The sequence below is a fragment of the Clostridium sp. TF06-15AC genome (assembly GCF_003481165.1).
Classification (GTDB): Bacteria; Bacillota; Clostridia; order Lachnospirales; family Lachnospiraceae; genus Otoolea; species Otoolea fessa.
Map to the genome: position 1 here is coordinate 114,722 of NZ_QUKS01000007.1, position 44,748 is coordinate 159,469.

Sequence of the window (44,748 nt, forward strand, 5' to 3'; positions counted from 1 at the left end):
ACCCGAGCCGGAGAAAAAGGACAGCCCCCTTCTCTCTCTGCTCCTGATCGGTGCGGTGGTGCTGGCCGGCGGTGGGATTGGTTACTATTTCAAGATTTACAAGCCGAAGCATGAGGCCCCGGATTTGGAAGATGATTACTGCGAATATGAGGACGGGGAGCTGGAGGAGATCGCAGAGGAACCCGAGGACGAAGATACCCCGCCGTGGGAGGAAGATACGGAGGAATGAGAATGAATTTTACAAGCAGCCCTTTTGAACGAATGATGAAGGAAGTACCGCACCCTGGCTGGGACAATGACAACCCTTGTAAGGGATGCCGTTACTACAAGGAGTGCAAAGGAAAGAAAAAACAGTGCCGGAAGAAATTCCGGGCGCTGATCGTGGAGCCCCGCCCTTCGGGCCATTGTGGCCCGAAGTCTTAAATGGACGCCCGGGAGCTGACCCGTGACGAGAAGAAGAAAATCCGTTCTCTGGTCACGGGGATGTGTGCCAACTATGACAGGGAAAGCGGCCTGTGCCTTCCTCTGGACTGTGCCTGTTATATGCTGCACAAGTGCTGGACAGGGGCGTACTGCCGTTACTTCCGTGAGGCTGTCCTGCCCCTTGACCCGGAGCTTCAAGCGGCGCTGACAACGGAAGGCATCTCCCCGGAACTGCGGGCCTGTGCGGTCTGCGGAAAGGCGTTTTTGCCCGAGGGGCGTCAAGCCTACTGCTCCGACGTCTGCAAGGCCGAAGGAAACCGTCGGAAAAGCCGGGAACGCATGAGGAAAATGCGGGAGAAAAGGCCGGGCGGCTGTTACGATTTGTCGCCTCCAAAGGCTTGACATTCCGGGCTTTTTTGAGGGTGTTTCCGGGGTGGGAATATCTTATTACATTTCTCCCCGGTCTGCCCTCTTATTTCGTAACATCCAGCACTTCGGGTCATGTTGACCCGAGGCACAGAAAGGAGGGATCTCTTGGAGACAGTACAAGGATATGTGATTTTGAAAGCTGCCACCTTTGAAACCGGACACAGCTTTGCGCTGGGGCATAATCCGGGAGCGCCGAGCCCCTTTGTGACCTGGCAGTTTACCGAGGGGGAAAACGGCCATCGGGATTACTACTGGGGCCGCTATGGAACCAGTCAGGCGTGGGCGCAGAGGGACTTTGACCGCCGGGTGGACGACTATCAGCAGCTTTACCATGCGGCGGTCAAGCATACCGAGCTGGGACCGGAGGGCGTTTACCGCTATTATTCCACCCAGCGACCCGTGGACATAGGCACCTACCCGAAGCCGCCGGATAACCAGCCTCTTTCCATCGTCAACTACGATGACGACAGGCGGCGTCCTGTGGCAGACGGCAGGCTGATGGCATGGGGCGAACTGACCTACGCAAAGCCGCTGACCGAAAAGCAGATGGAGGATTATGAACTGAAACCAGCACCGGGCAATCCTGACCGGGTGCGCCCATCCATTACCGCCCGGCTCAAAGAAGGAACCAGAGGGCAGGAACCCCCGAAGGAGCCCGGCCAGAAGCGGAGCCATAAAAACCATGAGGAACGATAAAGGAGGATCGCCATGCACGAAAAAGACAACTATCTGAAAACCGCCGAGCTCTCCACGGAGCAGAACTGCAACATGATCGACGGCGTACCCAACAACACGCCTATCCCACCCACGCCCCCGGAGTTGGACGCAAAACCGCTTGATAAGGTAAAGGAGCCCAAAGAGCGCCGGAAAGGCCGGGAGTTGGAACGCTGATGGAGAACCGCAAGCGGAATGTCCATCTGCACGTTATGGTAACGCCGGACGAGCTGGCAGCCATCCATGAACGGATGGCTGAGGCGGGCATTTCCAACGCCGGGGCTTATGTGCGGAAAATGGCTCTGAATGGATATATCCTGCACATCGACCTTGCACCTGTAAAAGAGTTGATCTCTCTGCAACGGCGCTGTTCTAACAATCTCAATCAGGTTGCCATACACGCACATACCTATGGCGTGTACCCGGAGGAAATCGACGGATTGAAGCGGGACTATGAAAAACTGTGGGGCGAGGTGTCAAAGGTGCTGCGGGAGCTTTCCGAGCTGGTGGCAAAGTAAGACGAGGGCGGCAGGTTCCGATGTTGGGACCTGCCGCCTTGTTCTTTTTACCATCTATATCTATGTTTCCGAAAATGTAATTCCCGAAGTCCAGCCTCTTTACAAATAGACGATAGAATTTTTAGTATTTCTTCTCGTGTAGAATTAAGCCATTCAGCAAGCTCACGATCATAGAAACAATAAGCGACATCTTCGCCTGTGCCATATGTCGAATAGGCTTTTTCCTTTTTGGCTATTTTCAATCGTCTGCGAATTGCTGTTAGCATATCAGTGATAGTATAGAGTTTTTCTCTCCATAAAGAGTTTTGGACAGAAGATTTTCCATCAGCCTGTTTTAATATGGAGCCATCACGAGTTCTTAGTACCCCTGTATTCAAGGCAATTAGCGTATCTTCAATCGCTTTATCAAAATCCTCCATTCGACCTTCTTGATAAATGTCATCTTGAAAGGCTGGACGATCAAAGCACTCCAAATAAAATTGGACAAGCTCTTTATCTTTTTCAAAGGCAGGTGTGGAAGAAGTAGTTTCGACTTCCAAAATTGCTGTCTGTTCTGCAAGCTGCTTCCAACTTTGTAGCAGTTCTTTAGGATAACGAGTAATATCCGTATCAATCAATTTAGAACAAGACTGGCATAACCAAATTCCATTTTCAAACGACTTTCTTTCTTCGGGTGTCATAGAAGCGTCATAGCGTGGACCGCCTTGAGCCGCTGCACAGATATGAGCTGCTACCCCTATATTTGTAATTTTTTCAGGATTGGTATTTGCCCCACAAGTCAACTTTCGGCAAGCAGGATTACTACATCTTCTACCAACCCGATTTGCCAGTAATTCCTTTGTTGCTGAAGTAAAGTCGTCTCTGCTGTTCCCCATGTTCATCACCTCGTCTAACCAAAATATTGATTTCATTATATCATAACTTTTTAGATAAAACCATCAAGCTTCGGGCCAGCATGACCCGAAGTTTTAGGACAGGATTTACTAATCTTTCGCAACATTTATGTCCCCGGGCAGGCATGATAAAATAGAGGTAGGAAGGATAGATAAAGGAGGTTTTGAAGATGAAGATACTGCTGAAAATATTGGTTGCTCCCTTTGCTTTAGCGTTGTCCCTTCTGGCGGCTCTGCTGGTGTTCCTATTTGATATTTGTGCCGTCCTGCTGACGATTGCCTCTGTGATCCTGACGGTGCTGGGTGTCGCTCTCTTTTTCACGCCGACGCCCATAGGCGGGATTGTATTTCTGTTTCTTGCCTTCCTTCTTTCGCCGTATGGACTGCAAGCGGCGGCGGGCTCCCTTCTTTGGGCGCTGGACGGAGGCAAATCCGCTCTGTACCGGTTTCTGGCAAGTTAAGCAGCCTCGGGCCATACTGGCCCGAAGTCGGGGCGGTCTGAATGGGCCGCCCCTTTCTCATGGAAAGGAGGAATGATTTTTGGCTACCACAACTTTGTTACAGCGCCATGCGGGCGAAGGCGAAACGATTGCTGAGGCTATCCGGGATTGTCTGGACTATGGCAAGGACCCGGAGAAAACAGAAAGCGGAAAGTATATCTCCGCTTATGAATGTGATCCGGCCACCGTGGCGGACGAGTTCCTTTTGGCAAAGGCCAGCTATGCCGCTATGACGGGCCGGGAACAGAAGAAAGAAAATAATGTGCTGTGCTATCAGATACGACAATCCTTCTATCCGGGCGAGATCACCCCGAAGGAGGCGAACCGTATCGGCTATGAGCTGGCTATGCGCTGGACAAAGGGGCGGCACGCTTTTATCGTTACCACGCACACCGATAAGCAGCACATCCATTGTCACATTTATTACAACTCCACCACCCTTGACTGCACCCGGAAATTCCGAAATTTTTGGGGCTCCAGCTTCGCCCTTCGGCGGCTCTCTGACAGGCTGTGCCTTGAAAACGGGCTATCCATCGTGGAGAACCCGAAGCCCCGGAGCAAGGGCAAGTATCGGAACTATGGAGAGTGGCAGAAAGACCGGAAAGGGCCGCTTTCCTATCAGGACAGGCTGCGCCTTGCCATTGATACTGCGTTGGCGGAACGCCCCGCTGATTTGGACGAATTTCTCAATTTGATGAAGCGGGCCGGGTATGAGGTCAAGACGGTTCGGGGCGGCGGTATCAGCTTCCGGCTGACCGGGCAGGGACAGGAACGCTTCACCCGTCTGCGTGCCTCCACGCTGGGGGACGGCTACGACTTGCAAGATGTTCTGTCCGCCATTGAGGGCAAAGAAAAACGCCCCGGGCGCTCGGAGCGGAAAATCAGTCTGGCGGTGGATATTCAAGCAAAGCTGGCTGCCGGTAAGGGGCCGGGATATGAACGCTGGGCGAAGGTATTTAACATTAAGCAGATGGCTGCCGCTCTTGCCTATATACAGGACAATAACCTGACCGATTATGAGCAGTTGGTGAAGAAAGCCACCGAGGCGGCAGACCGTTTCCATGTTATTTCCGAACAGGTCAAGCAGACGGAGCAGGCCATGAAAACCAATGCCGGGCTAAAGGCCGCAACGGTTCAGTATGCCAAAACCCGCCCAGTCTTTGAGCAGTATAAGGCGACGAAGTACAGCCGGAAATTCCTTGCGGAGCATGAGGCCGACCTTGAACTGTACCGGGCTGCACAAGCGGAAATGCGCTCTCTGCTGGGCGGGGCGAAGCTCCCTAAAATGGATGTGCTGAAGGAGGAAGGCCGCAAGCTCACAGCAAAGAAAAAACAGCTCTATGGAGAATACCAGAAGGCACGACGGGATATGCAGGAGATCGTCACGATCAAGGCGAACATTGACACTCTGATGGGCTACACCGAGCCGGGAAGAAAGCAGGAAAAGGAGCGTTAAGGTTATGAAAATAAGGAGCAAAGCGACGCTGACACTTCGGGCCATGTTGGCCCGAAGATACGGGTTTGGGGCGAGCCCCAACAAGCCGCCTTTGTGCCACTTGTGGCCACAGAGGCATTGCTTGCCACTTAGCGACAGCCCCTAAAATGACGCAAAAAAACAGAGGCCCTTATTCTGGAACCTCCGTTTCCCTGGCTTTCTTAATGCCTTCGGCTGTGGCTTCTATCACGACAAGCTCTTTTTCATTCATGGAGTTTAGAAGTACATCAATGTGCTTTCTACAAGAGCTTGACCTTGCCCCTCCGTCCGCATGAATAAACTGGTCAACTGAAACGTCAAACATAGTAATGAGTTTAACAAAAAGGTCGAAGCTGGGATACTGACCTTTGTTCTCAATATTCATAATGGTACGGGAGTCACGGTCTACTAATTCCGCAACATAGGCTTGTGTCCAGCCCTTTTCTTCTCTGGCTCGTTTGAGAGCTGCCCCGAGGCCGTGAAAGTCAAACCTTCTTTCATCTTGGTTCATTCTCATATCACCCTATATCATTCTACATTTCGGGTTGAATTATGAGAATGTAATGAGATTTTACATTAAGTAGTATTTTGTTTCGCATCCATGTAGGCTCTAACTTGTATTATTCGAGGTAGAGAACTATAATATATCCTGTGGAGGTGCGAAATGGACTATATGACATTGAAAGAGGCCGCCGAAAAGTGGGGCGTGACACCTCGTAGGGTAAATTATTATTGCGCCGGAGGGCGTATCCCCGGCGCTGTGAAAATGGCCGGTGTTTGGCTACTCCCTAAAACTGTGGAGAAGCCGATTGATGGCCGGACAAAACAAGGAAAGGAACTGCGCCATGAATAAAATTTTGATTATAGATGATGACAGAGAACTGTGCGCTTTGATTAAACGTAGCGTACAAGCAGAAAACATAGAAGCTGATTTTTGTAATACCGGAAAAGAGGGCTTACAAAAATTAAGAGAGCAGGAGTATCAGCTTGTGGTGCTGGATGTGATGATGCCTGGTATGGATGGCTTTGAAACGCTGGAAGAAATCCGCAAAGAGAACAGTCTGCCGATTTTGATGTTCACATCTAAAAATGACAGCATTTCTAAAGTACGGGGCTTACGAGCCGGGGCGGACGATTATCTGACAAAACCATTTGATATGGACGAACTGATTGCCCGTATTGCGTCCCTCATTCGCCGCTACACCCGTTTTAATCATCAAGCCGGAGCTGTGCAAAAACTGGATTTTGATGGATTGCAAATTGACCTTGAAAATCGTTCTGTTACGACGGCAAACGGCACTTTTGAACTTCCGCCAAAGGAATTTGATTTGCTCCTGTACTGTGCAAAGCATCAAGGAAAAATTTTGACCAAACAGCAGATTTATGAGGAAGTATGGGGTGAAGAATATTTCTATGATGACAGTAACATTATGGCGATTATCAGCCGACTTCGTAAAAAATTAGAAGTCAATCCTTCAAGCCCAAAGTATATACAAACGGTCAAAGGGATTGGCTACCGGTTTAATAAGGAGGTGTAGTCAGCATGGAAATTATCGTATTCTTGTCCATTGTGATTGCTGTTGTGGCTGTATTGACTTCCATCGTTCTCGTTCGGCGTGTAAAAAAACAAATAGCAGAAATGACCGATGTGCTGGTTGATGTGAAAAACGGAAATGGCAACCGGCGTATTCTATCTGCAACAAATGAACTGACAGCACCTCTTGCCTATGAAATCAACGAGATCGTTGTGGCCTATGAAAGCAGACTTTCAACTGTACGGCAGACAGAAGAAACCAACCGCCAACTTATGACGAGCCTTTCCCATGACGTGCGAACGCCCCTTACTACTCTGATTGGGTATCTTGACGCTGCACACAAAGGACTGGTCACAGGAAAAGACCGGGATGATTATATTGAAACCGCCCGCCGGAAAGCCCATGATCTGAAAGAATATATTGATGTGCTCTTTGACTGGTTCAAGTTAAATTCCAACGAGTTTGCTTTAGAAATCCAGAGCGTTGAGGCCGCAGAGCTGACAAGAAATATCCTGATTGACTGGATACCGATTTTTGAGGATAAACAGGTTGATTATGACATTGATATTCCCGAACAGCCTGTCCGGGTAAGATTGGATATGGACAGCTATATGAGGATCGTCAACAATCTCATTCAAAATGTAATTGCTCACAGCCATGCAGACAAAATCAAAATTGTCCTATCAAAGAAGGAAAATAACATGAAGCTGCTGCTGGCGGATAATGGAGTGGGAATTGAGAAGGAAGATTTGAAACACATATTTGAACGGCTTTATAAGTGTGATAAAGGACGCTCCGAAAAAGGCAGCGGACTTGGTCTTTCTATTGTCCATCAGCTTGTAGAAAAGATGGGTGGGAGTATAACAGTTGAAAGTTTGCCGGGAAAAGGAACTGAATTTATGTTGCTTTTTCCTTTGGAGAGTTAAGCGGGTTCCCGTCTTTATGGCGGGAGCCTTTGTCATTTTACTGGATTTCAAATTGCAAGGTTAATGCAAGGTTGCGGCAAGGTTAATGCAAGGTTGGCATGATAGAATACCTTACAGAACAGGAGGTTTTGAATATGGATACAAATTATATCATTGAAACAAAAAATCTGACGAAGCAATACGGCTCACAAAAGAGTGTGGCTGACTTAAATATCCATGTCAAGCGTGGGAGAATTTATGGTCTGTTGGGTAGAAACGGAGCCGGAAAAACCACTACCATGAAAATGCTGTTGGGTTTAACGAAGCCTACTTCCGGTGAGGTCAAAATCTGGGGAAAGTCTTTGCAAGGAAATGAAAAGAAGTTGCTGCCCCGCATTGGCAGTTTGATTGAGTCCCCTGGTTTTTATCCCAATCTGACCGGCACAGAGAACCTGCGTATCTTTGCTACTCTGCGGGGCGTACCAAACAATCATGCTATCAAAGATGCTCTGGATCTGGTAGGACTGCCCTACAAAGATAAAAAGCTCTTTTCACAGTATTCTCTTGGTATGAAGCAGCGGCTTGCCATCGCCCTTGCCGTTATGCACGATCCGGAGCTTTTGATTTTGGATGAGCCGATCAACGGCCTCGATCCCATCGGTATTGCAGAAGTACGCTCCTTTATTCGGGAGCTTTGCGACGCAAGAGGAAAAACTATTTTGATTTCCAGTCACATTCTTTCGGAGATTTCTTTGCTGGCTGACGATATTGGAATTATCGACCACGGCGCGTTGCTGGAAGAAGAAAGCCTTGCTGAGCTGGAGCAAAAAAGCAGTAAGCATATCCGTTTTACGCTCTCTGATACTGCACAGGCGGCAAGAATTTTGGAACGCAATTTCCATGAAAACCATTTCTCCATACAGGACGACCACAATCTGCGCCTGCACAACCTTGATCTGCCTGTGGGGAAAATTGTAACTGCCTTTGTAGAAAACGGATTGGAGGTATCGGAGGCGCATACTTGTGAAGAAAGTCTTGAAGATTACTTCAAGCGTGTGACAGGGGGAGAAGGAATTGCTTAAACTAATCAAATGCGAATTTTTGAAATTAAAACGGAAGCCATTGGTATTTATTTCCCTACTGCTTTCTGTTTTTATGCCATTGGCTTATGCTTTCTTTCTGGCAGATGTAAACACTGATGTGGATGCTGTAAATGGAGTGATGTCCAGCCTATTCCAGCTTAGTGCATATTTGCTTTTGATGCCGCTTCTTGTGATACTGGCTTCGAATCTGTTGTTTGAGGAACTTGATAATGACACACTGAAAAACCTTGTTACCGTACCGGTAAATAGAACCAAGCTGGTGCTGTCCAAGATGCTGGTTTTACTGTTGTTTGCCGTTGGCTTTATGGCAGTTGGAGGATTGGTAAATCTTGTGGTTTTGTTGTTTCAGGGTTGGGAACCGGTTGGGTTTTGGACCTTGTTTGGCGTTGGAATTGAAGAAGGGCTGATTATGTGGGTGGGCGCACTTCCCTGTATTCTGCTCGTTGTTCTTCTTAATAAAAACTATATCGTGTCTGTCGTGATTACCTTTTTCTATACGATTGCGAATTCTATCCTTTCCACGAACGATATGTTTCTCACACAGCCTTTTGGTTTGAACATAGGAACCCTGTTTCCGGGGCCGCTGGCCTTCCGCTGGACATTCCAATTTTATGACCAAAGCCAGACCAGTGCGGAGTTAGCAGATTTGTTGGAACGGGTCAGTCCGTATTTTCTGAATGGTGTTCAGGTATTCGGTGTGATTATTGTGGAAGCCATTGTATTTCTTGCGCTGATTGCATTTGTTTACCGGCGACAGGAAATCTAAGGGGGTGTGACTATGTGGAACTTATTAAAATCGGAATTACTGAAACTGCGCCGGTGCCAGATTCTTTTGGTAGGGCTGGTGGCGCTTGCACTCTGTCCTTTGGTTCAGTATGGAAGTCAGTTGATTATGGAGGCAGAGTACCGAAATCCAAATTATGATTTTTCTGCACTATTTGAAAATGTTGTTTGGGGAAACACTCAGATATTCCTTCCAATTTCACTGGTAATGATCGGAGGATGGCTTATAGACAGAGAATCCACTCATGATACACTGAAAAACATCATGACAATTCCTGTTTCTATGCCGAAAATGTTGGGAGCTAAGTTACTTTTAGTCGGTATGCTTGCAGTTCTGCTGGGAATATACAGCGTTGGCATTACCTTGATTACTGGATTGACGGTTGGATTATCGGGACTGACAGCGGAAGTGTTTTTTCATGGAGGTACGCAGATCGTGTTAGCGGCTCTGACGACCTATTTGGTCTGTATGCCGCTGATCCTGATTTTTGGGCAGATCCGAGGGGCATATCTGGGCGGTTCCATTCTGGCGTTCTTCCTTGGATACAGCATGTTGTTTTTCAAAAGTGGTATCCTTGCCAGCATCTATCCGTTCTCTGCTGCGCTGATTTTAGTGGGATTTGACATGAGTGAATATGCCGGAACAACCACATCCGCAACCCCCTTGTTGGCGGTCATTGGGGTTGGCATCATGGGTCTCTGGGCTGTGCTGTTGTTACTGATGTCCAGTAACAAAAAAGAAATGAAATCCCGTAAACAGGCAAATGCCAAGGGAAAAGGAAAGCGTGCTGTACGCAGGAAAGGAAGGTGATAGCTGTGAAGAAAATAGTTTTATCATTATGCCTGATACTATTGGGTGCTTCTGTGCTTTCAGGTTGTACAAAAGACGAATTTCTCGATCAGTATAACAATATTGTTCAGTCTGCTGGTTCCATAGCGCTTACCGGAAATTCATCCTTACAAGGTACGAAAGAAAAAGGAATTGATGATTATACAGGAAGCTATACAGCCAACTATGAGGATTTTTCAGATACAGAGTATTTGTTCGGAGGAACTTCCATAAAGAGAGAATCCGGTAAGGAGCTATCCATTGATTGCACCTTGGAGATTACGGAAGGTACTGCAAAAGTATTCTGGATTTCTGGATCTGATGAAGCAGTCACTTTGATTGAAGCAACCGGAACTTATAGTGACACAATTACACTTCCTGATGGTGGAAATTATATCGGCATTGAATGTGAGAATTTCACAGGAAGCATTGAATTAAATATTGAATAACATTCTGCCGGACGACGGCAAAAGAAAAAAGCCGTCGTAGAGCAGACACATTTTCACGCGCCTATGAAGCGGCGGCTTTGATTTTCAGAGCCGCCGTTTCTTTGCGTCTACACAAACCAATGACGACTTGCAGGGACACGGTAGCCGATTGGAGGTTATTTTGCCGTGTCCTTTTCTCTTTTTCGCAGTATCCATGATCTGCACCAGTTAAAAAAAGCGTAGCTCCCCCTCCGGGACAGTCTGGTTATGAATATGAAATTAGACAACACATAAATGAATATGTAACTTCATGCGTCCGTGTGGCTTCATGCCGCCCGGGCGCTTTTGCGTTCTTATGGGGCCGCTTCGGGCCATGTTGGCCCGAAGTCATTCCCCTGTGTCGCTCCCCGCCGCCTTCGTTTCGGTCACTCGTCAACTAACAACCGAAACGGAGGTCAATATGGCTATTATCAATTTGCGGGACTATTACCCATTCTATACATCGGATTGCTTCATGGAAGTATCGGAAGAAGTTGCAGAAATGTTCAAAGAGTTTGATCGTAGAGAGGCTGCCTACCGGCTGCGTACATACCGCCACAAAGCCTACTATTCCCTTGATCGGAATGACGGACTGGAGCATGAAGCTGTCTTTGTTGCCTTATCTCCCCATGAACTGTATGAACGGAAAGTGACCATGCAGGAGCTTCACGCAGCGATTGCCAGTCTGCCGGACAAACAGGCAAAACGGATTTACGCTCATTTCATTCTCGGCATGACCAAACAGGACATTGCCCGGGCAGAGGGCGTCCATGAAAAAGTGGTTCGTGTCGCAATCGAGCGAGGTCTGCGGCGCTTAGAAAAAATTTTGAAAAATTCTTTGTAAGGCGTACCGATTTAGGCCGGAAAATGAAATGGTTTATGAGAGGCAAAACACTTCGGGTCACAATGGCCAGAGGTTCAGACAAGCCTCATGCAGATTGAAAATTGAATAAAAAGACACCCGGATACGAAGGGGAACGCGCTGTGTGACAGACCCGCCATGACCTCGGATTTCAAAGAATACAGTCTTTGTAAAACTGAGCGAGCGAACAGGTCCATGCCATAGGTGGGGCAAGGCTGACTCCACCGGAACAGGCGCAGAACCCGGATACTTGCGTTTAGTCACAGTCCGAGCGTTGAAGCGGCCTTGCAAGCCGTGAGCCGTCGCAGGCAATGAGAACGCCTTGCCATCAGAATGGGGAGAGTTGAAATACTATGGGGCATGAAGCCTATGTCCGTCCGGTGTGTCTGAAATGAAATGAAAACCTATGGGGAGCCCCCGGCAATGCTGTCTGATGATAGGCCAACCGATCCGGCGTGGCTCCCCATCTTTTCAAAAAAGGAGCACTTTATGGGAAATGCGTTTGGAATGATCCCCGGCTTGGAACCGGACGAATGGAGCAATGACGCCTGCCGTGGTTATGTCATTATGGCAATGGAGGACTGCGGATTTTCAAAGAAAGATATACGGCGTGTTGTGGGGCAGCTTTATGAAGTATTTGACCTCAACAGCGTGGAGGACGCCAAAGAAAAGTACCATTCCAGTCCTTACTGACCTCGGGTCACATCGACCCGAAGTGGAGAAAGCTCAAAGGGCGGCACCTGCTGGGTGCCGTCTTTTGACATTTCCCCACGGGACAAGTGGGAAAGGCAGGCATATACACGCACTTTCGCAAAGGAGGTTTTCAATGACGCAAGCTGTCACTTATGAACGAGAAACAAAGTCTGTCGCATTTCAAGGGAAGATCATTGTGCTGGAAAGCCTCACGCCGGTACTTCCCCCGAAGGAGAAAGCACAGCGCAAAAAAGAAATTGAGCGTTGTCTTTATGAGGTGTTCCGCAAATATGGAGACAGATTTCCCTAATCATTCGCAACATTGTTGTCCGGGGCTGCTGATGGTATAATATAGTTGTAAGGTTGGTAGCTCCATTCCAGCAAGGAAAGGAGCCCAATATGGAATTTATCAGAGAAGATTGTATTTACGCAAGACAGTCAGTAGACCGCAAGGACAGTATCAGCATTGAAAGTCAGATCGACTTTTGCAAGTATGAATTGAAAGGCGGGAGCTGCCGGGTATTTAAGGACAAAGGCTATTCCGGTAAGAATACGGACAGACCGGAGTTTCAAAAGCTGCTGGGCGAGATCCGCAAAGGAAAGGTCCGGCGGGTCATCGTGTACAAGCTGGACCGTATAAGCCGCTCTATTCTGGACTTTGCAACGATGATGGAGCTGTTTCAAGAGTACGATGTGGAGTTTGTATCATCCACGGAAAAGTTTGATACTTCGACCCCGATGGGCCGGGCCATGCTGAATATCTGCATTGTATTCGCCCAGCTTGAACGTGAGACAATCCAGAAGCGCGTCACGGACGCCTACTATTCCCGTTGCTTGAAAGGCTTTCACATGAGCGGGCAGGCGCCATACGGTTATCAGTTAGAGCCTACTGTGGTAGAGGGTATCCGCACAAAGAAAATGGTTGCCGACCCCGTAGCCGCCGACCATGTTCGGCTGATGTTTGAAATGTACGCTGAACCGGAAACCTCCTTCGGAGATATTACCCGATACTTCGAGGAACATGACATAAAAATTTATGGAAAATCCATGTTCCGTACATTTCTTTCCCAGCTTTTAAGAAACCCCGTTTACGCACAGGCCGATTTGGAGCTGTACGAATTTTTCAAGAGTCAGGGTGCAGCGATTGTCAATGACGCTTCTGACTTTGCCGGAACAAACGGCTGCTATCTCTATCAGGGGCGGGATGTGAAAGAGGACAAGGACAGGTGCTTAAAAGACCAGATACTTGTTATCGCTCCCCATGAAGCACTCATTTCCTCTGACACATGGCTGAAATGCCGGAAAAAACTTATGGAAAATACCACCTTCCAGCAGGGACGGAAACCGAAGAACACTTGGCTGGCCGGAAAAATCAAATGCGGGCATTGTGGGTATGCTCTGAAAGCCACCCATGTACCAAACAGCACCGGCTATTTCCGCTGTACCAAACGGACGGAAAACAAAGGCTGTCCGGGCTGCGGGAAAATCCGCAAAGAAGAATTTGAGCAATTCATTTTCTCGACCATGCAGGAAAAGTTCAAAGATTTTCAGATACTCCACGGCAGGGAGGAAAAAGTCAATCCGAAACTGACCGCCTATCAAGTGGAGCTGGCACAGGTGGAGGCAGAAATTGAAAAGCTGCTGGATACGCTGACCGGAGCCAATGCGACCTTGCTTGCCTACGCTAACAAAAAAATTGAAGAACTGGACACCCGACGCCAGACCATTTCAAAGGCAATCGCTGAATTGAGCGTTGAAACCATATCTCCCCAGCAGATAAAGAAGTTATCCTATTATCTCGACAACTGGGACAGCATAGATTTTGACGACAAAAGAAAAGCCGCCGATGGTTTGATCTCTACAATCAAGGCCACCAGCGACCGTGTTCAGATAGAGTGGAAAATCTGATATTTCCGCTCTATCGCCCCTCATTTCTATTTTATCTCGTTTGTACCCCTTGTACACCGATGTTTACATTGGCTTTTACATTTAAGGATAATAGAGCATTCTGTAAATATATTTGTCCAATAACTGTTTTCTTAAAGCCAATAAGCTATTATTCTCTGTTTCGTATCTGTTGCGATAAAACAAAATGTATTAACTGTGGAAAATGCGAAAGGCTTTGCCCTATGGATGTTGAAGTTACAAATAATTCAAGAAAACGAAAGAATGCCACAGAATGCATATTATGTATGGAGTGCGTGAAGAATTGCCCTAAGAAGGCACTTTAATCAAATTCCAGTTTACCTCTATTCAAACATACAAGCTCTTGACAATAAAGCTCCTATATAGTATGATTTTATAAACTACTATATAGGAGCTTTTGCATGAAAACAAATGGCGGATTTCTTGTCACCAAAATAAAACAGCTTGGTGACCGGATTTTTGAGAAGATTCTCAGCGAAAAAAATATCGATGCGTTTAATGGAGCCCAGGGACGTATTCTTTATGTGCTGTGGCAGGAGGATGGTATCTCAATCAGGTCACTCTCGATTAAATGCGGATTAGCGATAACATCTCTTACTACGATGCTGGAAAGAATGGAAAATCAAGGGCTGATAAGCCGTGTTCAGTCTGAAACGGACAAAAGGAAAACACTCCTGTTTCTGACTGAGAAAGCACATGCCTTAAAGGGCGAGTACGATTCTGTATCTGATGAGATGAGCAGTATTTACTACAAAGGTTTTTCAGAGGAAGAAATTACCCGGTTTGAGGAATGCCTCGACCGCATCAGAAAGAATCTTGAGGAGTGGCAGAAGTCATGAGTATTTGTATCAAAGATCGGATTCAGAACATGAATATCGTCATTGGCTGCACAGTGGGGTGTACATATTGCTATGCCCGCAACAACGTGAAACGCTGGCATATGATTGATGACTTCGCTGACCCTGAATTCTTTCCGAGTAAGCTCAAGATGATGGAAAAGAAACGTCCGCAGAACTTTCTTCTTACCGGGATGAGCGATCTCTCCGGATGGAAGCCGGAATGGAGAGACGAGGTATTTGCAAAGATCCGTGAAAATCCACAGCATCAGTTCCTGTTCCTTACCAAGCGACCTGATTTGCTGGATTTTGATACCGATCTGGAAAACGCATGGTTTGGCGTTACGGTGACGAGGAAAGCAGAACTGTGGCGTATCGACGCCCTTCGGAAAAACGTCAGAGCAAAACATTACCATGTTACCTTTGAACCGTTATTCGACGATCCCGGCACAGTTGACCTTTCCGGAATCAATTGGATCGTTGTCGGCACCATGACCGGAGCTCAGAGCAGGAAGATTCATACGGAGCCGGAATGGGCATGGTCTCTGGCGGACCAGGCACATAAGCTCGGCATTCCGGTGTTTATGAAGGAAGACCTTGTCCCTATCATAGGGGATGAAAATATGATTCAGGAAATGCCGGAAGAATTTAATAAAGTGTTAGAGGTACAGAAATCATGGAAGAAGTAATAAATGGAATCCTCATTCGTGAGGTGGAAACAAAGAACATCATGACTAAGTCTAGTCTGCCGGTAGGCGGTTACTCGGTCAATCCCTATGTGGGCTGTACACATGCCTGCAAGTATTGCTATGCTTCTTTTATGAAGCGCTTTACCGGGCACAAGGAGGAATGGGGCACTTTCCTTGATGTGAAGCATTGGCTGGAAATTAAAAATCCGAAGAAATATGCCGGACAGCGGGTGGTCATCGGTTCTGTGACAGATGGCTACAATCCACAGGAGGAGCAATTCGGGAATACCAGAAAACTTCTGGAGCAGTTAATCGGCAGTGACGCAGATATTCTGATCTGCACAAAGTCGGATCTTGTGGTACGGGATATTGATCTGCTGAAGAAGCTTGGACGTGTAACCGTTTCATGGTCGATCAACACACTAGATGAAAATTTCAAGAACGATATGGACTCTGCTTCGAGCATTGAGCGCCGTATCTCTGCTATGAAGCAGGTATATGAAGCCGGTATCCGTACAGTCTGTTTCGTATCCCCGGTATTCCCCGGTATCACGGATTTTGAAGCAATCTTTGAGCGGGTAAAGGATCAGTGCGATCTGTTCTGGCTCGAAAATCTCAATCTTCGAGGCGGTTTCAAAAAGACAATTATGGATTATATCGCCGGAAAATATCCTGATCTTGTACCACTTTACGACGAGATCTATAACAAGCATAACCGCAGCTACTTTGAAGCACTTGAAGTAAAAGCTGAGAAAATGGCTAAGAAGTATGATTGTGTCTTTGTGGATAATGAAATGCCTTATGGCAGAGTCCCGCAGGGACATCCGGTGATCGTAGATTATTTCTATCATGAGGAAATCCGTGGGACAGAGAATACCGGAAAAAGAAATCGCTAACTTCCAGCTTGGTTATAAGATCGGATTTATCAATGATGCTGAGATATGGTTACTCATGTTAAAATAACGCAATACCTCTGTTATATATATAATGAGGATGAAATAGACGAGTTGATTCTGCTGATACGCGATAGCTTTATTCTGGCTTTTACGGTTCTTAAAGATACACTTGTGAAGAAGCTGGAGGAAGCAGAAAGCGATTGGATGTAAAAAAGCAGTCGATAACCTTGGGGGGAGTCCGCGGTGAAGGATAAAACAGTATATACATGTACATATAAATCAAAGTTAGGCGATATTCTGCTGGCGGCAGACGCGATCGGACTCACGGGTCTGTGGTTTGAGGGGCAGAAGTATTTTGCAAATACACTTCCAGACGGAGCTATTTCACAGGAATCCCCGATTTTAACCGAGGCAAAGAGATGGCTGGATATTTATTTTTCTGGCAAAGAACCGGACTTTATTCCGCCGCTGCATCCGACTGGCTCCGCATTTCGACAGGCGGTGTGGCAGATTTTATTGCAAATTCCGTATGGACAGACGACTACCTATGGGGAGATTGCAAAAAAGCTGGCGAAGATGCAAAATGCGTCCCATATGTCCGCGCAGGCGGTAGGCGGTGCAGTGGGGCATAATGAGGTCTCCATCATCATTCCATGTCACCGCGTAGTAGGAACGAATGGAAGCCTGACCGGGTATGCGGGTGGAATTGATAAGAAAGTGGAACTGCTTACGCTGGAACATACCGATATGAGTCGTTTTTTTGCGCCGAAGAAAGGAACGGCGCTTTAGTCATTTAGGTGTAATTTTGACTGTGATATTAATTTTCATTTAATTATATCCGTGTAGTTTCTCATCTTTCGTAAGTTTGGAAAGTATCTCCTGCTTTTTCATATACGTAACAAATAGATTTATAAGTACTGTGTTCATAATATTACCCCCTGCATTATGTTTCCATGGAAACAAGTATACCATCGCCTTGTTTCCTTGTTAACAAATTTGATAATAACGATATAGGATATTTTCATCAGAATATTTTTCTTATTTCAAAGATTGCGAAGTTTCACAGGCAGGCGGGGATGTTATTTACAGAAATCCAGATGGAATACAAATGCCAGGACCGCTCCTGGAAGACGATGATTGTGCGTGCCTATTAGTTAAAAAACCATGGAAATCACTATTCGTACATTGTAACATATCGGTTTGATATCGCGGAGCGAGTAAAGATTGACAATTTCAAAATCCTGTCGTATACTTCTTTCAGTCCCAAATGGGATTGAATGGGGAAGGTTATGGAATATAAAATACAAAAACTTTACGATCAGGTCAACCAGGCGATCATCCGCTGCCGTGGTGTATACTCGATGTGGGCAAAGAATAACAATGTGAGCTATAACCGGATGCTGGTGCTTTACACCATCCGCGAATTCGGATTCTGTACGCAAAAGCAGATCTGTGATTCGTATCTGCTTCCGCGGCAGACGGTGAACCATGTGATTTCAGAGATGAAAAAGGACGGGATTCTTGTAACGGATCCGGAAAAGAGCACCGGGAAGGAAAAGGCGCTTGTTTTGACGCCGGAGGGCGAACGGTATTCGGAAAAATTATTATATTCGTTAAGCCGGATGGAAGAGCGGGCGGCGAAACGTTTGGGAGAGGACAAGATCCGCAGAATGACGGAACTGTTTATGGAGTATGACCAGATTCTGGAAGAGGCACTGGAGGAGACGGACGATGAAGAGTAAGGCGGGAACGGATACAGAATTTTTCCGGACGGAGAAAATTCCGAAGATATTGCTGCAAATCGCACCTCCGGTTATGCTGGCGCAGCTGATTCAGGCGATGTATAACATTGTGGACAGTTTTTTTGTGGGAAAATATTCCGAATCGGCGCTGACGGCGCTTTCGGTCATTTATCCGTTGCAGCTCATCATCATTGCGCTGGCGGTGGGAACCGGTGTGGGCGTGAATACCTACATGGCGCGCCTGTATGCACAGAAAATGCCGGGACAGGCGGAAGAAACAGCGGGAACAGGCACGCTTCTGGCGCTTGGAACCTGGTTTATATTTGCCATTTTCTCGATCTTCTGTATGCGTCCGTATGTCCTGACAAGTGCGAATACCCCGGAAGCGATCGAGAGTGCTGTTATCTACGGACAGATCGTCTGTATCGGCAGCATCGGGGCATTTCTGGAAGGAAACTGGACGAAGGTCCATCAGTCGCGGGGCAATATGCACCGTCCGATGGTCGCCCAGACCGTGGGGGCGCTGACGAATATCGTGCTTGACCCGATCCTGATTTTCGGACTCGGTCCGGTGCCGGAGCTGGGAGTCGCGGGTGCTGCCTATGCGACTGTCTGCGGACAGGTGGCAGCTGCGGTCATCACATCGTTTGGTGGGGTTGGCAGATTGCCAGAGCGCACAAAAATGCCGCTCTATATCAAGCAGATCTACTGGTTTGGCTACGCGTCGATTATTATGCAGGCATTATTTACAGTTTATATCGTGATCTTAAATGCGATCCTTGCCGGATTTTCAGATTCGGCAGTGACGGTGCTGGGGCTTTATTATAAAATGCAGACGTTTTTCTTTATCCCGCTGATGGGCTTGCAGACGTGTATCGTTCCGGTGCTCAGCTTTAACTATGCAACCAAGAGCTATGCGAGATGCCGGGAAATTATGCGGGACAGCTATGGATTTTCCTGTGTGTTTATGCTGGTCGGTGTGATCTGCTTCGTTTTCTTTCCGGTGCAGCTGCTCCAGGTTTTTTCAAAGAGCAGTGAGGTCATCGCGATCGGAAAAAATGCATTCCCTATCATCGGGGCAAGTTTTATTCCGGCGGTATTTTCACTGATGACCCCGGTCTTCTTCCAGGCGATCGGAAATGGAAAGATCAGCCTCTTTTTGTCCGTGATGCGCCAGATCTGCTGCCTGATTCCGATTTTCTGGCTGCTGTCGCTGATTGACCTGCGCTTTACCTGGTTTGCATTTCCGATCTCGGAAGTGCTGGTCGGTGTCACGGGAATCGTGCTTTATTACAAGGAAATCAAAAGAGACTTTGATAAAGGAGCAGCATGAGAAAGCACGTAAAAACATAGAAAATAGTTTCGTAGAAAATTTTTAAACGCTTTTAATGAATTGAAAAGGAACCGCCTGGGTCAGTCTATCAGCTGGCATCAGGACGGTTCCTTTTTTGAAAGGAGAATGAATGTGACATAAAAAATTGAATGTATGCATTTCGTGTACGTATGAGGCATAATGCCTGTCAGACGAAATGGGTATTTCACGCTTATGCTACAAATGCGTACATCATCACATAATGGCACAGGCTTCCGCCCATGACAAACAGATGGAAAATCTCATGCGAACCGAAATTTTTATGCGTTGCATTGAAAATCGGCAGTTTTAATGCGTAGATAATGCCTCCAGCCGTATAGATGAGTCCGCCGGTCAGCAGCCAGAGAAATGCGCTTTTCGGAAGTGCCAGTACGATCTGACGGAACGCCAGCACGCAGATCCAGCCCATCGCGATGTAAACTAGCGAGGAGAACCACTTCGGGCAGTTGATCCAGAGCGCGTTGACGAGAATCCCGGCAATCGCGATACCCCAGACGAGCGCCAGAAGCCGGTAACCGGCGTTATTTCCAAGGACGATCAGGCAAACCGGTGTGTAAGTTCCGGCAATCAGGATGAAAATCATCATGTGGTCGATCTTACGCAGGATTTTATTAACGTGCTCGGAAATATTAAAGGTGTGGTAGGTCGTGCTGGCGGCATAGAGCAGAATCATGCTGACGATAAACACAGCCAACGCCGCAAGATGGCGCGAATCTGCTTCTCCGGCCGCTTTGTGAAGCAGCGGAACTGCCGCGATCATCGCGCCGATCATCGCGATAAAATGCGTCAGCGCGCTTCCGGGATCCTTTACGTGGAATTTATGATGCTTTGTTTCAACGAGTTCCGTTGTGTCAGATGTATGTTTTTGACTAGAAATCATAGGATAACCTCCTTTGCCGTAATATCAATAAAGTAATTGTGAATGTGATATGTAGTATTTAAAACTACATAGAATGTTTTTATATACTATACATCTTTTCTGAAAAATATGCAAGAGGGGGATGGGATATGTTATAATATAATGTATGAACAGTAACGAAAGGTTTTCACGTTTCGTGTGAGCTGGCAATAAATATATGCAATGGTTTGCATATGAAAATTTTAAAGGTAGAAGAGAAAAAAGGCTCATAGATGATTTGAAAAGTTAAAATGCTCGGGAATCCATGGATGAAGTAGAGAGGAAATCGGTTATGTTAGATATATTATACGAAGATAAAGATATTTTAGTTGTGGTCAAACCAGCCGGAGTTGAGTCGCAGACATCAAGACGCCTGGAGCCGGATATGGTCAGCGAGATAAAAAATTATCTCCACCGGAAGGTGCAGGAGACGAAAAAGTTATCCACAGGATTATCCCCAAAAGCGTCCACAGCCCCGGTGGATCCGTATGTTGGAGTTATCCACCGACTGGACAAGCCGGTGCGCGGTGTGATGGTATATGCCAAGAACCTGAAAGCGGCAGCGCACTTAAGCCGTCAGGTACAGGAGGGAAAACTGGAGAAAATCTATCAGGCGCTCGTATGTGGAAAACCTGTGGATAATGTGGGTAAGTACGTGGATTATCTGTTGAAAGACGGGAAAACGAACACCAGCCGGATTGTGGATAAGTCGGTCGCCGGTGCGAAACGGGCAGAGCTGGAATATCAGATATTAGAAAAAAAAGAACAGGAAGACGGTACCGTGCGTTCACTGGTGGAAATCCATCTTCACACAGGACGCCACCATCAGATACGCGTACAGTTTGCCGCGCATGGGACACCGCTCATGGGAGATACCAAGTATGGCGCACCAGCGGCTGCTTCCGTGGGACGTGCCCGCCGGGAACCGCTGGCGCTGTGCGCGGTCCGTTTATCGTTCCTTCACCCGGTGACGGGAAAAAGAATGGAGTTTTCCACCAAACCGCAATTTGTTCTGTGAGCGAACTTTTCTATAAGTCAAGAAAATAAAAGATCAAGGGTGAATAGAAGGTAAGACGTGTATATTTTTATCCAGCCTGCCCATACTAGAGTGTGTACAAAGGAAGTACGAATCATAAATGGGCAAAGTCCATGGGTAAGCCCCGGAGCGACTAAAGAGGGCTTACAAAAGAGACCGCAGGAGCCGGGAGAAGCGGGAGCTGACATCGGTTTCCTGTGGTTTTTCGTTGCCATACATCCGGAAAAAAGGGCGTGTAGATTTAAGGAAAAGACGTTTGTTTGAATGGATGGTTGTAGAAATCATAGAACCATAACGGGGTATGGCATAAAGAAAAAATCGGGAAGGTGGAGCAGACAGATGGCACTCAGCAGAAAACAGAAAAAAGCATTTCTCACAGCAGCAGTCACGGCGGGCGTGTATTTGAGTTTCCGTTACCTGCTGCCGCTTATATTCCCATTTCTGGCAGCGTATCTGATGGCGCTGCTTCTCCAGCCATCGGCAGCATTTCTCGAAAAACGGCTGCGAATCTCCTTCCGCGGGCGCATGATCGGCGTTCCCATCGGTATGATCGGGGGCGTGGAGCTGATTTTGCTGAGCATTTTTCTGGTCGCTCTGCTGGCAGCAGGGGGACGGCGTTTCACGGAGGAGCTGGAACACTTTTTAGAAGAGCTTCCAGGACGGATGGAGGAATTGTCACTGCTTGGACAGCAATTTGAACAGTCGATCGAGCGAGTCCTTCATCTGCCTGCCGGTAAAATCGGGCAGCTCTTTCGCGGAACAGGCTTGCAGAGCAGTGGACAGGTCAAGGAGATCCTGCTGCCGCAGCTCCTTCAGAAATCAGTTCCTGCTGCGGCGGGGATTGTGCGCGCGGTTATTGTGGTTGTTTTATTTTTCATTGCCTCGATTTTGAGTTTACAGGAGATGGACGAACTGCGCCGGAGGCGGTTTGATTCGATGTTTCACCGCGAATTTTTCCTGCTCGGCAGGCGCCTTGCGGTGACAGGAAGCGCATGGCTGAAAACCCAGTCGGTCATTTTCCTGATGACTTCGGCATTTTCGATGGTGGGGCTTTTGTTGATTGGAAATCCATATTATATTCTGGGCGGAATCGGAATCGGGGTTCTGGATGCCCTGCCGATCTTCGGCGCAGGGACGGCGCTGGTGCCGTGGAGTCTTTTTCTCCTGTTTAAGCGGGAGTGGGGACACGCGCTGATTCTCTTCGGTCTGTATCTGCTCTGTTATTTTCTGCGTGAGTTCACGGAGGCACACCTGATGGGGAAGAAAATGGGGCTGTCGCCGCTTGAAACGCTGGCGGCGATCTATGTGGGCTTGCAGCTGTTCGGTCTGTTTGGATTTCTGCTGGGTCCGATTGGGCTGTTGATTATTAAGGATTTTGTGGAGGAGTATGGGGAAGCGGACGAAGGAGCGGATGCTCATTAAGTAGGCGCTTTTAGAGGAGAAAAGAGGAAAAAAGTGGAGTATTGGTGGATGGACGATCTGAAATTGTTTTTGAATGTGGAAATTTAAGGAGATGAAGGAATTTTTTAGAATTGCCGCGAGACAAAAGGATCATATATAATAGATAAGGAATTAAAAACGCAAAAAAGTTCTGAAAAACAGCAGAGAAAGAGTTGCTGGAAGATAGCTGGATGTTAAGCTGAAATAAATATGCATATCATTTAAGATGGAGGAACAAACGTGAATTTATATACAAAAGAGTCAGGATCCGGACAGCCGATGGTGCTGCTTCACGGAAATGGAGAGGACAGCTCCTATTTTGTGAACCAGATATCCTTTTTTGAATCAAAATATCTCGTGATTGCGGTGGACACCCGTGGACATGGCAGATCTCCGCGTGGTCGTGGGACATTTACCTTGGAGCGGTTTGCTGATGATTTGAAAGGATTTCTTGACCGCCGGGGACTTAGGCGGATCATTTTGCTGGGGTTCAGCGACGGCGGCAATATTGCGCTGATTTTTGCACTGAAATATCCGGGATATGTCGATCGGCTGATTTTAAATGGAGCGAACTTAAACCCGTTTGGCATGAAGCCGTCCGTGCTGGCGGATGTGGCGCGGGAGTATGTGGGAGTTGTGGGGAAGCTCTGGCTGCAGAAAAGCGGCATCGGGCAGATACGGGGAAAAATGCAGATGGCAGCAGGAAAAATGCGGACAGAAAAGCAATTTTCAAAAGAAAACGAAAAACAGAATGGACAGGAAGGACTGAATAAACAACAGAGAAGAAGCTGTCAGAAAGAAAAAATTCCTGAAAATAAGGAAAATGATCGGAAGGCAAATATACACAAAAAAGAGCTTCTATCTTTAATGTTGTATGAACCCTGGATCCGCCCTGAACTTCTCCACCGCCTGAAAATGCCCGTCCTTGTGGTAGCAGGGAGCGACGACATGATCCGCGAATGCCACACGCGCCAAATCGCACGTTCTCTGCCAAACGCAAGGATTCGGCTTTTAGAGGGCACCCATTTTATTGCAGCAGAGAACCCGGACGCATTTAACCAATGTGTTGCATCATTCCTGGAACAGACACAGGGCGGCGAGCTGGCGCAGATGAGCCGAGTCTGGGGCAGCCGGAGAGCCGGAAGGCTGGAGAAGGAGAAGATCCGTCGGGCGGCGGTGCTGGTACCTTTGATTCAGAAAGGCGGGGAGTACCACGTGGTGTTTGAGGTGCGCGCGGGAAGATTAAAAACTCAGCCGGGAGAAATCTGTTTTCCGGGCGGTGCCGTTGAGCGGGACGAGACACCGAAGCAGGCGGCGATCCGTGAGGCGATGGAAGAACTCTTAATCAGTCGCCGCCAGATTCGCGTTATCGCGCCGTTGGATGTGCTGGAAGCGCCCGGGGCGATGGAGATTTCTCCATTTTTAGGTGCGCTGCAGGGCTACCGCTGGTCATATTCCGAGGCGGAGGTCGATCATACCTTTTCTGTCCCGCTCCGCTGGTTCGCGGAACATGAACCGGAGCGATATGAAACAGAACTTGTGACCGTGCCGGAAGAGACATTTCCGTTTGAAGATGTTCCGGGCGGACGCGATTACCGCTGGCGGCGCGGACATTACGATGTCTACTTCTACCGCCGCGAGGAAGGAATCATCTGGGGGATGACAGCGAAGATTCTGCGGTCACTGGCGGAGATGTACCGGGAGGATATTTTATTAAAATAGGATTCGTAAGATAGGGATAAAAACATTATTTTTTGTTCGAACGCAACCGAGTCAGTGACGACCGAGTAAAAAATGCGAGGCATCGTCAAGACTTGTACAAGGGCGAGTTCCAGCCTTGACAAACCCGACCGATTGGCGTAAAATCATAATACTGTCAGGATTTGCGCGGCTGAGTTTGTGGATGCCGTGGAAGAAATCCGGCGTTTGATTTTAGAACATCAAACAATAAGAAACAAAACAGGCGAAGAGAGGAATCAGTAAACTTTGATACACGTCCAGAGAGAAAGCCGTATGGTGCGAGGCTTTTGTGTCCCTGAAAGTTGAACCGGCCCTGGAGCTGTGCATGAAAATGCAACGTATTTCCGGCGTTAACGGAAGTTAAGTGAGCCAGAATCGGAACGAAATTCTGGTTAAGCAGGGTGGTACCGCCGAAGTTAAGCCATTCGGTCCCTTTGATCGCAGCGATCAGCAGGGATCGGATGGCTTTTTTATTTCTACGAAATAAAAAACAACAATGCACACTCGGCGCAGGGGAATATGGCTGCGATGGCAGCCGCGCCTTGGCGCCAAAATCCGGCAAGCCGGATTTCAATAAAATGTTTTTAACAAGGAGAAATGACATGGCAAAGGAAAAGAAAATGGTAGAAGCCATCACATCGATGGATGAAGATTTCGCCCAGTGGTATACGGACATCGTAAAGAAAGCAGAGCTTTCTGATTACTCTAGTGTAAAGGGCTGCATGATTATCAAACCGGCCGGATATGCGATCTGGGAGAATATCCGCAATGAACTGGACAAGCGCTTTAAGGCAACCGGCGTAGAGAACGTATATCTGCCTATGTTTATTCCGGAAAGTCTTCTGGAAAAAGAGAAAGATCACGTAGAAGGTTTCGCACCGGAAGTAGCGTGGGTGACACAGGGCGGTTTAGAGCCGTTACAGGAGAGAATGTGTGTACGTCCGACTTCCGAGACTCTGTTCTGCGATTTTTATGCACATGACGTACATTCTTACCGCGATCTGCCGAGAAACTACAACCAGTGGGCTTCGGTTGTACGTTGGGAAAAGACCACCCGTCCGTTCCTGCGTTCCAGAGAGTTCTTATGGCAGGAAGGTCATACCGCTCATGCAACCGCTGAGGAAGCACAGGAGCGTACCGAGATGATGTTAAATGTATACGCGGATCTGTGCGAGGACTTCCTGGCAATTCCGGTTATCCGCGGACGCAAGACCGACAAGGAGAAATTTGCCGGTGCAGAGGCAACCTACACGATCGAGTCCCTGATGCACGATGGCAAGGCACTGCAGTCCGGCACCAGCCACAACTTCGGCGATGGATTTGCAAAGGCATTTAACATCCAGTATCTGGATAAGGATAATAAATTAAAATACGTTCATCAGACTTCCTGGGGTATGACAACCCGTATGGTAGGCGCGATCATCATGGTTCATGGTGACAATAATGGTCTGGTTCTGCCGCCGAAGGTAGCTCCGACCCAGGTTATGATCGTTCCGATTCAGCAGGCAAAAGAGGGTGTTCTGGACAAGGCATTTGAGGTAAAAGAGGTTCTGTCCAACTTCCGTGTCAAAGTGGATGATTCCGACAAATCTCCGGGATGGAAGTTCAGCGAGTCTGAGATGCGCGGTATTCCGGTACGTGTCGAGATCGGACCGAGAGATATTGCTGAAAATCAGGCAGTTCTGGTTCGCCGTGATACGCATGAGAAGATTACGGTATCTCTGGATGAGATCGCAGCAAAGGTTGGTGAGCTTCTGGAGACCATCCACCACGATATGTTTGAGCGTGCAAAAGCACACAGAGATTCCCATACTTATGTAGCGACAACACTGGATGAGATGAAGGAGATCGCAGAAAATAAGCCAGGCTTCATCAAGGCAATGTGGTGCGGCAATCAGGAGTGCGAGGATAAACTGAAAGAAGTAGTCGGCGTAACCTCCCGCTGCATCCCGTTCAATCAGGAACATCTGGCTGACACCTGCGTATGCTGCGGCAAGCCGGCAACGAAGATGGTTTATTGGGGTAAGGCATATTAATATGATTCCAAAACGGATAGAAATGCCGGTCCAGGTCGAGGAGATCCTGGGAAAGCTGCGAGAACATGGTTACGAGGCATTTGCAGTCGGCGGCTGTGTCCGCGATGCGATCCTGGGACGGATTCCCGGTGACTGGGATATCACGACCTCGGCGCACCCGGAGGAGGTGAAGCAGGTGTTCGGTCACACGATCGACACCGGGCTTCAGCACGGTACGGTCACGGTCATGCGTGATCATATCGGATATGAAATAACCACCTACCGGATTGACGGTGAATATGAGGATGGACGCCACCCGAAGGAAGTCGTATTTACTGCCGAACTGCGTGAGGACTTGAGACGGCGTGATTTCACGATCAATGCGATGGCATACAGCCACGAAACGGGAATTGTCGATATTTTCGGCGGGGCGGAGGATCTGGCAGCGCGCCGGATCCGCTGCGTCGGGGATGCGGGAGAACGGTTTACGGAAGATGCGCTCCGGATCCTGCGTGCCGTCCGCTTTTCGGCCCAGCTGGGATTTTCGATAGAGAAAAAGACCTGGCAGGCGCTCTGTGAGCTGGCGCCCTCCCTTGTCCATGTGAGCAAGGAACGGGTGCAGGTGGAGTTGACAAAAACACTCCTGTCCGACCGCCCGGAATTTATCTGGAAAACGGAGGCGGCAGGACTGGCACCTTACATTTCAAAGACATTTCCGGAGGTATTTGCGGCGTGGAAAAAGCAGAAAAGCTGTGCAAAGCAGAGTTTGGAAGAGAAAGTATGTTCGAAGGATGTGCCGGCTGCTGACAAGGATGCGATCAAAACGGAAACGGCAGCGCGGCAGGGGCACATGTTCGTGAAACATGAATGTGAGACAGACATGGCGGGGGAAATTTCTGCTGCTGCGGCACATCTGCCAGCAGAAAAAGCCTTGCGCTGGTCGTATTTTCTTGCCCCGGCGGGCGAGGGAACTTGTGTCCGAGTTCTGAGAGAACTCAAGATGGACAACGACACGATCGATAAGGCGAAGATTCTGAGCCGTTTTGCATTCATGCAGATGGAACCGGAGGAAAGCGCTGTCCGCCACGCGATGAGTGCGATGGAAGATAAGGTCTTTGACTGGCTGCTTCTCCTTCAGGAAGTTCTGATGCCGGAGCGCATGGATGCGGTGGAAATGGTTCGCTCACTTGCAAGGCAGATCCGGGAGCGCGGTGACTGTATCCGTCTTAAAACTCTGGCGGTAACCGGAAAAGACCTGATTCAGGCAGGCATCCAGCCGGGACCGGCGCTTGGAAAAACGCTGCATCTTCTCTTTGAAAAGGTGCTGGAGAATCCGGCTTGGAACGAGAAAGAGCGGCTTCTGGCTGAGGTGGAAGTGTTGAAACAATCGCAGAATGCCAAAACCAGTAAAGCATAAGAAGATTAATAAATAAAAAGAGAAAAGAGGCAAAATCGTTTGGAACCGGCAGGACAAGCCGGACAAACGATTTTGTCTCTTTTTCTTTTGCTTTTTTAACAACAATAGTTTCAATCAGAGGATGATTAAAAGAGTTATCCCAATTTCTTATACTCCCTGAAAAACAGCGCTGCCGTCGTCGCCACCGCAATCGTATCTGCCACCGGTTCTGCCACGAACACGCCGAATACCGGATTTGAAACGAAATGCGGCAGGATAAAGATCAGCGGAATCAAAAGCAGCACTTTCCGGAGCAATGCCAGAAAGACGGATGTTTTCGCATTTCCAAGGGCAATAAAAGTCTGCTGGCAGGCGAGCTGGACGGCAAAGAGCAGGGAAGCTGCCATATAGATCCGGAGCGCCCAGATGGTATAGCTGGCAAGGTCTGCGTCGCTGGTAAAGATGGAAATAAAAATCTGCGGAACCAGCATACATAAGAGCCAGAGCAAGGTGGAATAGCAGGCTGCCGAGCGCAGAAGCAGGTGAAACGCTTTTTTCACACGGTCGATATTTTTTGCTCCATAGTTAAAGCTGATGATCGGCTGCGCGCCCTGTGTGAGCCCCTGCAGCGGCAGCATGGAAAACTGCATGACGCTGGAAAGAATCGTCATCGCGCCGACCGCGGTATCGCCGCCATATTTCAACAGGCTGGTGTTAAAGCTGATGGACAGTGCACTTTCTGTAAACTGCATGATAAACGGCGCCAGTCCGAGCGCCAGGCATGGCAGGATAAATTTCTTCTGCGGGCGCAGGTTGCGGAGCCGTATCCGCAGGGTACTATGCGTTCCGGTCAGAAAACGCAGAATCCAGATACAGGAAATACCCTGTGAAAGGATGGTTGCAAGTGCCGCACCGCGCACATCCAGATGCAGTCCGAAGATAAAGAGCGGATCGAGGATGATGTTGCAGAGAGCGCCGATGGCAACGGTAATCATGCCGGTTTTGGCATAACCCTGTGCGTTGATAAAGGCATTGAGTCCGAGCGCCATCTGGACGAAGAAAGTGCCGCAGACGTAGATTTTCATGTAGTTCCAGGCGTAGAGAATTGTCTTCTCACTGGCGCCGAACATCAGGAGGATCGGGCGCCCAAAGCCAAGAAACAGGGCGGTCAGGACGAGCGAAATGACGGTCAGCATGAAGGTACAGTTGCCGAGTACCTTTTCAGCGGAATCCTTGTCGCCTTTTCCCATCAGGATCGACGCCTGCGGGGCACCGCCCATGGCGGCGAGCGCGGCAAAAGCGGAAATGCACATGATAATCGGCATTGTGACGCCGACGCCGGTCAGGGCGCTGGGACCGATGTCCGGGATATGGCCGATGTACATGCGGTCAACCATGTTATAGAGAACGTTGATGATCTGTGCGGCAATTGCCGGGAGCGCCAGTTTAAAAAGAAGTGACCCGATCGGCGCACTGCCGAGATCAGCTTCACGGGATGATGCTGCGCCTGAATGCGGGCGCGTATTTTCATCGTTGGAACGATGAGCGGATTGTATGGACAAAGAGAGACCTCCTTTTCATTTACAGTAAAATATATTATTTGATTTTTTGCCTGATTGTTGGGACAAATAGCCAGACCGCTTTTTTATCCCAACGTGAATCATTGTAACATACCGTCAAAATGATGGCAATGAACAGAATTTCGTAATCACTCCACATTGGCGATTGTGTATTATAGTTTGCGCACTGTGTTTCAAATCTGCGATATTTATGCATAAGCATATTTGTAAGCCCCCTCTCATAGGTTAGGAGTAGCAGGCTGGGTGTCTGATGTGCATATTTGCATAATCGTGTGAATGTTGCAATTAACATAGCTGTCAGCAGCTGTGGCCCGGCGTGAAAATGTGCTGTCCACATTCTTTTGGGAAATGGAAAGGCGGGCAGCCGGATAGAGGCAGGAGGGGGAAGTTGTGAACGAGAGAACAACCGAGGTGCTGGAACAGTATGAACTGGAAGTGCAGTCGAAGCGCCGTGGAAGAGGCGCGTGGATCTGCGAGACGAGTCAGGGGTTAAAACTCCTCCGGGAATATAAGGGGACCGTCAAACGTCTTGAATTTGAAGAACAAATCATGAATGTTCTGCAAAATCAGAAAACATGCCGGACCGATCAGTATATGCGGAACCGGGAGGGCGAGCTTTTGTCGGTGGCGGAGGATGGAACGCGGTGTGTTGTGAAGGAATGGTTTTCCGGGCGCGAGTGCAGTGTGCAGAGCGAGGCGGAGGTAGTCCGGGCGGTCGGGCAGATCGCGAAGCTGCACCGGACACTGCGCGGCATTGCGATCGATGAGTCGTGGAATCTGGGGTCAATTCTCACGCGTCCGGCGGTGGCGGAGATGGAGCGCCACAACCGGGAACTTGTCCGTACGCGGAATTATATCCGGAAAAAACGGCGTAAATCGGATTTTGAGAGGGCAGTCAGCGGAAGCTTTGCCATCTTTTATGAGCAGGCGCAGGAAGCAGCAGGCGGGCTGAAAGCGCAGATCGAGCAGGACGGCGAGCCGGAAAACTATTTGTGTCACGGGGATCTGAACCAGCATCATATTTTATTGGCAGAAGAAAATGAGATGGCGGTGATTGAATTTAACCGGATGCACCGGGGTGTCCAGGTCGAAGACCTGTATCATTTTACGCGCAAAATATTGGAAAAGCATGGCTGGGATTTGCGTCTGGGGATGCGGTTGCTGGAGACGTATGATCGTATTCTGCCGTTGAATGCACAGGAGCGGACATACCTCTATTACCTGTTTTTATATCCGGAAAAATACTGGAAACAGTTAAATTTTTATTATAATGCAGGCAAGGCGTGGATTCCAGTCCGCAGCATTGAAAAACTGCAGAAGCTGGAAGAACAGCAGACGGCGCGGAACCTCTTTCTTGAGGCAATCCGATAAGAAATGTTGATTTACATATGCATATAAATTCTTTGGTTAAGCGTATTCGATACATTATGGAGAAACTTTGAAAAGAGAAAAAATAAAGACAAAGAATAGTAACCGAAATTCTCTTTATTTTTCAGAATAATTATACTATAATGGAGAAAAAGAAAGTCATCCTAGAAGAAAGCAGGGGGTAAGTGAATCATGAAGGATTACATGACGATTTACAAAGAATGGCTGGAAAATCCATACTTTGACGAGGCAACGAAAGAGGAATTACGCGCCATTGAGGGCGATGAAAATGAGATTAAAGAGCGTTTCTATATGGATTTGGAGTTTGGTACGGCAGGACTGCGCGGCATCATCGGTGCAGGTATTAACCGGATGAATATCTACACCGTCCGCCGTGCGACCCAGGGACTGGCAAATTACATCATCAAGCAGGGCGGCGCGGCAAAAGGCGTGGCGATCGCATTTGACTCCCGTCATATGTCCCCGGAATTTGCCGAGGAAGCAGCGCTGACACTGGCGGCAAATGGCATCAAGGCGTACCGGTTCGAGACGCTGCGCCCGACGCCGGAGCTTTCCTTTGCCGTCCGCGAGCTTGGCTGCATCGCCGGCATCAACATCACCGCCAGCCACAACCCGCCGGAGTACAACGGTTACAAGGTTTACTGGGAGGACGGCGCACAGTTTACACCGCCGCATGACAAGGGCGTGACTGAGGAAGTTATGGCGATCACCGATCTTTCCACCGTTAAGACGATGGGAGCACAAGAGGCAAAGGCAAAAGGACTCTACGAGATCATCGGTGCAGCGATCGACGACAAATATATTGCACAGGTCAAGGCACAGGTAGTCAATCAGGGCGCGATTGACCGCATGCAGGATCAGATCACGATCGTGTATACACCGCTTCACGGCACGGGCAATATCCCGGCACGCCGTGTGATGAAAGAGCTTGGATTTACCCATGTATATGTGGTTCCGCAGCAGGAGCTTCCAGACGGCGATTTCCCGACCGTCAGCTATCCGAACCCGGAGGCAAAGGAAGCATTTGAATTGGGACTGGCTCTGGCAAAAGAGAAAAATGCAGACCTCGTTCTGGCAACCGATCCGGATGCCGATCGTCTGGGCGTGTATGTCAAAGATACCAAGTCCGGCGAATACATTCCGCTGACCGGCAATATGTCCGGCTCCCTGCTCTGCGAGTATGTGCTCAGCCAGAAACAGGCAAACGGCAAGATTCCGGCAGATGGACAGGTTGTTAAATCCATCGTTACGACGAATCTGGTAGATGCAGTTGCGAAGAATTACGGCGCAGAGCTCATCGAGGTTCTGACCGGATTTAAGTGGATCGGCAAACAGGTTCTCAAAAATGAGCAGGAAGGCAAAGGAACCTATCTGTTTGGCATGGAAGAGAGCTATGGCTGCCTGATCGGTACATACGCACGCGATAAAGATGCCATTTCCGCAACTGCAGCACTCTGCGAGGCGGCTGCTTATTACAAGGAAAAAGGCATGACGCTGTGGGATGCGATGGTCGAGATGTACGAGAAATACGGCTATTATAAAGATGAAGTGAAGTCCATCGGCTTAAAGGGCATCGAGGGACTGGCAAAGATTCAGGAGATCATGGAATATTTCCGCGCCCACACACCGTCCGATTTTGCCGGACACAAGGTGCTGGCTGTCCGCGATTACAAGGCAGATACCGTCAAGGATCTGGCAACCGGCGAGGTAAAACCGACCGGACTTCCATCCTCCAATGTTCTCTACTACGAACTGGAAGACAACGCATGGCTCTGCGTCCGCCCGTCTGGAACCGAGCCGAAGATCAAGTTCTACTACGGCGTGAAAGGTACCTCCCTGGAAGACGCGGCAGCGAAATCAGAGAAGGTAGGCGAGTCTGTGATGACGATTGTCAATGGACTGCTGTAGAAAAATAAAAAGAAGATATGAAATAAGTTCCTAAAAGAAATAGGACCATTCGTTCATGCGAAAGGTCCTATTTTTGTGCTATTTTGTTCTTTTAATTCTTTCAACGCCGCTGCAAATTTCGACGAAACCGCAGTAGGATTTCCTCTTAGCAGCCCGCGGCGGTAGAAGGCATGGAGCTTTTTAGCCGGGCGCAGGGACTGGCGGCGGTGTTTGAGTTCTTCTAACCGGGTGCTCAGGCGGGTGAGGCGGTTGTCGAAGGCGATGCGGGCATCGACTTCGGTGCGGACTTCGGCAATGCGCTCGTTGACGCGCTGTTTGGCAGCTTCGATGCGTTCTGCGTTTTCTGCTTTGGCAGCTTCGATGCGGGAGGTGGTTTCTTCTCGAACATCGGACAGGCGTTTTTCGGCGAGTGCCTTGGTCTCAGCCAGGCGCTCTTTGTGTTCGGTGGCAGCCGCCTGCAGCTGTCTGGCAGTCTCGGCGCGTGCGGTTGCCAGGCGTTCTTCGGCGTCACTGCGGACGGCGGCAAGTCTGCGGGCGGCTTCTGCCTGGGCGGCTGCCAGTTTTTCGGCTGTTTCTTCACGGGTCAGGGCGCCGCGCTCAATGGCTTCCTCACGCAACAGCTCGATCTTGGACTGGAGCTCTTCGATATCGGCTTTGAGCTTCGTCATAGCTTCCAGCGTATGACCCAGAGCCAGGGCTGCCTTGATGGATTCGTAAGCATCGGCGGTGAAAAGAACGCTGATGACGAAATCGCAGATGAGCAGGATAACCGGAGGAACCGCAAGCACAGTGCGGGCGATCGGATCATGGATGACATCGGTCATAAGGATCGTCAGAAATCCCCATGCGATCGAGGAGGTCAGGCAGATATAGCCGTGCAGCTGGAACGGCTGGCTGCTGTAATCCCAGTAGCGGACCTTGAATAGGCGTTCCATGACGGCGCCGGTGACATATTCAAGCGCCGTGGCGGCGATAAAACCGGAAATATAGACGAGCGGCAGGCTGTCCCGCACCGGCAGAGACACCCAGAGCATCATCACCGCGCCGGAACCGTAGAGCGGCAGCATCGGAAGCCGCAGAAATCCGCGGTTGACGAGCCGTTTCTGTTTCAGGGAAACATAAGTCGATTCGAAAATCCACCCTAAAAAGCAGTATACATAGAAAAAAGCTAGCCATTGGTACCAGGTATAGGTATACATAAAACCTCCTTTAGAAAATCAAGTCATTTTCTCATTGGTTGAAAAACGTATCTAAAATGAAGTTGTTTCTTATCTTACTATATAAATCTAGAAAAGTTCAAGGCATCTGGGTGAAAAAAGATAATTCCAAAATCTCCGCTTGCCACAAAAGCACGCTTCGTGTACAATAAATCGAAGTCGGCTTTGCCACAGACAGCAGGCAGACGTACAGAAAGCAAATCAACAAATACAAACAATTTACAATAAAAAGAAAAATAGGAGAGGTACACACGTGAGTATACTGAATGTAGAACATTTAAGCCACGGTTTTGGTGACCGGGCGATTTTTCAGGATGTTTCGTTCCGCCTGTTAAAGGGTGAGCACATCGGTCTGATCGGTGCGAACGGCGAGGGTAAATCGACGTTTATGAATATTATTACCGGGCATATGCAGCCGGACGAGGGAAAAGTAGAGTGGTCAAAGCGGGTGCGCGTCGGCTATCTGGATCAGCACACGGTGCTGGAAAAAGGCATGACGATCCGCGAGGTTTTGAAGAGCGCATTTTCCTTCCTGTTTGAGCTGGAAGTGCAGATGAATGAAATCTGCGACCATCTGGGCGAGGCATCGGAAGATGAGATGAACGTGATGATGGAAGAACTGGGAACGATCCAGGATCTTCTGATGAACCACGATTTTTATTCCATCGATGCGAAGGTGGAGGAAGTCGGACGTGCGCTGGGGCTGACCGATATCGGTCTGGACCGCGATGTAACGGATTTGAGCGGCGGACAGAGAACGAAGGTACTGCTCGGGAAATTGCTTCTGGAAAAGCCAGATATCTTGTTGCTGGACGAGCCGACGAACTATCTGGATGTGCAGCACATCGAGTGGCTGAAACGGTATTTGCAGGAATATGAAAATGCGTTCATCCTGATTTCACACGATGTTCCGTTCTTAAATAGCGTAGTAAATATCATTTATCATATGGAAAATCAGCGGCTTGACCGCTATGTGGGCGATTACGACAAGTTTCTCGAGGTGCACGAGGCGAAGAAAGCGCAGCTCGAGGCAGCGTATAAGCGTCAGCAGCAGGAGATCGCGCAGCTGCAGGATTTTGTGGCACGTAATAAAGCGCGTGTTTCCACGCGAAATATGGCGATGTCCCGCCAGAAAAAGCTGGATAAAATGGATGTGATCGAACTGGCGAAGGAAAAACCGAAGCCAGAGTTCAACTTCCTGGAGGCGAGAGCCTCCGGAAAATGTATTTTTGAGACGGAGGATCTGGTGATCGGTTACGACGAGCCACTCTCCCGTCCGTTGAACCTCTATATGGAGCGCGGCGAGAAGATTGCGATGGTCGGTGCCAACGGAATTGGAAAGACGACGCTTTTAAAGAGTATTTTGGGTTTGATTCCAGCAGTGTCCGGCAAGGTGACGCTGGGCGATTATCTCTCCATCGGCTATTTCGAACAGGAGATGGCGCCGGGCAATACGACGACCTGCATCGATGAGATCTGGAAAGAATTTCCGTCCTACACCCAGTACCAGGTGCGTTCCGCACTGGCAAAATGCGGTCTGACGACCCAGCACATCGAGAGCCAGGTGCGCGTGCTCAGCGGTGGCGAGCAGGCAAAAGTGCGCCTGTGTAAGCTGATCAACCGCGAGACGAACCTTCTGCTTCTCGACGAGCCGACGAACCATCTGGACGTTGAGGCGAAGGAGGAGTTAAAGCGTGCGCTGGCGGCGTACAAAGGAAATATCCTTCTGATCTGCCATGAACCGGATTTCTATGAGGGATTCGCAACGAAGGTCTGGGACTGCAGTGAGTGGAGTCTGAAAATATAAGAAAAAATGTTTTTCAGCGTACCCCAACATTCAGTATAGAGCCCTTTTTCTAAGGTGCCTGGCACTGACAAAAAACAGGAACGCCATCGGCTGAGAGTCCGACGGCGTTCCTGTTTTTCTTAAATTGGGAATGGTAGGTATATATAAAAAAGAAATTGGCTTAGGGGGGCCGGACGATTTGTATCGTCCGGTATGAGTATGAAAAAGCTTTTTTATTTCAAGTAACACTTGAAACAAAGGCCTGTTACCCTTTCGGATAACATACTTGTATTATAGGAGAAACTTGTGACTAAAATATGTCCCTTTCATAAAAAAAATATAAAGTCCATAAAAAAATAAAAACCTCTTTCAAAAGAATCGAAAGTTGTATATAATAGTAAGTGGTATAGTCCGCTCTAAAACAATGCGCGGGCTGGATGGCAGCGAAAAAAGCTGAAGTAAAGAAGATAAAATACAATGAAACTCATAGATTTATGTACTCAAGAGTGCATATTCAGAGCAGGAGGAAAACAACTATGTTGATGTCCAATGATATTGGTATCGATCTGGGTACAGCCAGCATCCTTGTATATATCAAGGGAAAAGGCGTCGTACTGAAAGAGCCGTCCGTAGTGGCGATCGATCGGGATACGAATAAGATCATGGCGATCGGCGAGGAAGCCCGCCTGATGATCGGCAGAACCCCTGGCAATATCGTAGCGGTCCGTCCGTTGCGCCAGGGGGTTATTTCAGATTATACAGTGACAGAGAAGATGATGAAATATTTCATCAACAAGGCAGTCGGCAAGAAGACACTCCGCAAGCCGCGTATCAGCGTCTGCATCCCGAGCGGTGCGACCGAGGTAGAGCGCAAGGCGGTTGAGGATGCGACTTATCAGGCTGGCGCACGCGAGGTTTCGATCATCGAGGAGCCGGTAGCAGCTGCGATCGGCGCTGGTATCGATATTTCCAAGGCGTGCGGCAACATGATCGTAGATATTGGTGGTGGTACGGCAGATATCGCCGTTATTTCCCTGGGCGGTACCGTAGTCAGCACTTCTATTAAAGTGGCTGGTGATGACTTCGACGAGGCGCTGGTCCGTTACATGAGAAAGAAACACAATCTTTTGATCGGTGAGAGAACTGCTGAGGAGATCAAGATAAATATCGGCGCGGCATACCGCCGTCCGGAGGTAATCACGATGGAAGTGCGCGGACGAAATCTGGTTACCGGACTTCCGAAGACGATCGTTGTCACATCCGACGAGACGCTGGAAGCGCTGCGCGAGCCGGCACTCCAGATCGTAGATGCCGTTCACAACGTACTCGAGCGGACGCCGCCGGAATTGGCAGCCGACATTTTTGACCGTGGTATCGTACTGACAGGCGGCGGCGCACTGTTAAGCGGTCTGGATGCCCTGATCGAGGAGAAAACTGGCATTTCCACGATGATCGCAGAGGATCCGCTGACCGCAGTTGCGATCGGAACTGGTAAGTTTATCGAGTTCGCACACGGTGAGAAGAAAAACTACGATTAAAGAGAACCGCCGGAAGGCGGATAGCATAAAAATATGGCAGCAGTTAAAGGATATATTGAAAAAATAAAATACCGCAATGAGGACAATGGCTATACGGTTCTCTCTATCAGCGGCTTGGACGACGGGGAGGAATATGTGCTGGTTGGCACTTTTTCCTACATCGCAGAGGGCGAGATGATCGAGGCGAGCGGGCGTATGACCGAGCATCCGATTTACGGGGAACAGATGGCGGTGGAAAGCTATGAGCTGAAAGCGCCTGAGGATACTGTTTCCATGGAACGATATTTAGGCTCCGGCGCCATCAAAGGCGTCGGGGCTGCTTTAGCTTCCAGGATTGTTAAAAAATTTAAGGCGGACACATTCCGCATCATGGAAGAAGAGCCGGAACGCCTCGCGGAGGTCAAGGGAATCAGTGAAAAAATGGCGATGTCCATCGGTGAACAGGTCGAGGAAAAGCGCGATATGCGCCAGGCGATGATGTTTCTGCAAAATTATGGCATTTCCATCAATCTGGCGGTTAAAATCTACCAGGAATACGGTCCGGCAATGTACACGATTCTCCAGAACAATCCGTATAAGCTGGCGGACGATATTCCGGGCGTCGGTTTTAAGATGGCAGACGAGATCGCGGCGAAGATAGGAATCGTGGCAGATTCGGATTTCCGCATCAAGAGCGGCATCCTGTATACACTCTATCAGGCGACGGCGAACGGGCACACATACCTGCCGGAGGACGAGCTGGCGGATCGGGCGGCAAAGCTTCTACAGGTTGAGATTTCCGAGATTGACAAGCATCTGATGGATATGCAGATGGATAAACGGCTGGTGATCCGGGAGAGGAAAAAGCAGAAAACAGCAGAAATGGATGTTTTTGTTCAGGCGGAATCGGCAGTGTCGGGGCAGATGCAGCCGCAGCCAGATGTTTTGGGTGAACCGAATGCATCAAATGTATCAAATATAGCAAACGCCCCGGAACGCGCCGTTTATGCATCACACTACTATTATACCGAGCTAAACACCGCCCGCATGCTGCACGACTTAAACATCACTGGTTCCGAATCGGAAGAACAGATTCGGAAAAGTCTGGCAGTCATCCAGAAAGAGGAACAGATCGAGCTGGATGAACTGCAGATCCGCGCGGTGATTGAGGCGGTCAACTGCGGACTTTTGGTAATCACGGGCGGTCCGGGTACCGGAAAAACGACGACGATCAACACGATCATCCGGTATTTTGAAAAGGGAGACATGGATATCCTGCTGGCAGCCCCGACCGGACGCGCAGCAAAAAGGATGACCGAGGCGACAGGCTATGAGGCGAAGACGATTCACCGCCTGTTAGAGCTGACGGGAATGCCAGAGGAGGATGAGAAGAGCCGGACGACTTCGATGCATTTTGAGCGGAACGAGGACAATCCGCTGGAAGCTGATGTCATCATTATCGATGAAATGTCGATGGTGGATATCAATCTGATGCATTCGCTGCTCCGGGCGGTCAATGTCGGCACACGTCTGATTCTGGTAGGTGATGTGGATCAGCTTCCGAGCGTCGGACCGGGCAATGTCCTGCGTGATATCATCGAGTCAGAATGTTTCCATGTGGTAAAGCTAACCCGGATTTTCCGGCAGGCGGCGCAGAGCGATATTATCGTCAACGCCCACCGCATCAACGCCGGAGAGCGCATTCCGATCGGAAAGTCAAGCAGAGATTTCCTCTTTATAAAGCGTGATGATCCGAATGCGATCATCAATGCAATGATCACGCTGGTACGTGAAAAACTGCCGAATTACGTCCATGCCGATTTGTTTGAGGTACAGGTCATGACGCCGATGCGGAAGGGAGTGCTGGGATCGATACGGTTAAATTCCATTTTGCAGGAATTTTTAAATCCGCCATCGGCAGAAAAGGCGGAAAAAGAGTATGGCGAGACGACGTTTCGTGTGGGCGACAAGGTCATGCAGATCAAGAACAATTACCAGATTGAGTGGACTTCCTACAACCGCAGCGGCATTCCGGTGGACAAGGGAGCCGGCGTGTTCAACGGGGATCTTGGGCGCATCCGCGAGATCAATACCTTTGCGGAGCTGGTAACCGTGGAGTATGATGAGGGAAAACGTGTCGAGTACAGCTTCAAGCAGCTGGAGGAGCTGGAACTGGCATATGCGATCACGATCCACAAGTCGCAGGGAAGCGAGTATCCGGCGGTCGTGATTCCGGTCTGGAGCGGACCGCAGATGCTGATGACGCGGAATCTGATTTACACGGCGGTTACAAGGGCAAGAGCCTGTGTCTGCCTGGTCGGTGTCCCGTATGTGTTTCAGCAGATGGTGGACAATGCGATGGAACAGAAGCGCTATTCGGGACTGCGCGACCGCATTGAAGAAATTATGGAGACATTGTGATAAAAAATATAAAATGGAATCAATTCCCCCGCGCCGCTCTGGATGCGCTATATCCAAGGCGCTGCCCGGTCTGCGGGGAGATCGTGACGCCGAAGGGCGGGCTTATCTGTCCTTCGTGTCTTTTGAGGCTTTCGCCTGTCAAATCGCCGGTTTGTCAGAAATGTGGAAAAGAAGTTTGGAGTGAAGAAATCGAATATTGTCCAGACTGTGTGAAACACCGCCGGTCATTTGCGCGTGGGATGGCACTCTTTAACTATACGGAGGAAGCTGCGCGCTCGATGGCAGCGGTTAAATATAAAAATAAGAGGGAATATCTCGATTTTTATGCCGAAGCTGCAGCGGAAAAGCTGAGGCAGTATGAAAATCGGGAGGAGTGGCAGTTTGACGGTCTGGTTCCCGTTCCGGTCCACCCGGCGCGGAAACGGAAACGCGGTTTCAATCAGGCGGAGGTTCTGGCAAAGCGGATGGGCGAGCGGCTGGAAATGCCGGTGTACCCGGAATTTTTATATCGGATACGAAATACAGAACCCCTGAAAGAGCTGAATCCAGATGAACGGCTCCGGAATTTACAGCAGGCGTTTCAGGCAGATGCGGAGGCAATCCGGGCAAGTGGTGTGCAAAACGTGCTTCTCGTGGATGATATTTATACGACCGGAAGCACGGCGGAAGCGTGTACCCGGGCGCTTCTGTCTGCGGGGATCGAAAAAGTCTGTTTTTTTGCCGTTTGTATTGGACAAGGACGCTAAAGTGGGATATGATAGAGAAGATAGGCAGAGGGAAGCCTTATAAGTGGAAATACTCCGGCATTTCTGGATGAAAAGAATAGTAGAAAGCATTTGAATCTAAAAGTTTGCGGGAGAGGCAAAAAGAGGTTCAGGAGACGGAAGGAATGCGGGGGAGATTTCAAGTAAGAAAGAAAAGGAGTAAAAAGAATGCAGGAATTTGAATATCGCCTGGAAAAGGAAGATTATAAAAACTGGATTCACTGGAACGTGCTTAAGCATGAGTCCAAGAAAATGAAGATGGTGTCGGCACTCTTATATGTCGCATTTTTAGCTCTCTTTCTGGGAAAAAATGTGATGCAGGCAAAGGGCAATCTGGTTCTTCTTGTACCGTCCATCGTGATAGCGGTGCTGGTCGGCATCGGCATGTTTTACATGATTTCAAACCAGAACCAGGAGCGGATGATCTGGAAACGGAGCGGACTTAAAAATTTGGAAAAGACGGGCAATTTCCCAGTCGTACATCTGACGCTGGATGAGAAGACACTGACCATGACGGTTGCGGCACAGGAGATGACCAAGACTTACAGCTACAGCGACATTGAGCAGATGGTTGAGATTGAGCGGATGTATCTGCTTGAGACGAACGAGAAAACCTGGCAGTTTATCGCCAAGTCGGCATTTTCCAGCGAGGAAGAGCAAAAGCAGTTTGAGACATTCATGAATGAAAAGCTTGCGGATGCCAAGGAAAACCCGGAAGAATATCCATCCGTGACAAAAAATCCGGAAAATGCGGAGAATCAGGAGGGCGGCGCCCTGCATCAGAACGCCGCGCTTGAGGATGATGTTGTGGAAGCTGATGAGCCGGAGATCACCCGCGTGGATACAAGCCATATGGGTAAGATTGGAAAAATGGCGCATTTTATCGGAAGCCAGGCGGCAGATGAGGAAGAAACCGATGAGCCTGAAAAGGCGGAGCCGGATACCACAGACAGCCATGAAAATGTGGAAGAAAAGACAGACGCTGTAAACGAGGAGAAAGTGGATGAATAAACCTTTCTGATTGTTTTATAGCATCATTGTAAGTCCTGATAATGTGAAATACGAGGCGCGGGCAGAATCTGGTTCCAGCCTGCACTGAGTGAAAACGATATCTATAATATAAAAGAGGCGGCGAATGTCGGCAAGTTATTGCTTGACGCGCCGCTTCTTTTATGATATAGTAGACGGGCGAATGGAAGAACATAGGTCTTTTTTTTATGCTCAAAAACCAGATTTCCGGTTGGAGAGTGGAAAGATCGCATACTAAGAAAAATGGAGGTGGAAGTTGTGCGTACAAGAATTACACTGGCATGCACAGAATGCAAGCAGCGCAATTACAACATGACCAAGGATAAGAAAACTCATCCGGACAGAATGGAAACCAAAAAGTACTGCAGATTCTGTAAGACACACACGTTACACAAAGAGACGAAGTAAGAGTAACTGGTTGGTTCTGCGCGATCGGGCATCTGCCTGAGCGCTTTGGAGGACAAAAATGGGTGATACAGAAAATACCAAAAAAGCTCCTAAAAAGAGTTTCTGGAAAGGTTTAAAAGCTGAGTACAAAAGGATCATCTGGCCTGACAAAGAGACAGTTACGAAGCAGACTGGAGCGGTCATCGCCGTTTCCGTTGCGCTGGGACTTATCATTGCGGCTCTTGACACGGCAATCGTGTTTGGACTGCACTTCGTTATGTAAAGGCAAAGGTGAGAAATATGGCAGAAGCAAATTGGTATGTAGTGCATACTTATTCCGGCTATGAAAACAAAGTAAAGGTTGACATCGAAAAGACGATCGAGAACCGGAACCTTCAGGATCAGATCTTAGAGGTTTCCGTGCCGATGCAGGAAGTTATCGAAGTCAAGAATGGAGCCAATAAACAGGTTGCCAAGAAGATGTTTCCCGGATACGTACTGATCAACATGGTTATGAATGATGATACCTGGTACGTAGTACGCAACACCCGCGGAGTGACCGGGTTTGTTGGTCCGGGCTCCAAACCGGTTCCTTTGACGGAAGAGGAGATGGCCGGTCTCGGATTTAAGGAAACCGGCGTTGTTGTTGACTTTGAGGTCGGCGACACGGTTGTTGTAACAACAGGGGCATGGAAAGATACCGTTGGTGTTATCGAGTCCATCAACGAGGAAAGACAGACCCTGACGATTCGTGTAGAACTGTTTGGCCGTGAGACACCGGTTGAACTGAACTTCACAGAGATCAAGAAGATGATGTAAAGAGGTTCATTTATGAGCCTGTGGGAGGGAAATCCCCGCAATTACCACAATTTATAGGAGGTGCCAACAATGGCAAAGAAAGTTACAGGATATATTAAATTACAGATTCCTGCTGGAAAGGCTACACCAGCTCCGCCAGTAGGTCCGGCTCTTGGACAGCACGGTGTAAACATCGTACAGTTCACGAAAGAGTTCAATGCTAAGACAGCAGACCAGGGCGATATGATCATCCCGGTTGTTATTACTGTATATGCTGACAGAAGCTTCAGCTTCATCACAAAGACTCCGCCGGCTGCCGTTTTGTTAAAGAAAGCTTGCAAGATTAAATCCGGTTCCGCTACACCGAACAAGACTAAGGTAGCTAGCATCTCGAAAGAGGATCTGCAGAAGATCGCAGAATTAAAGATGCCTGACTTAAATGCAGCAAGCCTTGAAGCTGCAATGAGCATGATCGCTGGTACAGCAAGAAGTATGGGTATCACAGTTGCCGAGTAATTTTCGGGATGTTTATCAGTAACGTGGGAGGGAATTCCCCGACAATACCACTAGGAGGTTTTTTATAATGAAAAGAGGAAAAAGATACGTAGAGGCTGCTAAATTAGTAGATCGCGCAAGCCTTTATGAAGCTGCAGATGCCATCTCCATCGTGAAGAAGGCTGCAGGTGCTAAATTCGATGAAACCGTAGAACTTCATATCAGAACTGGTTGTGACGGCCGTCATGCTGATCAGCAGATCCGTGGTGCAGTTGTACTGCCGCACGGAACTGGTAAGACCGTTCGTATCCTTGTATTTGCTAAGGGACCGAAGGCAGAAGAGGCTCAGGCTGCAGGCGCAGATTTCGTAGGCGCTGAGGAGCTGATCCCGAAGATCCAGAACGAGGGATGGTTAGACTTCGACGTAGTAGTAGCTACTCCGGACATGATGGGCGTTGTAGGACGTCTTGGTCGTGTACTTGGACCGAAGGGCTTAATGCCGAACCCGAAGGCTGGTACTGTTACTATGGATGTAACCAAAGCTATCAATGATATCAAAGCCGGTAAGATCGAGTACAGACTTGATAAGACTAACATTATCCACGTGCCAGTAGGTAAAGCTTCCTTCACAGAGGAGCAGTTAGCGGACAACTTCCAGACGCTTATTGACGCTATCCTGAAGGCAAAACCAGCTACCTTAAAGGGCGCTTACTTAAAGAGTGTAACCATGACTTCTACCATGGGCCCGGGCGTTAAGCTGAACGTAGGTAAGCTGATTGGCTAATCAGAAGACGTTATAGAATCAAGAGGATGAGGGACTTTTGGGTCTTTCGTCCTCTTTTTTTCGATTGTCGAAAAAATATAAATAAAGTCAAAAAAACAGTTGACTTTATACTTTAGTAGTGATAAAATATGTTCTGTTGCCGCTGAGAAAGCGGAAACGAAAATTAAAGAGTCAAGACGCACAGGTGATTGTGAAAACTTTCAAAAAGAAAGTGAAAAAGTCCTTGACAAAAATGAATATCCATTATATAATGGTTAAGCACATTTTTGGAGAGATATCGAAGCGGTCATAACGAGGCGGTCTTGAAAACCGTTTGTCCGAAAGGGCGCGTGGGTTCGAATCCCACTCTCTCCGTTTCAAGAACGGTTATTAATTTCATAAGATATAAAAATCAACCTGCAGAAGTACCCAAGAGGTTGAAGGGGCTCCCCTGGAAAGGGAGTAGGTCGTTAGTAGCGGCGCGAGGGTTCAAATCCCTCCTTCTGCGTTCGATGCGAAAGCATCAGGAACCTTGAAAACTGAACAGTATGTAAAACCCTGAAAATTCTAAGAACAAAGG

The 44,748-nt window shown here is 48.6% G+C and carries 47 protein-coding genes, 2 tRNA genes, 1 pseudogene and 1 other annotated feature (1 of these 51 running past the window's edge); of the genes and pseudogenes, 45 read left to right on the forward strand and 5 right to left on the reverse strand.

Features of this window, described 5'->3' with window-relative positions; genetic code table 11:
* From DXC57_RS13385 to mobC, 6 genes are all read left to right on the forward strand, one after another.
* A protein-coding gene (locus tag DXC57_RS13385) for a DUF4366 domain-containing protein (RefSeq protein WP_118653076.1) crosses the window boundary here: on the forward strand, positions 1–229 show its final stretch. The gene continues 419 nt to the left of window position 1, outside the view; only the last 229 of its 648 coding nucleotides appear in the window; the start codon falls outside the window, past its left edge; the stop codon is at positions 227–229.
* Positions 226–423: a hypothetical protein gene (locus tag DXC57_RS13390; protein ID WP_036626666.1), complete on the forward strand. Its 198-nt coding sequence runs from the start codon at positions 226–228 to the stop codon at positions 421–423. The genes DXC57_RS13385 and DXC57_RS13390 overlap by 4 nt, the downstream gene beginning before the upstream one ends.
* Positions 424–825 (forward strand): cysteine-rich VLP domain-containing protein, encoded by a 402-nt coding sequence (locus tag DXC57_RS13395; RefSeq protein WP_025543447.1) that lies wholly within the window; start codon positions 424–426, stop codon positions 823–825.
* A gap of 132 nt (positions 826–957) precedes the next feature.
* Positions 958–1,548, forward strand: coding sequence for a hypothetical protein (locus DXC57_RS13400; RefSeq protein WP_243101484.1), 591 nt, complete (start codon positions 958–960; stop codon positions 1,546–1,548).
* Between the two features lie 12 nt (positions 1,549–1,560).
* Entirely contained in the window at positions 1,561–1,743 is a 183-nt protein-coding gene (locus DXC57_RS13405) for a DUF4316 domain-containing protein (protein ID WP_003500078.1), read from the forward strand.
* Positions 1,743–2,084: a plasmid mobilization relaxosome protein MobC gene (mobC, locus tag DXC57_RS13410; protein ID WP_012741672.1), complete on the forward strand. Its 342-nt coding sequence runs from the start codon at positions 1,743–1,745 to the stop codon at positions 2,082–2,084. Before DXC57_RS13405 ends, mobC begins: the two co-directional genes overlap by 1 nt.
* Before the next feature lie 47 nt (positions 2,085–2,131).
* Here mobC and DXC57_RS13415 read toward each other — a convergent pair whose 3' ends face one another.
* Complete coding sequence (locus DXC57_RS13415; protein ID WP_015553877.1) at positions 2,132–2,959, reverse strand: hypothetical protein; 828 nt, start codon at positions 2,957–2,959, stop codon at positions 2,132–2,134.
* A 188-nt stretch (positions 2,960–3,147) separates the two neighbouring features.
* On the opposite strand from DXC57_RS13415, the gene DXC57_RS13420 reads away from it, so the two are divergent.
* Both DXC57_RS13420 and DXC57_RS13425 read left to right on the forward strand, forming a co-directional pair.
* Positions 3,148–3,438, forward strand: a complete 291-nt coding sequence (locus DXC57_RS13420) for a CD1845 family protein (protein WP_005927606.1) — start codon at positions 3,148–3,150, stop codon at positions 3,436–3,438.
* A 79-nt stretch (positions 3,439–3,517) separates the two neighbouring features.
* On the forward strand, positions 3,518–4,933 hold the full coding sequence (locus DXC57_RS13425; protein WP_118653080.1) for a relaxase/mobilization nuclease domain-containing protein: 1,416 nt from the start codon (positions 3,518–3,520) through the stop codon (positions 4,931–4,933).
* A gap of 169 nt (positions 4,934–5,102) precedes the next feature.
* Here the strand turns inward: DXC57_RS13425 and DXC57_RS13430 are convergent, their stop codons facing one another.
* Positions 5,103–5,468 (reverse strand): helix-turn-helix transcriptional regulator, encoded by a 366-nt coding sequence (locus tag DXC57_RS13430; protein ID WP_004064252.1) that lies wholly within the window; start codon positions 5,466–5,468, stop codon positions 5,103–5,105.
* 147 nt (positions 5,469–5,615) lie between these two features.
* On the opposite strand from DXC57_RS13430, the gene DXC57_RS13435 reads away from it, so the two are divergent.
* From DXC57_RS13435 to DXC57_RS13525, 18 genes and pseudogenes are all read left to right on the forward strand, one after another.
* Positions 5,616–5,804 (forward strand): helix-turn-helix domain-containing protein, encoded by a 189-nt coding sequence (locus DXC57_RS13435; protein WP_097780854.1) that lies wholly within the window; start codon positions 5,616–5,618, stop codon positions 5,802–5,804.
* A complete protein-coding gene (locus tag DXC57_RS13440) occupies positions 5,797–6,489 on the forward strand; it encodes a response regulator transcription factor (RefSeq protein ID WP_117802754.1) in 693 nt (230 codons plus the stop codon). The genes DXC57_RS13435 and DXC57_RS13440 overlap by 8 nt, the downstream gene beginning before the upstream one ends.
* Positions 6,490–6,494: 5 nt before the next feature.
* Entirely contained in the window at positions 6,495–7,412 is a 918-nt protein-coding gene (locus DXC57_RS13445) for a HAMP domain-containing sensor histidine kinase (RefSeq protein ID WP_118626712.1), read from the forward strand.
* A 134-nt stretch (positions 7,413–7,546) separates the two neighbouring features.
* Positions 7,547–8,473 (forward strand): ABC transporter ATP-binding protein, encoded by a 927-nt coding sequence (locus DXC57_RS13450; RefSeq protein ID WP_007860248.1) that lies wholly within the window; start codon positions 7,547–7,549, stop codon positions 8,471–8,473.
* Positions 8,466–9,260, forward strand: coding sequence for an ABC transporter permease (locus DXC57_RS13455; RefSeq protein ID WP_118626711.1), 795 nt, complete (start codon positions 8,466–8,468; stop codon positions 9,258–9,260). Before DXC57_RS13450 ends, DXC57_RS13455 begins: the two co-directional genes overlap by 8 nt.
* Positions 9,261–9,272: 12 nt before the next feature.
* The gene (locus DXC57_RS13460) at positions 9,273–10,088 is read left to right on the forward strand and encodes an ABC transporter permease (protein WP_118626710.1); all 816 of its coding nucleotides are present in this window, start codon (positions 9,273–9,275) and stop codon (positions 10,086–10,088) included.
* Positions 10,089–10,093: 5 nt separating this feature from the next.
* Positions 10,094–10,555 carry a hypothetical protein gene (locus tag DXC57_RS13465; RefSeq protein WP_118626713.1) on the forward strand — a complete coding sequence of 154 codons (462 nt, stop codon included), beginning with the start codon at positions 10,094–10,096 and terminating at the stop codon, positions 10,553–10,555.
* Between the two features lie 439 nt (positions 10,556–10,994).
* On the forward strand, positions 10,995–11,417 hold the full coding sequence (locus DXC57_RS13470; RefSeq protein ID WP_182457315.1) for a sigma-70 family RNA polymerase sigma factor: 423 nt from the start codon (positions 10,995–10,997) through the stop codon (positions 11,415–11,417).
* A gap of 507 nt (positions 11,418–11,924) precedes the next feature.
* Entirely contained in the window at positions 11,925–12,128 is a 204-nt protein-coding gene (locus DXC57_RS13475) for a hypothetical protein (RefSeq protein ID WP_044927990.1), read from the forward strand.
* A 133-nt stretch (positions 12,129–12,261) separates the two neighbouring features.
* Positions 12,262–12,438, forward strand: a complete 177-nt coding sequence (locus tag DXC57_RS15555; RefSeq protein WP_165483719.1) for a hypothetical protein — start codon at positions 12,262–12,264, stop codon at positions 12,436–12,438.
* An 89-nt stretch (positions 12,439–12,527) separates the two neighbouring features.
* On the forward strand, positions 12,528–14,036 hold the full coding sequence (locus tag DXC57_RS13480; protein WP_118653084.1) for a recombinase family protein: 1,509 nt from the start codon (positions 12,528–12,530) through the stop codon (positions 14,034–14,036).
* Between the two features lie 68 nt (positions 14,037–14,104).
* Positions 14,105–14,359: pseudogene (locus DXC57_RS13485) on the forward strand (4Fe-4S binding protein); the annotation flags it as partial.
* Between the two features lie 96 nt (positions 14,360–14,455).
* Complete coding sequence (locus DXC57_RS13490) at positions 14,456–14,893, forward strand: radical SAM mobile pair system MarR family transcriptional regulator (RefSeq protein ID WP_118653086.1); 438 nt, start codon at positions 14,456–14,458, stop codon at positions 14,891–14,893.
* The gene (locus tag DXC57_RS13495; RefSeq protein ID WP_118653088.1) at positions 14,890–15,579 is read left to right on the forward strand and encodes a radical SAM mobile pair protein A; all 690 of its coding nucleotides are present in this window, start codon (positions 14,890–14,892) and stop codon (positions 15,577–15,579) included. Before DXC57_RS13490 ends, DXC57_RS13495 begins: the two co-directional genes overlap by 4 nt.
* Positions 15,567–16,475, forward strand: coding sequence for a radical SAM mobile pair protein B (locus tag DXC57_RS13500; protein ID WP_118653090.1), 909 nt, complete (start codon positions 15,567–15,569; stop codon positions 16,473–16,475). Before DXC57_RS13495 ends, DXC57_RS13500 begins: the two co-directional genes overlap by 13 nt.
* A 243-nt stretch (positions 16,476–16,718) precedes the next feature.
* On the forward strand, positions 16,719–17,264 hold the full coding sequence (locus tag DXC57_RS13510; protein ID WP_117796692.1) for a methylated-DNA--[protein]-cysteine S-methyltransferase: 546 nt from the start codon (positions 16,719–16,721) through the stop codon (positions 17,262–17,264).
* Positions 17,265–17,764: 500 nt separating this feature from the next.
* A complete protein-coding gene (locus tag DXC57_RS13520) occupies positions 17,765–18,217 on the forward strand; it encodes a MarR family winged helix-turn-helix transcriptional regulator (RefSeq protein WP_022358569.1) in 453 nt (150 codons plus the stop codon).
* On the forward strand, positions 18,207–19,550 hold the full coding sequence (locus tag DXC57_RS13525) for an MATE family efflux transporter (RefSeq protein ID WP_118469497.1): 1,344 nt from the start codon (positions 18,207–18,209) through the stop codon (positions 19,548–19,550). The genes DXC57_RS13520 and DXC57_RS13525 overlap by 11 nt, the downstream gene beginning before the upstream one ends.
* Positions 19,551–19,761: 211 nt before the next feature.
* Here DXC57_RS13525 and DXC57_RS13530 read toward each other — a convergent pair whose 3' ends face one another.
* Positions 19,762–20,469, reverse strand: coding sequence for a hemolysin III family protein (locus DXC57_RS13530; RefSeq protein ID WP_118653092.1), 708 nt, complete (start codon positions 20,467–20,469; stop codon positions 19,762–19,764).
* 310 nt (positions 20,470–20,779) lie between these two features.
* Here DXC57_RS13530 and DXC57_RS13535 point away from each other — a divergent pair, with 310 nt between their 5' ends.
* From DXC57_RS13535 to DXC57_RS13560, 5 genes are all read left to right on the forward strand, one after another.
* On the forward strand, positions 20,780–21,505 hold the full coding sequence (locus tag DXC57_RS13535; RefSeq protein ID WP_118469495.1) for an RluA family pseudouridine synthase: 726 nt from the start codon (positions 20,780–20,782) through the stop codon (positions 21,503–21,505).
* Between the two features lie 357 nt (positions 21,506–21,862).
* Complete coding sequence (locus tag DXC57_RS13545) at positions 21,863–22,945, forward strand: AI-2E family transporter (RefSeq protein WP_118653096.1); 1,083 nt, start codon at positions 21,863–21,865, stop codon at positions 22,943–22,945.
* 258 nt (positions 22,946–23,203) lie between these two features.
* Positions 23,204–24,685 (forward strand): alpha/beta fold hydrolase, encoded by a 1,482-nt coding sequence (locus DXC57_RS13550; RefSeq protein WP_118653098.1) that lies wholly within the window; start codon positions 23,204–23,206, stop codon positions 24,683–24,685.
* A 235-nt stretch (positions 24,686–24,920) separates the two neighbouring features.
* Positions 24,921–25,140 (forward strand) — a binding site (T-box leader).
* Between the two features lie 165 nt (positions 25,141–25,305).
* Positions 25,306–26,739: a proline--tRNA ligase gene (gene proS / locus DXC57_RS13555; RefSeq protein WP_022359111.1), complete on the forward strand. Its 1,434-nt coding sequence runs from the start codon at positions 25,306–25,308 to the stop codon at positions 26,737–26,739.
* Position 26,740: 1 nt separating this feature from the next.
* The gene (locus tag DXC57_RS13560; protein WP_118653100.1) at positions 26,741–28,135 is read left to right on the forward strand and encodes a polynucleotide adenylyltransferase; all 1,395 of its coding nucleotides are present in this window, start codon (positions 26,741–26,743) and stop codon (positions 28,133–28,135) included.
* Between the two features lie 134 nt (positions 28,136–28,269).
* Here the strand turns inward: DXC57_RS13560 and DXC57_RS13565 are convergent, their stop codons facing one another.
* A complete protein-coding gene (locus DXC57_RS13565; protein ID WP_118653128.1) occupies positions 28,270–29,670 on the reverse strand; it encodes an MATE family efflux transporter in 1,401 nt (466 codons plus the stop codon).
* 414 nt (positions 29,671–30,084) lie between these two features.
* Here DXC57_RS13565 and DXC57_RS13575 point away from each other — a divergent pair, with 414 nt between their 5' ends.
* Together DXC57_RS13575 and DXC57_RS13580 are read left to right on the forward strand one after the other, a co-directional pair.
* Positions 30,085–31,065 (forward strand): phosphotransferase, encoded by a 981-nt coding sequence (locus DXC57_RS13575; protein ID WP_118523071.1) that lies wholly within the window; start codon positions 30,085–30,087, stop codon positions 31,063–31,065.
* A 189-nt stretch (positions 31,066–31,254) separates the two neighbouring features.
* Positions 31,255–32,991, forward strand: a complete 1,737-nt coding sequence (locus tag DXC57_RS13580; protein WP_117796691.1) for a phospho-sugar mutase — start codon at positions 31,255–31,257, stop codon at positions 32,989–32,991.
* A 53-nt stretch (positions 32,992–33,044) separates the two neighbouring features.
* Here DXC57_RS13580 and DXC57_RS13585 read toward each other — a convergent pair whose 3' ends face one another.
* A complete protein-coding gene (locus DXC57_RS13585; RefSeq protein WP_118653104.1) occupies positions 33,045–34,190 on the reverse strand; it encodes a putative ABC transporter permease in 1,146 nt (381 codons plus the stop codon).
* Between the two features lie 271 nt (positions 34,191–34,461).
* On the opposite strand from DXC57_RS13585, the gene DXC57_RS13590 reads away from it, so the two are divergent.
* From DXC57_RS13590 to DXC57_RS13645, 12 genes are all read left to right on the forward strand, one after another.
* Entirely contained in the window at positions 34,462–36,015 is a 1,554-nt protein-coding gene (locus tag DXC57_RS13590; RefSeq protein ID WP_022359105.1) for an ABC-F family ATP-binding cassette domain-containing protein, read from the forward strand.
* Positions 36,016–36,530: 515 nt separating this feature from the next.
* Complete coding sequence (locus tag DXC57_RS13595) at positions 36,531–37,532, forward strand: rod shape-determining protein (protein WP_022359104.1); 1,002 nt, start codon at positions 36,531–36,533, stop codon at positions 37,530–37,532.
* Between the two features lie 33 nt (positions 37,533–37,565).
* Positions 37,566–39,932 (forward strand): ATP-dependent RecD-like DNA helicase, encoded by a 2,367-nt coding sequence (locus DXC57_RS13600; RefSeq protein ID WP_118653106.1) that lies wholly within the window; start codon positions 37,566–37,568, stop codon positions 39,930–39,932.
* On the forward strand, positions 39,929–40,678 hold the full coding sequence (locus DXC57_RS13605) for a ComF family protein (RefSeq protein ID WP_243101485.1): 750 nt from the start codon (positions 39,929–39,931) through the stop codon (positions 40,676–40,678). Before DXC57_RS13600 ends, DXC57_RS13605 begins: the two co-directional genes overlap by 4 nt.
* 186 nt (positions 40,679–40,864) lie before the next feature.
* Complete coding sequence (locus tag DXC57_RS13610; RefSeq protein ID WP_118653108.1) at positions 40,865–41,707, forward strand: YcxB family protein; 843 nt, start codon at positions 40,865–40,867, stop codon at positions 41,705–41,707.
* A 261-nt stretch (positions 41,708–41,968) separates the two neighbouring features.
* Positions 41,969–42,133 carry a 50S ribosomal protein L33 gene (rpmG, locus tag DXC57_RS13615; RefSeq protein ID WP_207722866.1) on the forward strand — a complete coding sequence of 55 codons (165 nt, stop codon included), beginning with the start codon at positions 41,969–41,971 and terminating at the stop codon, positions 42,131–42,133.
* Positions 42,134–42,191: 58 nt separating this feature from the next.
* On the forward strand, positions 42,192–42,395 hold the full coding sequence (secE, locus tag DXC57_RS13620) for a preprotein translocase subunit SecE (RefSeq protein WP_022359100.1): 204 nt from the start codon (positions 42,192–42,194) through the stop codon (positions 42,393–42,395).
* A gap of 17 nt (positions 42,396–42,412) precedes the next feature.
* Positions 42,413–42,931 (forward strand): transcription termination/antitermination protein NusG, encoded by a 519-nt coding sequence (nusG, locus tag DXC57_RS13625; RefSeq protein ID WP_022359099.1) that lies wholly within the window; start codon positions 42,413–42,415, stop codon positions 42,929–42,931.
* Between the two features lie 69 nt (positions 42,932–43,000).
* Entirely contained in the window at positions 43,001–43,426 is a 426-nt protein-coding gene (gene rplK / locus DXC57_RS13630; protein WP_022359098.1) for a 50S ribosomal protein L11, read from the forward strand.
* Between the two features lie 67 nt (positions 43,427–43,493).
* Complete coding sequence (gene rplA / locus DXC57_RS13635) at positions 43,494–44,189, forward strand: 50S ribosomal protein L1 (RefSeq protein WP_022359097.1); 696 nt, start codon at positions 43,494–43,496, stop codon at positions 44,187–44,189.
* Positions 44,190–44,457: 268 nt separating this feature from the next.
* Positions 44,458–44,543, forward strand: a tRNA-Ser gene (locus tag DXC57_RS13640).
* Positions 44,544–44,587: 44 nt separating this feature from the next.
* Positions 44,588–44,676, forward strand: a tRNA-Ser gene (locus tag DXC57_RS13645).
* The last annotated feature ends 72 nt before the right edge of the window (positions 44,677–44,748 follow it).

Excerpts from the sequence above, each read along its gene's own strand:
- DXC57_RS13390 (WP_036626666.1), top strand. The coding sequence starts at position 226 with ATGAGAATGAATTTTACAAGCAGCCCTTTTGAACGAATGATGAAGGAA.
- DXC57_RS13395 (WP_025543447.1), top strand. The coding sequence starts at position 424 with ATGGACGCCCGGGAGCTGACCCGTGACGAGAAGAAGAAAATCCGTTCT.
- DXC57_RS13405 (WP_003500078.1), top strand. The coding sequence starts at position 1,561 with ATGCACGAAAAAGACAACTATCTGAAAACCGCCGAGCTCTCCACGGAG.
- mobC (WP_012741672.1), top strand. The coding sequence starts at position 1,743 with ATGGAGAACCGCAAGCGGAATGTCCATCTGCACGTTATGGTAACGCCG.
- DXC57_RS13415 (WP_015553877.1), bottom strand. The coding sequence starts at position 2,959 with ATGGGGAACAGCAGAGACGACTTTACTTCAGCAACAAAGGAATTACTG.
- DXC57_RS13420 (WP_005927606.1), top strand. The coding sequence starts at position 3,148 with ATGAAGATACTGCTGAAAATATTGGTTGCTCCCTTTGCTTTAGCGTTG.
- DXC57_RS13430 (WP_004064252.1), bottom strand. The coding sequence starts at position 5,468 with ATGAGAATGAACCAAGATGAAAGAAGGTTTGACTTTCACGGCCTCGGG.
- DXC57_RS13435 (WP_097780854.1), top strand. The coding sequence starts at position 5,616 with ATGGACTATATGACATTGAAAGAGGCCGCCGAAAAGTGGGGCGTGACA.
- DXC57_RS13440 (WP_117802754.1), top strand. The coding sequence starts at position 5,797 with ATGAATAAAATTTTGATTATAGATGATGACAGAGAACTGTGCGCTTTG.
- DXC57_RS13445 (WP_118626712.1), top strand. The coding sequence starts at position 6,495 with ATGGAAATTATCGTATTCTTGTCCATTGTGATTGCTGTTGTGGCTGTA.
- DXC57_RS13450 (WP_007860248.1), top strand. The coding sequence starts at position 7,547 with ATGGATACAAATTATATCATTGAAACAAAAAATCTGACGAAGCAATAC.
- DXC57_RS13460 (WP_118626710.1), top strand. The coding sequence starts at position 9,273 with ATGTGGAACTTATTAAAATCGGAATTACTGAAACTGCGCCGGTGCCAG.
- DXC57_RS13470 (WP_182457315.1), top strand. The coding sequence starts at position 10,995 with ATGGCTATTATCAATTTGCGGGACTATTACCCATTCTATACATCGGAT.
- DXC57_RS13475 (WP_044927990.1), top strand. The coding sequence starts at position 11,925 with ATGGGAAATGCGTTTGGAATGATCCCCGGCTTGGAACCGGACGAATGG.
- DXC57_RS15555 (WP_165483719.1), top strand. The coding sequence starts at position 12,262 with ATGACGCAAGCTGTCACTTATGAACGAGAAACAAAGTCTGTCGCATTT.
- DXC57_RS13480 (WP_118653084.1), top strand. The coding sequence starts at position 12,528 with ATGGAATTTATCAGAGAAGATTGTATTTACGCAAGACAGTCAGTAGAC.
- DXC57_RS13490 (WP_118653086.1), top strand. The coding sequence starts at position 14,456 with ATGAAAACAAATGGCGGATTTCTTGTCACCAAAATAAAACAGCTTGGT.
- DXC57_RS13495 (WP_118653088.1), top strand. The coding sequence starts at position 14,890 with ATGAGTATTTGTATCAAAGATCGGATTCAGAACATGAATATCGTCATT.
- DXC57_RS13500 (WP_118653090.1), top strand. The coding sequence starts at position 15,567 with ATGGAAGAAGTAATAAATGGAATCCTCATTCGTGAGGTGGAAACAAAG.
- DXC57_RS13520 (WP_022358569.1), top strand. The coding sequence starts at position 17,765 with ATGGAATATAAAATACAAAAACTTTACGATCAGGTCAACCAGGCGATC.
- DXC57_RS13525 (WP_118469497.1), top strand. The coding sequence starts at position 18,207 with ATGAAGAGTAAGGCGGGAACGGATACAGAATTTTTCCGGACGGAGAAA.
- DXC57_RS13530 (WP_118653092.1), bottom strand. The coding sequence starts at position 20,469 with ATGATTTCTAGTCAAAAACATACATCTGACACAACGGAACTCGTTGAA.
- DXC57_RS13535 (WP_118469495.1), top strand. The coding sequence starts at position 20,780 with ATGTTAGATATATTATACGAAGATAAAGATATTTTAGTTGTGGTCAAA.
- DXC57_RS13545 (WP_118653096.1), top strand. The coding sequence starts at position 21,863 with ATGGCACTCAGCAGAAAACAGAAAAAAGCATTTCTCACAGCAGCAGTC.
- proS (WP_022359111.1), top strand. The coding sequence starts at position 25,306 with ATGGCAAAGGAAAAGAAAATGGTAGAAGCCATCACATCGATGGATGAA.
- DXC57_RS13560 (WP_118653100.1), top strand. The coding sequence starts at position 26,741 with ATGATTCCAAAACGGATAGAAATGCCGGTCCAGGTCGAGGAGATCCTG.
- DXC57_RS13580 (WP_117796691.1), top strand. The coding sequence starts at position 31,255 with ATGAAGGATTACATGACGATTTACAAAGAATGGCTGGAAAATCCATAC.
- DXC57_RS13585 (WP_118653104.1), bottom strand. The coding sequence starts at position 34,190 with ATGTATACCTATACCTGGTACCAATGGCTAGCTTTTTTCTATGTATAC.
- DXC57_RS13595 (WP_022359104.1), top strand. The coding sequence starts at position 36,531 with ATGTTGATGTCCAATGATATTGGTATCGATCTGGGTACAGCCAGCATC.
- DXC57_RS13600 (WP_118653106.1), top strand. The coding sequence starts at position 37,566 with ATGGCAGCAGTTAAAGGATATATTGAAAAAATAAAATACCGCAATGAG.
- DXC57_RS13610 (WP_118653108.1), top strand. The coding sequence starts at position 40,865 with ATGCAGGAATTTGAATATCGCCTGGAAAAGGAAGATTATAAAAACTGG.
- rpmG (WP_207722866.1), top strand. The coding sequence starts at position 41,969 with ATGGAGGTGGAAGTTGTGCGTACAAGAATTACACTGGCATGCACAGAA.
- secE (WP_022359100.1), top strand. The coding sequence starts at position 42,192 with ATGGGTGATACAGAAAATACCAAAAAAGCTCCTAAAAAGAGTTTCTGG.
- nusG (WP_022359099.1), top strand. The coding sequence starts at position 42,413 with ATGGCAGAAGCAAATTGGTATGTAGTGCATACTTATTCCGGCTATGAA.
- rplK (WP_022359098.1), top strand. The coding sequence starts at position 43,001 with ATGGCAAAGAAAGTTACAGGATATATTAAATTACAGATTCCTGCTGGA.
- rplA (WP_022359097.1), top strand. The coding sequence starts at position 43,494 with ATGAAAAGAGGAAAAAGATACGTAGAGGCTGCTAAATTAGTAGATCGC.